The organism is Cupriavidus basilensis OR16, assembly GCF_000243095.1.
GTDB lineage: Bacteria > Pseudomonadota > Gammaproteobacteria > Burkholderiales > Burkholderiaceae > Cupriavidus > Cupriavidus basilensis_D.
This window is the reverse complement of record NZ_AHJE01000063.1, coordinates 1-56301: the sequence shown is the minus strand read 5'-3', so window position 1 is coordinate 56301 and position 56301 is coordinate 1. Positions and strand designations below refer to the sequence as shown.

General features: G+C 64.7%; 54 protein-coding genes and 11 pseudogenes (1 of these 65 only partly in view). 55 read left to right on the top strand and 10 right to left on the bottom strand.

Annotated features, from left to right (window positions below):
• The 32 genes and pseudogenes from OR16_RS23345 to dsbD form a co-directional block, all read left to right on the top strand.
• Positions 1-339 carry the 3' portion of a styrene monooxygenase/indole monooxygenase family protein gene (locus OR16_RS23345; protein WP_006160479.1) on the top strand. It extends 903 nt beyond the left edge of the window, so only the last 339 of its 1242 coding nucleotides appear in the window; its start codon lies beyond the left edge, outside the window; the stop codon is at positions 337-339.
• A gap of 1 nt (position 340) precedes the next feature.
• Complete coding sequence (locus OR16_RS23340; RefSeq protein WP_006160477.1) at positions 341-832, top strand: flavin reductase family protein; 492 nt, start codon at positions 341-343, stop codon at positions 830-832.
• Positions 833-1016: 184 nt separating this feature from the next.
• Positions 1017-1622 (top strand): annotated as a pseudogene (rplC, locus tag OR16_RS23335) (50S ribosomal protein L3); the annotation flags it as partial.
• A gap of 11 nt (positions 1623-1633) precedes the next feature.
• The gene (gene rplD, locus OR16_RS23330) at positions 1634-2254 is read left to right on the top strand and encodes a 50S ribosomal protein L4 (protein ID WP_006160474.1); all 621 of its coding nucleotides are present in this window, start codon (positions 1634-1636) and stop codon (positions 2252-2254) included.
• Complete coding sequence (gene rplW, locus OR16_RS23325; protein WP_006160473.1) at positions 2251-2565, top strand: 50S ribosomal protein L23; 315 nt, start codon at positions 2251-2253, stop codon at positions 2563-2565. The genes rplD and rplW overlap by 4 nt, the downstream gene beginning before the upstream one ends.
• A 2-nt stretch (positions 2566-2567) precedes the next feature.
• On the top strand, positions 2568-3398 hold the full coding sequence (gene rplB, locus OR16_RS23320) for a 50S ribosomal protein L2 (RefSeq protein WP_006160472.1): 831 nt from the start codon (positions 2568-2570) through the stop codon (positions 3396-3398).
• 21 nt (positions 3399-3419) lie between these two features.
• The gene (rpsS, locus tag OR16_RS23315; protein WP_006160471.1) at positions 3420-3695 is read left to right on the top strand and encodes a 30S ribosomal protein S19; all 276 of its coding nucleotides are present in this window, start codon (positions 3420-3422) and stop codon (positions 3693-3695) included.
• 9 nt (positions 3696-3704) lie between these two features.
• Complete coding sequence (rplV, locus tag OR16_RS23310) at positions 3705-4034, top strand: 50S ribosomal protein L22 (RefSeq protein ID WP_006160469.1); 330 nt, start codon at positions 3705-3707, stop codon at positions 4032-4034.
• 9 nt (positions 4035-4043) lie between these two features.
• Positions 4044-4850: a 30S ribosomal protein S3 gene (gene rpsC, locus OR16_RS23305; protein WP_006160467.1), complete on the top strand. Its 807-nt coding sequence runs from the start codon at positions 4044-4046 to the stop codon at positions 4848-4850.
• 2 nt (positions 4851-4852) lie between these two features.
• Complete coding sequence (gene rplP, locus OR16_RS23300; protein ID WP_006160465.1) at positions 4853-5269, top strand: 50S ribosomal protein L16; 417 nt, start codon at positions 4853-4855, stop codon at positions 5267-5269.
• Between the two features lie 11 nt (positions 5270-5280).
• Positions 5281-5475 (top strand): 50S ribosomal protein L29, encoded by a 195-nt coding sequence (rpmC, locus tag OR16_RS23295; protein ID WP_006160464.1) that lies wholly within the window; start codon positions 5281-5283, stop codon positions 5473-5475.
• A complete protein-coding gene (gene rpsQ / locus OR16_RS23290) occupies positions 5472-5750 on the top strand; it encodes a 30S ribosomal protein S17 (RefSeq protein ID WP_006160462.1) in 279 nt (92 codons plus the stop codon). Before rpmC ends, rpsQ begins: the two co-directional genes overlap by 4 nt.
• A 190-nt stretch (positions 5751-5940) precedes the next feature.
• Positions 5941-6147 (top strand): annotated as a pseudogene (locus OR16_RS41720) (uL14 family ribosomal protein); the annotation flags it as partial.
• A complete protein-coding gene (rplX, locus tag OR16_RS23285; protein ID WP_006160460.1) occupies positions 6146-6418 on the top strand; it encodes a 50S ribosomal protein L24 in 273 nt (90 codons plus the stop codon). The pseudogene OR16_RS41720 and the gene rplX, both read left to right, overlap by 2 nt.
• Positions 6419-6443: 25 nt before the next feature.
• Entirely contained in the window at positions 6444-6986 is a 543-nt protein-coding gene (gene rplE, locus OR16_RS23280) for a 50S ribosomal protein L5 (RefSeq protein WP_006160458.1), read from the top strand.
• A 9-nt stretch (positions 6987-6995) separates the two neighbouring features.
• Positions 6996-7301, top strand: coding sequence for a 30S ribosomal protein S14 (rpsN, locus tag OR16_RS23275; RefSeq protein WP_006160456.1), 306 nt, complete (start codon positions 6996-6998; stop codon positions 7299-7301).
• 27 nt (positions 7302-7328) lie between these two features.
• A complete protein-coding gene (gene rpsH, locus OR16_RS23270) occupies positions 7329-7724 on the top strand; it encodes a 30S ribosomal protein S8 (RefSeq protein WP_006160454.1) in 396 nt (131 codons plus the stop codon).
• Between the two features lie 10 nt (positions 7725-7734).
• Positions 7735-8268: a 50S ribosomal protein L6 gene (gene rplF / locus OR16_RS23265; protein WP_006160452.1), complete on the top strand. Its 534-nt coding sequence runs from the start codon at positions 7735-7737 to the stop codon at positions 8266-8268.
• 11 nt (positions 8269-8279) lie between these two features.
• Positions 8280-8636 (top strand): 50S ribosomal protein L18, encoded by a 357-nt coding sequence (gene rplR / locus OR16_RS23260; RefSeq protein WP_006160450.1) that lies wholly within the window; start codon positions 8280-8282, stop codon positions 8634-8636.
• Between the two features lie 21 nt (positions 8637-8657).
• Positions 8658-9176, top strand: a complete 519-nt coding sequence (gene rpsE / locus OR16_RS23255; protein ID WP_006160449.1) for a 30S ribosomal protein S5 — start codon at positions 8658-8660, stop codon at positions 9174-9176.
• 13 nt (positions 9177-9189) lie between these two features.
• Positions 9190-9372, top strand: a complete 183-nt coding sequence (rpmD, locus tag OR16_RS23250; protein ID WP_006160440.1) for a 50S ribosomal protein L30 — start codon at positions 9190-9192, stop codon at positions 9370-9372.
• A 22-nt stretch (positions 9373-9394) separates the two neighbouring features.
• Positions 9395-9829, top strand: coding sequence for a 50S ribosomal protein L15 (rplO, locus tag OR16_RS23245; protein ID WP_006160439.1), 435 nt, complete (start codon positions 9395-9397; stop codon positions 9827-9829).
• A gap of 48 nt (positions 9830-9877) precedes the next feature.
• Positions 9878-11221: a preprotein translocase subunit SecY gene (secY, locus tag OR16_RS23240; protein ID WP_006160437.1), complete on the top strand. Its 1344-nt coding sequence runs from the start codon at positions 9878-9880 to the stop codon at positions 11219-11221.
• Positions 11222-11244: 23 nt separating this feature from the next.
• On the top strand, positions 11245-11463 hold the full coding sequence (gene infA / locus OR16_RS23235) for a translation initiation factor IF-1 (protein WP_006160436.1): 219 nt from the start codon (positions 11245-11247) through the stop codon (positions 11461-11463).
• A 31-nt stretch (positions 11464-11494) separates the two neighbouring features.
• On the top strand, positions 11495-11611 hold the full coding sequence (rpmJ, locus tag OR16_RS23230; RefSeq protein WP_006160433.1) for a 50S ribosomal protein L36: 117 nt from the start codon (positions 11495-11497) through the stop codon (positions 11609-11611).
• A gap of 19 nt (positions 11612-11630) precedes the next feature.
• Entirely contained in the window at positions 11631-11996 is a 366-nt protein-coding gene (rpsM, locus tag OR16_RS23225; RefSeq protein ID WP_006160431.1) for a 30S ribosomal protein S13, read from the top strand.
• Positions 11997-12020: 24 nt separating this feature from the next.
• Positions 12021-12422 (top strand): 30S ribosomal protein S11, encoded by a 402-nt coding sequence (gene rpsK, locus OR16_RS23220; protein ID WP_006160430.1) that lies wholly within the window; start codon positions 12021-12023, stop codon positions 12420-12422.
• A 312-nt stretch (positions 12423-12734) separates the two neighbouring features.
• Positions 12735-13358 carry a 30S ribosomal protein S4 gene (rpsD, locus tag OR16_RS23215; protein WP_006160429.1) on the top strand — a complete coding sequence of 208 codons (624 nt, stop codon included), beginning with the start codon at positions 12735-12737 and terminating at the stop codon, positions 13356-13358.
• A 182-nt stretch (positions 13359-13540) separates the two neighbouring features.
• Positions 13541-14521 (top strand): DNA-directed RNA polymerase subunit alpha, encoded by a 981-nt coding sequence (locus tag OR16_RS23210; RefSeq protein ID WP_006160428.1) that lies wholly within the window; start codon positions 13541-13543, stop codon positions 14519-14521.
• 162 nt (positions 14522-14683) lie between these two features.
• A complete protein-coding gene (gene rplQ / locus OR16_RS23205) occupies positions 14684-15079 on the top strand; it encodes a 50S ribosomal protein L17 (RefSeq protein ID WP_006160427.1) in 396 nt (131 codons plus the stop codon).
• 169 nt (positions 15080-15248) lie between these two features.
• Entirely contained in the window at positions 15249-15593 is a 345-nt protein-coding gene (gene cutA / locus OR16_RS23200; protein ID WP_006160426.1) for a divalent-cation tolerance protein CutA, read from the top strand.
• A gap of 124 nt (positions 15594-15717) precedes the next feature.
• Complete coding sequence (gene dsbD, locus OR16_RS23195) at positions 15718-17673, top strand: protein-disulfide reductase DsbD (protein ID WP_043420785.1); 1956 nt, start codon at positions 15718-15720, stop codon at positions 17671-17673.
• Positions 17674-17708: 35 nt separating this feature from the next.
• Here the strand turns inward: dsbD and OR16_RS23190 are convergent.
• From OR16_RS23190 to yihA, 3 genes and pseudogenes are all read right to left on the bottom strand, one after another.
• Positions 17709-18964: pseudogene (locus OR16_RS23190) on the bottom strand (CorA family divalent cation transporter).
• Between the two features lie 10 nt (positions 18965-18974).
• On the bottom strand, positions 18975-19967 hold the full coding sequence (gene hemB, locus OR16_RS23185; RefSeq protein WP_006160424.1) for a porphobilinogen synthase: 993 nt from the start codon (positions 19965-19967) through the stop codon (positions 18975-18977).
• Between the two features lie 164 nt (positions 19968-20131).
• Positions 20132-20764, bottom strand: a pseudogene (yihA, locus tag OR16_RS23180) (ribosome biogenesis GTP-binding protein YihA/YsxC); the annotation flags it as partial.
• Between the two features lie 568 nt (positions 20765-21332).
• On the opposite strand from yihA, the pseudogene OR16_RS23175 reads away from it, so the two are divergent.
• The 8 genes and pseudogenes from OR16_RS23175 (at position 21333) to msrQ (ending at position 29320) form a co-directional block, all read left to right on the top strand.
• Positions 21333-21924, top strand: a pseudogene (locus tag OR16_RS23175) (c-type cytochrome).
• Between the two features lie 158 nt (positions 21925-22082).
• Complete coding sequence (locus tag OR16_RS23170; RefSeq protein ID WP_043420782.1) at positions 22083-24260, top strand: cytochrome c biogenesis protein ResB; 2178 nt, start codon at positions 22083-22085, stop codon at positions 24258-24260.
• Between the two features lie 12 nt (positions 24261-24272).
• Positions 24273-25479: pseudogene (gene ccsB, locus OR16_RS23165) on the top strand (c-type cytochrome biogenesis protein CcsB).
• Between the two features lie 149 nt (positions 25480-25628).
• Positions 25629-26069, top strand: a complete 441-nt coding sequence (locus OR16_RS23160) for a COG4315 family predicted lipoprotein (RefSeq protein WP_043420796.1) — start codon at positions 25629-25631, stop codon at positions 26067-26069.
• 24 nt (positions 26070-26093) lie between these two features.
• Complete coding sequence (locus tag OR16_RS23155) at positions 26094-26651, top strand: RNA polymerase sigma factor (RefSeq protein WP_006160418.1); 558 nt, start codon at positions 26094-26096, stop codon at positions 26649-26651.
• Positions 26651-27472 carry an anti-sigma factor family protein gene (locus tag OR16_RS23150; RefSeq protein ID WP_006160417.1) on the top strand — a complete coding sequence of 274 codons (822 nt, stop codon included), beginning with the start codon at positions 26651-26653 and terminating at the stop codon, positions 27470-27472. The genes OR16_RS23155 and OR16_RS23150 overlap by 1 nt, the downstream gene beginning before the upstream one ends.
• A 151-nt stretch (positions 27473-27623) precedes the next feature.
• Entirely contained in the window at positions 27624-28625 is a 1002-nt protein-coding gene (msrP, locus tag OR16_RS23145; protein ID WP_006160415.1) for a protein-methionine-sulfoxide reductase catalytic subunit MsrP, read from the top strand.
• 14 nt (positions 28626-28639) lie between these two features.
• Positions 28640-29320 carry a protein-methionine-sulfoxide reductase heme-binding subunit MsrQ gene (gene msrQ / locus OR16_RS23140; protein WP_050983079.1) on the top strand — a complete coding sequence of 227 codons (681 nt, stop codon included), beginning with the start codon at positions 28640-28642 and terminating at the stop codon, positions 29318-29320.
• A 3-nt stretch (positions 29321-29323) separates the two neighbouring features.
• Here msrQ and OR16_RS23135 read toward each other — a convergent pair whose 3' ends face one another.
• The 5 genes and pseudogenes from OR16_RS23135 to lptM form a co-directional block, all read right to left on the bottom strand.
• Positions 29324-30379 carry an aromatic ring-hydroxylating oxygenase subunit alpha gene (locus OR16_RS23135; protein WP_006160412.1) on the bottom strand — a complete coding sequence of 352 codons (1056 nt, stop codon included), beginning with the start codon at positions 30377-30379 and terminating at the stop codon, positions 29324-29326.
• Positions 30376-31518: a GNAT family N-acetyltransferase gene (locus OR16_RS23130; protein WP_006160411.1), complete on the bottom strand. Its 1143-nt coding sequence runs from the start codon at positions 31516-31518 to the stop codon at positions 30376-30378. Before OR16_RS23130 ends, OR16_RS23135 begins: the two co-directional genes overlap by 4 nt.
• The gene (locus tag OR16_RS23125) at positions 31515-32678 is read right to left on the bottom strand and encodes a hypothetical protein (protein WP_006160410.1); all 1164 of its coding nucleotides are present in this window, start codon (positions 32676-32678) and stop codon (positions 31515-31517) included. Before OR16_RS23125 ends, OR16_RS23130 begins: the two co-directional genes overlap by 4 nt.
• A gap of 32 nt (positions 32679-32710) precedes the next feature.
• Positions 32711-33941 (bottom strand): annotated as a pseudogene (gene lysA, locus OR16_RS23120) (diaminopimelate decarboxylase).
• Positions 33942-33943: 2 nt separating this feature from the next.
• Positions 33944-34180 carry an LPS translocon maturation chaperone LptM gene (lptM, locus tag OR16_RS23115; RefSeq protein WP_043420775.1) on the bottom strand — a complete coding sequence of 79 codons (237 nt, stop codon included), beginning with the start codon at positions 34178-34180 and terminating at the stop codon, positions 33944-33946.
• Between the two features lie 184 nt (positions 34181-34364).
• Between lptM and cyaY the strand changes: the two are divergent.
• A pseudogene (cyaY, locus tag OR16_RS23110) lies at positions 34365-34699 on the top strand (iron donor protein CyaY).
• Between the two features lie 76 nt (positions 34700-34775).
• On the opposite strand, the pseudogene OR16_RS23105 reads toward cyaY, so the two are convergent.
• Positions 34776-36890, bottom strand: a pseudogene (locus OR16_RS23105) (penicillin-binding protein 1A).
• 426 nt (positions 36891-37316) lie between these two features.
• On the opposite strand from OR16_RS23105, the gene pilM reads away from it, so the two are divergent.
• The 11 genes and pseudogenes from pilM to OR16_RS23050 all read left to right on the top strand — a co-directional run bounded on the left by pilM (position 37317) and on the right by OR16_RS23050 (position 53129).
• Positions 37317-38387: a type IV pilus assembly protein PilM gene (pilM, locus tag OR16_RS23100; protein WP_192816453.1), complete on the top strand. Its 1071-nt coding sequence runs from the start codon at positions 37317-37319 to the stop codon at positions 38385-38387.
• An 18-nt stretch (positions 38388-38405) separates the two neighbouring features.
• A complete protein-coding gene (locus OR16_RS23095) occupies positions 38406-39050 on the top strand; it encodes a PilN domain-containing protein (RefSeq protein ID WP_006160402.1) in 645 nt (214 codons plus the stop codon).
• A gap of 2 nt (positions 39051-39052) precedes the next feature.
• Positions 39053-39733, top strand: coding sequence for a type 4a pilus biogenesis protein PilO (locus OR16_RS23090; RefSeq protein WP_006160400.1), 681 nt, complete (start codon positions 39053-39055; stop codon positions 39731-39733).
• Positions 39733-40263, top strand: coding sequence for a pilus assembly protein PilP (locus tag OR16_RS23085; RefSeq protein ID WP_423739677.1), 531 nt, complete (start codon positions 39733-39735; stop codon positions 40261-40263). The genes OR16_RS23090 and OR16_RS23085 overlap by 1 nt, the downstream gene beginning before the upstream one ends.
• Positions 40260-42428 carry a type IV pilus secretin PilQ gene (gene pilQ / locus OR16_RS23080; RefSeq protein WP_006160398.1) on the top strand — a complete coding sequence of 723 codons (2169 nt, stop codon included), beginning with the start codon at positions 40260-40262 and terminating at the stop codon, positions 42426-42428. The genes OR16_RS23085 and pilQ overlap by 4 nt, the downstream gene beginning before the upstream one ends.
• Positions 42429-42713: 285 nt before the next feature.
• Positions 42714-43289 carry a shikimate kinase gene (locus OR16_RS23075; protein WP_006160397.1) on the top strand — a complete coding sequence of 192 codons (576 nt, stop codon included), beginning with the start codon at positions 42714-42716 and terminating at the stop codon, positions 43287-43289.
• Positions 43276-44382, top strand: coding sequence for a 3-dehydroquinate synthase (gene aroB / locus OR16_RS23070; RefSeq protein WP_006160396.1), 1107 nt, complete (start codon positions 43276-43278; stop codon positions 44380-44382). Before OR16_RS23075 ends, aroB begins: the two co-directional genes overlap by 14 nt.
• 101 nt (positions 44383-44483) lie before the next feature.
• Complete coding sequence (locus OR16_RS23065) at positions 44484-45620, top strand: deoxyguanosinetriphosphate triphosphohydrolase (protein WP_006160394.1); 1137 nt, start codon at positions 44484-44486, stop codon at positions 45618-45620.
• Positions 45621-45741: 121 nt separating this feature from the next.
• Positions 45742-46464 carry a transposase gene (locus OR16_RS23060; RefSeq protein WP_043420767.1) on the top strand — a complete coding sequence of 241 codons (723 nt, stop codon included), beginning with the start codon at positions 45742-45744 and terminating at the stop codon, positions 46462-46464.
• Between the two features lie 265 nt (positions 46465-46729).
• Positions 46730-51528 (top strand): annotated as a pseudogene (locus OR16_RS23055) (glutamate synthase-related protein).
• 137 nt (positions 51529-51665) lie between these two features.
• The gene (locus OR16_RS23050) at positions 51666-53129 is read left to right on the top strand and encodes a glutamate synthase subunit beta (RefSeq protein WP_006160389.1); all 1464 of its coding nucleotides are present in this window, start codon (positions 51666-51668) and stop codon (positions 53127-53129) included.
• Between the two features lie 93 nt (positions 53130-53222).
• Here the strand turns inward: OR16_RS23050 and OR16_RS23045 are convergent, their stop codons facing one another.
• The gene (locus tag OR16_RS23045) at positions 53223-53759 is read right to left on the bottom strand and encodes a GNAT family N-acetyltransferase (RefSeq protein ID WP_043420764.1); all 537 of its coding nucleotides are present in this window, start codon (positions 53757-53759) and stop codon (positions 53223-53225) included.
• Between the two features lie 286 nt (positions 53760-54045).
• Here OR16_RS23045 and OR16_RS23040 point away from each other — a divergent pair, with 286 nt between their 5' ends.
• The 3 genes and pseudogenes from OR16_RS23040 to OR16_RS23030 form a co-directional block, all read left to right on the top strand.
• Positions 54046-55086, top strand: coding sequence for a tripartite tricarboxylate transporter substrate binding protein (locus tag OR16_RS23040; RefSeq protein WP_006160384.1), 1041 nt, complete (start codon positions 54046-54048; stop codon positions 55084-55086).
• 152 nt (positions 55087-55238) lie between these two features.
• A pseudogene (locus OR16_RS23035) lies at positions 55239-56035 on the top strand (ABC transporter ATP-binding protein).
• A partial coding sequence (locus OR16_RS23030; protein ID WP_192816452.1) for an ABC transporter permease occupies positions 56032-56301 on the top strand: 270 nt, incomplete at its 3' end. The pseudogene OR16_RS23035 and the gene OR16_RS23030, both read left to right, overlap by 4 nt.

Here is a 56301-nt window from a genome sequence, read left to right as displayed (position 1 = left end):
CCTATCACCGGGCAGGGCTCGAATAATGCCGCCAAATGCTGCAAGGTCTATCTCGATGCGATCGTCGCGCGCGGCGAGCGCGCCTTCGACGCCGCCTGGATGACACAGACCTTCGCCAGCTACTGGCAATACGCGGGCGATGTCGTGAACTGGACCAATTCGCTGCTTACGCCCCCGCCGGCGCACATCCTGGCGCTGCTGGGCGCGGCAGCGCAGGCGCCGGCGCTGGCAGCGCGCATTGCCAACGGCTTTGACAACCCGCCGGACTTCTTCCCCTGGTGGGCAGATCCTGCGGCTTGCCAGCAGCTGATCGACCAGCATTTGCCACAGGCAGCCTGAGATGGAAGCCGCCTGTGCTGTGCTCGACACCAAGGCGCTGCGCAATGCATGTGGCCGCTACGCCACTGGCGTAGCCGTCATCGGGGCCTGCGGCGCGCAGGGCCGCCCGATCGGCCTGACCATCAATTCCTTCGCCTCGTTGTCGCTCGCGCCACCGCTGATCCTGTGGAGCCTCGCCTTGCGTTCGCCAAACGCGGCGCAATTCACGCCGGGGAGACCCTTCGGCGTCAGCATCCTGCGGGCGGGGCACGGTGAGCTCGCCCGGCGCTTCGCCACGCCCGCGGAGGACAAGTTTGCCGGCGTCGCGCATCGGCGCTGCCAGCGCGGCGTGCCCTACCTCGATGATGCCCTGGCCACGCTGGCGTGCCGGGTGGAGCGCGCCGACGCGGTCGGGGATCACTTGCTGATCGTGGGCCAGGTGGAGGGGTTCGAGGTAGGGGAGGGGGAGCCGCTGGTGTTCTTCGGTGGGGAATTTGTGCAGCTGGGGCGATAGCGTCACGCGGAAGCACCACAAAACAACACCGCCCCGTGCGCCCCCTCATCGTTGTCAATCCACGCTTGCTCTTTCCAAATCAACGCGATATAGTGTAAGGCTACCCGTTTGTCTATGGGTAGTGGGCTGGCCAGCTTGGCCGCGCTGTCTTCTTTAGCGCAAGCCCCGCACTGCAAACACTTTTTTCACGGACGACGGCGATTCAATTCCCGTTACCGTGGTCGAGGTCGGCGACAACCGCGTGACGCAAATCAAGACGGACGAGACCGACGGTTATACCTCGGTTCAAGTCACTTTCGGCGCACGCCGCGCTAGCCGCGTCACCAAGCCTTTGGCAGGTCACCTTGCCAAAGCTGGTGTTGAAGCTGGTGAAATCATCCGCGAATTCCGCATCGATGCCGCTAAGGCTGGCGAACTGCAACCCGGCGGCACGCTGTCGGTTGACCTGTTCGAGGTCGGTCAAAAGATCGACGTCCAGGGCGTGACCATCGGTAAGGGCTACGCCGGTACCATCAAGCGTCACCATTTCGCATCGGGTCGTGCCTCCCACGGTAACTCGCGTTCGCACAACGTGCCGGGTTCCATCGGTATGGCGCAGGATCCGGGCCGTGTGTTCCCCGGCAAGCGCATGACTGGCCATCTGGGTGACGTCACCCGCACCGTCCAGAACCTGGAAATCGCCAAGATCGACGCAGAGCGCAAGCTGCTGCTGGTCAAGGGCGCCATTCCCGGCTCCAAGGGCGGCAAGGTTATCGTTACCCCGGCCGTCAAGGCCAAAGCCAAAGCTTAAGGAGCGAATCAATGGAACTCAAGCTCCTCCAGGACAATGGCCAGATCGGTGCAGGCGTTGACGCCTCGCCCGAAGTCTTCGGCCGTGACTACAACGAAGCCCTCGTTCACCAGGTCGTCGTCGCTTACCAGGCTAACGCTCGCAGCGGTAACCGTAAGCAGAAGGACCGTGAAGAGGTCAAGCACACGACCAAGAAGCCTTGGCGCCAGAAGGGTACGGGTCGCGCCCGTGCCGGTATGTCTTCCTCGCCGCTGTGGCGCGGGGGCGGCCGTATCTTCCCGAATTCGCCGGAAGAGAACTTCACGCAGAAGGTCAACAAGAAGATGTTCCGTGCCGGTATGCGCTCGATTTACTCGCAGCTCGCACGTGAAGGTCGTATCAACGTGGTGGACGGTTTCACCGTCGATGCGCCCAAGACCAAGCTCTTGGCGGACAAGTTCAAGGCCATGGGCCTGGACTCGGTGCTGATCATCACCGACAGCCTCGACGAAAACCTCTACCTGGCTTCGCGCAATCTGCCGCACGTGGCGGTTGTCGAGCCGCGCCAGGCTGACCCGCTGTCGCTCGTGCACTACAAGAAGGTGCTGGTGACCAAGGCAGCCGTCGCGCAGATCGAGGAGTTGCTGAAATGACGCAAGTAGCCAAGAACGATCATCGTTTGATGCAGGTGCTGCTCGCGCCGGTGGTTTCCGAAAAGGCAACCCTGGTCGCCGACAAGAACGAACAAGTTGTGTTCGAAGTCGCTCGCGATGCCAACAAGGCAGACGTGAAGGCGGCAGTCGAACTGCTGTTCAAGGTCGAGGTGCAGTCCGTTCAGATCCTGAACCAGAAGGGCAAGCAAAAGCGTTTTGGCCGTTTCATGGGGCGTCGCAACCACGTGAAGAAGGCTTACGTTTCGCTCAAGCCGGGTCAGGAAATCAATTTTGAAGCGGAGGCCAAGTAATCATGGCACTCGTCAAGACCAAGCCGACGTCCCCGGGCCGTCGCTCCATGGTAAAGGTTGTTAATCCCAACCTGCACAAGGGCGCGCCCCACGCTCCGCTGCTGGAAAAGCAATTCCAGAAGTCGGGCCGTAACAACAACGGTCACATCACCACCCGCCACAAGGGCGGTGGTCATAAGCACCATTACCGCGTGGTCGACTTCAAGCGCAACGACAAGGACGGCATCGCCGCCAAGGTCGAGCGTCTGGAATACGATCCGAACCGCAGCGCCAATATCGCGCTGGTGCTGTTCGCCGACGGCGAGCGCCGCTACATCATTGCCACCAAGGGCATGGTAGTTGGCCAAGCGTTGATGAACGGCTCGGAAGCTGCGATCAAGTCGGGTAACAACCTGCCGATCCGCAACATTCCGGTTGGTACCACCATCCACTGCGTGGAAATGCTGCCGGGCAAGGGCGCTCAGATCGCTCGCGCCGCTGGCGGTTCCGCTGTGCTGCTGGCTCGTGAAGGCATCTACGCTCAGGTTCGCCTGCGCTCCGGTGAAGTGCGTCGCGTTCACATCGAATGCCGCGCCACCATCGGTGAAGTCGGTAACGAAGAGCATAGCCTGCGCGTCATCGGCAAGGCCGGTGCAAATCGTTGGCGCGGTATCCGCCCGACGGTTCGCGGCGTTGTGATGAACCCGGTGGACCACCCGCACGGTGGTGGTGAAGGCAAGACCGCTGCTGGTCGTGACCCGGTCTCGCCGTGGGGTACCCCGGCCAAGGGTTACCGTACCCGCAGCAACAAGCGCACTGCCAGCATGATCGTGCAGCGCCGCCACAAGCGTTAATCGGTAGGTAGGAGCCTAGACATGACACGTTCCGCAAAAAAGGGTCCGTTCTGTGACGCCCACCTGCTGAAAAAGGTGGAAGCGGCCTCAGCCGGCAAGGACAAGAAGCCCATCAAGACTTGGTCGCGTCGCTCGACCATTCTGCCGGACTTCATCGGCCTGACGATCGCCGTACATAACGGCCGTCAACACGTGCCGGTGTATGTTTCGGAAAACATGGTTGGCCACAAGCTCGGTGAATTTGCGCTCACGCGTACGTTCAAGGGCCACGCGGCTGACAAGAAAGCGAAGAGGTAAGGTGCCATCATGGAAGTGAAAGCGATTCATCGCGGTGCCCGCATCTCCGCCCAGAAAACGCGCCTGGTCGCTGACCAGATCCGCGGTCTGCCGATCGAACGCGCGCTCAACGTCCTGACGTTCAGCCCGAAAAAGGCGGCCGTCATCGTGAAGAAGGTGGTCGAATCGGCCATCGCCAACGCCGAGCACAACGAAGGCGCCGACATCGACGAACTGAAGGTCAAGACCATCTTCGTCGACAAGGCAACCTCGCTCAAGCGTTTCACGGCACGAGCAAAGGGCCGCGGCAACCGCATCGAGAAACAAACTTGTCACATCACTGTGACGCTCGGCAACTAAGGAGTCACGATGGGACAGAAGATTCATCCGACTGGCTTCCGTCTGGCCGTCAGCCGTAACTGGGCTTCGCGTTGGTACGCCAACAACACGAAGTTCGCCGGCATGCTGAAGGAAGACATCGAAGTTCGCGAGTTTCTGAAGAAGAAGCTCAAGAACGCTTCGGTTGGCCGCGTCGTGATCGAGCGCCCCGCCCGCAATGCACGTCTCACCATTTATAGCTCGCGTCCGGGCGTGGTGATCGGCAAGAAGGGTGAGGACATCGAACTGCTCAAGGCCGAGCTGCAACGCCGCATGGGTGTGCCCGTGCACGTGAACATCGAGGAAATCCGCAAGCCGGAAACCGATGCGCAGCTGATCGCCGACTCGATCACCCAGCAGCTCGAGCGCCGTATCATGTTCCGCCGCGCAATGAAGCGCGCGATGCAGAACGCGATGCGCCTCGGTGCCCAGGGCATCAAGATCATGAGCGCCGGTCGTCTGAACGGCATCGAAATCGCTCGTACCGAGTGGTATCGCGAAGGTCGTGTGCCCCTGCACACCCTGCGCGCCGACATCGACTACGGCTTCTCCGAAGCAGAAACCACCTACGGCATCATCGGTGTCAAGGTGTGGGTCTACAAGGGTGATCACCTCGGCCGCAACGATGCGCCGGTGGTGGAAGAGCCGCAAGACGATCGTCGTCGTCGCCCGGGTGGTCGTCCTGATGGTCGTCGCCGTGAAGGCGAAGGCGGCCGTCCGGGTGGCAACCGCCGCGGTGGCGCGGGTGCCGGTGCAGGTCGCCGCGCTCCTGGCGCAGATGCGAAGAGTGGAGAATAACGATGCTGCAACCTAAGCGCAGAAAATACCGCAAGGAGCAGAAAGGCCGCAACACGGGTAAGGCTACCCGTGGCAACGCCGTGTCTTTCGGCGAATTCGGCCTGAAGGCGATGGGCCGTGGTCGTCTGACGGCTCGTCAGATCGAGTCGGCACGTCGTGCGATGACCCGTCACATCAAGCGTGGCGGCCGCATCTGGATCCGGATTTTCCCGGACAAGCCGATCTCGAAGAAGCCCGCCGAAGTCCGTATGGGTAACGGTAAGGGTAATCCGGAATACTACGTGGCAGAAATCCAGCCGGGCAAGATGCTGTACGAAATGGATGGCGTGACGGAAGAGCTGGCTCGTGAGGCGTTCCGCCTCGCGGCCGCCAAGCTGCCGATCGCCACCAATTTCGTGGTGCGCCAGGTCGGGACGTAAGGAGAGCAGGGATGAAAGCATCCGAACTTCGCGGCAAAGATGCCGCAGGGCTGAACCAGGAGCTCTCCGAGCTGCTGAAGGCCCAATTTAGCCTGCGCATGCAAAAGGCCACCCAACAGCTGCAGAACACCAGCCAGCTGAAGAAGGTGCGCAAGGACATCGCGCGGGTGCAAACCGTGCTGAACGAAAAGGCGACCTCGAAATGACTGAAACTGCACAAACGGAATCGTCGCTTCGCCGCACGCTGGTCGGTCGGGTAGTTAGCGACAAGATGGACAAGACCGTCACGGTCTTGATCGAAAACCGCGTCAAGCATCCTCTGTACGGCAAGTACGTGCTGCGTTCCAAGAAGTACCACGCACACGACGAAGCCAACCAGTACAAGGAAGGCGACAAGGTTGAGATCCAGGAAACGCGTCCGCTGTCGCGGACCAAGTCCTGGGTGGTTTCCCGTCTGGTCGAAGCTGCGCGCGTCATCTAAAAAACCACAGGTTTTCGGATGACTTGCGAGTCCAGGGTTATGTGCTATAATCCTGGACTTCCGCTTTGTTGCATTCGCCTTAGTTGTATCACCCCGGCGAATCGGTGAAGCGAACCTAGCCGAGCGGCTCCTGATTAACCATGACCATGATTCAGACAGAAAGCCGGCTCGAAGTAGCCGATAACACTGCGCAGCGCCGCGCGGTCGCGTGAAGAAGGGCGATATTTACAACGCCGTCGTCGTGCGTACCGCCAAGGGCGTGCGTCGCGCTGATGGTTCGCTCGTCAAGTTCGACAGCAATGCCGCTGTCTTGCTGAACACCAAGCTCGAGCCGATCGGCACCCGTATTTTCGGGCCGGTGACTCGTGAACTCCGTACCGAGCGCTTCATGAAGATTGACCGGAAAAGACAAGGGCAAGCGCGGCACCGTGCAAGCCATGCTCGGCGAGAAGGTTGTGGTGGAAGGCGTCAACGTTGCCAAGAAGCACGCACGCCCGAACCCGATGCTGGGCACCACCGGTGGTGTGGTCGACAAGGTCATGCCGCTGCATATTTCTAACGTTGCGCTCGTGGATGCCAATGGCAAGCCGTCGCGCGTCGGTATCAAGGTGGAAGACGGCAAGCGTGTACGCGTGCTGAAGACCACCGGTGCCGTCGTGGCAGCTTGATTCTGGGCACAGATAGGAGTTGAGCATGACTGCACGTCTGCAAGAGTTTTACAAAGAACAAGTAGTACCGAAGCTGATCGAACAATTCGGCTTCAAGTCGGTCATGGAAGTGCCGCGCATCACCAAGATCACCCTGAACATGGGCCTTGGCGAAGCCATCAATGACAAGAAGGTCATTGAGCTGGCAGTGGGCGACCTGACCAAGATCGCCGGCCAAAAGCCGGTGGTGACCAAGGCCAAGAAGGCAATCGCCGGCTTCAAGATCCGCCAGGGTTATCCCATTGGCGCGATGGTGACGCTGCGCGGCGAACGCATGTTCGAATTCCTGGATCGTCTCGTGACCGTGGCCCTGCCGCGCGTGCGTGACTTCCGTGGTGTTTCGGGCCGCTCGTTCGATGGTCGTGGTAACTACAACATCGGTGTGAAAGAGCAGATCATTTTCCCCGAAATTGAGTACGACAAGATCGACGCACTGCGTGGTCTGAACATCAGCATCACGACGACGGCGAAGAATGACGAGGAAGCCAAGGCACTCCTCGCAGCATTCAAGTTCCCGTTCCGTAATTAAGGGGTAACCGTGGCTAAATTGGCTCTGATTGAACGTGAGAAGAAGCGCGCTAGGCTCGTGGCAAAGTATGCCGACAAGCGTGCGACCCTCAAGGCCATTATCGACGACCAAGAGAAGTCGGAAGAAGAGCGTTATAGCGCGCGTCTCGAGCTGCAGCAGCTCCCGCGCAACGCGAACCCGACTCGCCAGCGTAACCGCTGCGCGATCACCGGTCGTCCCCGCGGTACCTTCCGCAAGTTTGGCCTGGCGCGTAATAAGATCCGTGAAATCGCCTTCCGTGGCGAAATCCCGGGTCTGACGAAAGCCAGCTGGTAATTACGCACAGGCTACAGGAGAAACAGTATGAGCATGAGCGATCCTATCGCCGATATGCTGACGCGCATCCGCAACGCCCAAGGCGTGCAGAAAGTGTCGGTTGTCATGCCGTCGTCGAAGCTGAAAGTGGCAATCGCCAAGGTCCTTAAGGACGAAGGCTACATCGACGACTACGCCGTGAAAGAAGAAGGCGGCAAGGCACAACTGAGCATCGGTCTGAAGTACTACGCTGGCCGTCCGGTCATTGAGCGCATTGAACGCGTCTCGAAGCCTGGTCTGCGCGTGTACAAGGGCCGCAGCGACATCCCCCAAGTGATGAACGGCCTCGGCGTCGCAATCATCTCGACCCCCCAGGGTCTGATGACCGATCGCAAGGCGCGTGCCACTGGCGTGGGCGGCGAAGTTCTTTGCTACGTCGCGTAAGGAGTAGACCATGTCCCGTGTAGGTAAGGCTCCCATCGCGCTGCCCAAAGGCGCAGAAGTCAATGTGGCGGCTGGCGTGCTCTCCGTTAAGGGCCCGCTCGGCACGCTGACGCAGCCGATTCACAGCCTGGTCAAGGTCAATGTCGAAAACGACACGCTGACCTTCGCCCCGGTCGATGAATCGCGTGAAGCAAACGCACTGCAGGGCACCATGCGCGCCCTGGTGGCCAATATGGTCAAGGGTGTAACCGCCGGTTTCGAGCGCAAGCTTAACCTGGTCGGCGTGGGCTATCGTGCCCAGCTGCAAGGTACTGCGCTGAAGCTCCAGCTTGGTTTCTCGCACGACGTGATCCATGCGATGCCGGAAGGCGTGACGGCGACAACGCCCACGCAGACCGAGATCATCATCAAGGGTGCGGACAAGCAGAAAGTCGGTCAGGTGGCTGCGGAAGTCCGCGCGTACCGTCCGCCTGAGCCCTATAAGGGCAAGGGCGTTCGCTACTCGGACGAGCGCGTCCTCCTGAAGGAAACCAAGAAGAAGTAAGGGGTGCAATCATGAACAAGAAAGACGCTCGTTTGCGCCGTGCACGTCAGACCCGCGCCAAAATCGCGGAGATGAAGATCAATCGTCTGACCGTGTTCCGTACGAATTCGCATATTTACGCCCAGGTCTACTCGCCGTGCGGCACGCAAGTGCTGGCATCGGCTTCGACCGCCGAGGCAGAAGTGCGCAAGGAACTGACCGGCAGCGGTGCTACCGCAGCCGCCGCGACCCTGATTGGCAAGCGCATCGCCGAAAAGGCGAAGGCAGCTGGCGTGGAAACCGTTGCGTTCGATCGCGGCGGCTTCCGCTTCCATGGTCGCGTGAAGGCACTGGCTGACGCAGCACGCGAAGCCGGCCTTAAGTTCTAAGCGCACATAGAGAGATACGTCATGGCAAAAATGCAAGCAAAAGTCCAGCAGGACGAACGCGACGACGGCCTCCGCGAGAAGATGATCTCGGTCAACCGTGTCACCAAGGTGGTGAAGGGTGGCCGGATTCTCGGTTTCGCTGCGCTGACCGTGGTTGGTGACGGCGATGGCCGCATCGGCATGGGCAAGGGCAAGGCTAAGGAAGTGCCGGTTGCAGTTCAGAAGGCAATGGACGAAGCCCGTCGCAAGATGGTCAAGGTCTCGCTGAAGAACGGCACGCTGCAACACGAAGTCGTTGGCAAGCACGGCGCCGCCAAGGTGCTGATGATGCCCGCCAAGGAAGGTACCGGCGTGATCGCTGGTGGCCCGATGCGCGCGATTTTCGAGGTGATGGGCGTGACCAACGTCGTGACCAAGTCGCACGGCTCGACCAATCCGTACAACATGGTTCGCGCCACGCTGGACGGTCTTCAAAAGATGAGCACGCCGGGCGAGATCGCCGCAAAGCGTGGCAAGTCTGTTGAAGACATCCTCGGTTAAGGAGTCGGACGAAATGTCGCAACAAACCGTAAAAGTGCAACTCGTGCGCAGCCTGATCGGCACGCGTGAGGATCATCGCGCCACCGTCCGTGGCCTGGGCCTGCGCCGTATCAATTCGGTGTCGGAGCTGCAGGACACGCCCGCCGTGCGCGGCATGATCAACAAGGTCTCGTACCTGGTCAAGGTTCTGGCCTGAGTCTCGGGACACGGAGAGCAAGATGCAACTCAACAACCTGAAACCGGCTGACGGTTCGAAGCACGCCAAGCGTCGCGTCGGCCGCGGTATCGGCTCCGGCCTGGGCAAGACTGCCGGCCGTGGTCACAAGGGTCAGAAGTCGCGTTCGGGCGGCTTCCACAAGGTCGGCTTCGAAGGCGGTCAGATGCCGCTGTATCGTCGCCTGCCGAAGCGTGGCTTCACGTCGCTGACGAAGGCCTTCAACGCCGAAGTGACCCTGCGTGATATCGAGCGCCTGGAAGCCACCGAGGTGGACCTGCTGGTTCTGAAGCAAGCTGGCCTGGTGGCTGAGCTGGCCAAGAGCGCCAAGGTCATCAAGGCTGGTGAGCTGACCCGCAAGGTTACGATCAAGGGTCTGGGCGCCACCGCTGGTGCCAAGGCTGCGATCGAAGCCGCCGGCGGTCAGATCGCGGCGTAATTTAGCAGCAGATTTCGCAGCATAGGCGAGTCACAGTCGGAGCATCGTTTGGCCACGGCGAAACCCAATGCAAGCACGCAAGCCAAGAACACGGCGAAGTACGGCGACTTAAAGCGCCGGCTGATGTTCCTGGTGCTGGCCTTGATCGTGTACCGCATCGGAGCGCATATTCCGGTGCCGGGAATCGATCCGGAACAGCTTGCGAAGCTTTTCCAGAGTCAGTCGGGTGGCATCCTCGGGATGTTCAACCTGTTCTCGGGCGGTGCACTGTCGCGCTTTACCGTCTTCGCGCTCGGCATCATGCCGTACATCTCGGCGTCGATCATCATGCAATTGCTGACGATCGTGCTGCCGCAGCTGGAGTCGTTGAAGAAGGAAGGGCAGGCGGGTCAACGCAAGATCACGCAGTACACGCGCTACGGCACGGTGGTTCTGGCCACTTTCCAGGCGCTGTCGATTGCAGTCGCGCTGGAATCTCAGCCCGGTCTGGTGATCGATCCGGGCCTGATGTTCCGGGCTACGGCAGTGATCACGCTGGTGACCGGTACGATGTTCCTGATGTGGCTGGGTGAGCAGATCACCGAGCGGGGTCTGGGCAACGGTATCTCGATCATCATCTTCGGCGGTATCGCAGCGGGCTTGCCCAACGCGATCGGCGGGCTCTTCGAACTGGTTCGCACCGGTTCCATGAGCATCATTGCATCGATCCTGATCGTTGCAATCATCGCCGGTGTTACCTTCGCCGTGGTGTTTGTCGAGCGTGGCCAGCGCAAGATCCTGGTGAACTATGCCAAGCGTCAGGTCGGCAACAAGGTGTATGGCGGTCAGTCGTCGCACCTGCCGCTGAAGCTGAACATGGCAGGGGTGATTCCGCCGATCTTCGCGTCGTCGATCATCTTGTTCCCGGCGACCATCGCGGGCTGGTTCACGTCTGACTCGACGAGCGCTGCAGGCCGGTTCATCAAGGACCTGGCTGCGACGCTTTCGCCGGGACAGCCGGTCTACATCCTGCTGTACGCTGCTGCAATTATATTTTTCTGCTTCTTCTATACGGCTCTTGTGTACAACAGCCGGGAAGTCGCGGACAACCTGAAGAAAAGCGGTGCCTTCATTCCGGGCATTCGTCCGGGCGAGCAGACGACGCGCTACATCGACAAGATTCTTGTCCGTCTGACGCTGGCTGGTGCGATCTACATCACACTGGTCTGCCTGTTGCCGGAATTCCTGGTACTGCGCTGGAACGTTCCGTTCTATTTTGGCGGAACCTCGTTGCTGATCATCGTGGTCGTCACGATGGACTTCATGGCCCAGGTCCAATCCTATGTCATGTCGCAGCAATATGAGTCCCTGCTGAAGAAAGCGAATTTCAAGGGTAATCTGACCTTGCGCTGAAGCCGGGTCGGTACAGGCTAGGTATGGCAAAAGACGACGTCATCCAGATGCAGGGGGAGGTCCTGGAAAACCTCCCCAACGCGACGTTCCGCGTCAAACTGGAAAACGGCCATGTAGTGCTGGGCCATATCTCCGGCAAGATGCGAATGAACTACATCCGGATTCTTCCGGGTGATCGGGTGACGGTTGAACTGACCCCATATGATCTGTCACGCGCGCGCATCGTCTTTCGGACGAAGTGAAGCGAACAGGAATTGAAGGAAGAGGAAAATCATGAAAGTGCTGGCTTCTGTTAAGCGCATTTGCCGCAACTGCAAAGTTATCAAGCGCAACGGTGTCGTGCGCGTGATCTGCTCGTCGGATCCCCGCCACAAGCAACGCCAAGGCTAATCGGAAAGAGGATTGACGAATGGCACGTATCGCAGGGGTTAACATCCCGAACCACAAGCATACCGAGATCGGCCTGACGGCTATTTACGGTATCGGCCGCTCGCGCGCCCGCAAGATTTGCGTGGCCACCGGCGTTCCCTTTGACAAGAAGGTCAAGGACCTGACCGACGGCGACCTGGAAAAGCTTCGTGACGAAGTAGCCAAGGCCACGGTTGAGGGTGACCTGCGTCGTGAAACCACGATGAACATCAAGCGTCTTATGGACCTTGGTTGCTATCGTGGCGTCCGTCACCGCAGGGGTCTCCCGATGCGCGGTCAGCGCACCCGCACCAACGCCCGTACCCGCAAGGGTCCGCGTAAGGCCGGCGTGGCTCTGAAGAAGTAAAGCCGAAGGCAGAGGAAGAAACTAATGGCAAAAGGTCCGAATAACGCCGCCCAGCGCGCGCGTAAGAAGGTCAAGAAGAACGTTGCCGACGGCATTGCGCACGTCCACGCTTCGTTCAACAACACCATCATCACGATCACCGACCGTCAGGGCAACGCTCTGGCATGGGCAACCTCGGGTGGCCAGGGCTTCAAGGGTTCGCGTAAGTCGACGCCCTTCGCAGCTCAGGTTGCTGCTGAGAACGCCGGCCGCGTGGCGCAAGACCAGGGTATCAAGAACCTGGACGTGCGCATCAAGGGTCCCGGCCCTGGCCGTGAATCGGCTGTGCGCGCGTTGAACGCGCTCGGCATCAAGATCTCGATTATCGAAGACGTGACGCCAGTGCCGCACAACGGCTGCCGTCCGCCCAAGCGTCGTCGGATCTAAGCGCCGGTGTATTACCCGGGCAGCGGGCGGGGTCTTCCTCGTTCTCAGCCCGGTGTGGTAACATCGCACGTTGACCTGCTGCATATGCTTTGCGGCAGGTTTTCGTTTTGCGTTTTTGTGTTTGGCGATTCGCTTCATCGCTAGTCGCCAGGCGCAAGTAGTCAGTCATATGCTTTGCGCATGCCCTTTCGGGGAATGTGCTGGATAAGCCCACCGTCTGCCACTCATGCGTTCCCAAGATCATTGGGGCGGAGAAGGCGGACTCGCGGCGCGTCAAACAAGGCGCCGCGATCGATCAGGAAGGAAGATAAAGTGGCACGTTATATCGGCCCGAAGGCCAAACTATCCCGTCGTGAAGGTACCGACCTGTTCCTGAAGAGCGCACGTCGCTCGCTCGCCGACAAGTGCAAGCTGGACAGCAAGCCGGGCCAGCACGGCCGCACCTCGGGTGCACGCACCTCCGATTACGGCAACCAGCTGCGCGAAAAGCAGAAGGTCAAGCGTATCTACGGCGTGCTCGAGCGTCAGTTCCGCCGCTACTTCGCTGAAGCCGACCGCCGCAAGGGCAACACCGGCGAGAAGCTGCTGCAGCTGCTGGAATCGCGCCTGGACAACGTTGTGTACCGCATGGGCTTTGGCTCGACCCGCGCTGAAGCGCGTCAGCTGGTGTCGCACAAGGCGATCCTGCTGAACGGTCAAGCCCTGAACGTGCCGTCGGCACAGGTCAAGGCTGGTGACGTCATCACCATCCGTGAGCAGTCGAAGAAGCAAGTCCGTATCGCCGAAGCGCTGTCGCTGGCTGAGCAATCGGGTTTCCCGGCATGGGTTGCCGTGGACGCGAAGAAGTTCGAAGGCACGTTTAAGCAAGTGCCGGATCGCGCCGATATCTCGGGTGACATCAACGAAAGCCTGATCGTCGAATTGTATTCGCGTTAATCACTCGAATTCTGTCCGATACCATCGAACGGTCAGGGGCTTGCGTTTCCCGCCAAGCTTCACATTCAGCCCGACGCGCTGCCGCGCGTCGGGCTTATTGCCCATCGTGCGATGGGATTTTCAGGTTCCATACGTCAGCCTTATCGGTGTAACGAGCCGAGGGTATTGAAAAGGACAACCTAATGCAAACAGCACTCCTCAAGCCTAAAATTATTGCCGTAGAGCCGCTAGGCGACCATCACGCCAAGGTCGTGATGGAGCCGTTCGAGCGTGGCTACGGCCATACGCTCGGTAACGCCCTGCGTCGCGTGCTGCTGTCGTCGATGGTCGGTTATGCACCGACCGAAGTCACGATCGCTGGGGTGGTCCACGAGTACTCCACCATCGATGGCGTGCAGGAAGACGTAGTCAACCTGTTGCTGAATCTGAAGGGTGTGGTCTTCAAGCTGCACAACCGCGACGAAGTCACGGTCTCGCTGCGCAAGGAAGGCGAAGGCGTTGTGACGGCAGCCGATATCGAGCTGCCCCACGATGTCGAGATCATCAACCCCGGCCACGTGATCGCTCACCTGTCGGCCGGCGGCAAGCTCGATATGCAGATCAAGGTCGAACAAGGCCGTGGTTATGTGCCGGGCAACGTGCGCAAGTTCGGCGACGAAGCAGGCAAGGTCATCGGGCGCATCGTGCTCGACGCTTCGTTCTCGCCGGTGCGCCGCGTTTCGTACGCAGTCGAATCGGCTCGTGTGGAACAGCGTACCGATCTGGACAAGCTGGTGATGAACATCGAAACCGACGGCGTGATCTCGCCCGAGGAAGCGATTCGTCAATCGGCGCGCATCCTGGTTGACCAGTTGTCGGTGTTCGCCGCGCTGGAAGGTACCGAGTCGTCGGCGGAAGCCGCTTCGAGCCGTACGCCGCAGATCGATCCGATCCTGCTGCGCCCGGTCGACGACCTGGAGCTGACGGTGCGTTCGGCCAACTGCCTGAAGGCCGAAAACATCTACTACATCGGCGACCTGATCCAGCGTACCGAGAATGAGCTGCTCAAGACCCCGAACCTGGGTCGCAAGTCGCTCAACGAAATCAAGGAAGTGCTGGCTTCGCGCGGCCTGACTCTGGGCATGAAGCTCGAGAACTGGCCGCCCGCAGGGCTGGAGAAGTAATATGCCGGGCGCGGTGGCGGGCTTGTCCAGCCACCGCGCCAGGTCATCGCGGCGACCGGCATGTGCCGGCTGCCTTAATAGACTACCGGCCCGCGCCGAACCGGAGAGTGTTCCGGCCAAGCGATAGAAGAGCTGGTCAAACATTGCAATAAAGGAATCATCATGCGTCACCGTCATGGTTTGCGGAAACTGAACCGCACCTCGTCGCACCGTCTCGCGATGCTGCGCAACATGTCCAACTCGCTGTTCCAGCACGAGCTGATCAAGACCACCCTGCCCAAGGCCAAGGAACTGCGCAAGGTTGTCGAGCCCCTCATCACGCTGGCCAAGAAGGACACCGTTGCCAACCGCCGCCTGGCTTTCGCCCGTCTGCGCGACCGCGACATGGTCACCAAGCTGTTCAACGAACTCGGCCCGCGTTACAACGCACGTCCGGGTGGCTACACCCGTATCCTGAAGTTCGGTTTCCGCCAGGGCGACAATGCGCCGATGGCGCTGGTCGAACTGGTTGACCGTCCGGAAATCACGGAAGCGCCGGCTGAAGAAGCAGGCGAATAAGGTCGATTCCGTCCCGGCCGCTTGCGACCTTTGGTCGCGGCGAGCCGCGCGGACACCGCTTACAATCGAGCCAGGCTATATGCCTGGCTCTTTTGTTTTCCAGGGCCGGTGTGCCGGAGCACCGCCGCCGGGGAGCCTGTGGCCTGGGGTGGCCTGGGAGGAAGGTCTGATGAGCGAAGCAATATTGGTGATGACGTCGCTGCCGGACGCCGAATCCGCGGGGCGTGTTGCACGGGCCGTGCTGGAGTCGAGGCTGGCGGCATGCGTGAACCGGCTGGCGCCGTGCGAGTCCGAGTATTGGTGGCAAGGTGAGATCGAAAGCGCACGCGAGTGGCCGCTGATCATCAAGACCACGCAGGAGCGCTACGCCGCGCTGGAGGCGGCGATCCGGCTCGCGCACCCCTACGAGGTGCCTGAGATCGTGGCGATGCCGCTGGTCGCCGGATTCGCGCCTTATCTGGCCTGGGTGGCGCACGAAACCCGATCGGCCGCGGACGAAGGCGATAGCGCGTAAGGATAAGGGTCGCTGCGCCGACCCACACTGAGGCTGGCAGTTGGCGGCAAGCACTGCTGCCGGGGACCGGCGCGGAGATGCGAGCGCAATGCGGATACGACGAATGACATTTCAAAGGCAGGGCATGAGTTTCGGTGCGAGCGCGAACGCCTCGGGTGGTTGGGGGGCTGGGCAAGACGTGCGGCATAGTGCCGCAGTGCGGCTGCTGATCATGCTGCTGGCCTCACTCTGGCTGTGCCTCGCCGGCGTGGCGCATGCCGCGGATGACGACTTCCTGCCGCCGGAACAGGCCTTCCGGTTCGCTGCCCACCAGGTCGATGCGAAGACGATCGAAGTGCGTTTCGACGTGGCGGATGGCTATTACCTCTACCGCGACCGCTTCGCCTTCGCGGCCCAGCCGGCTTCCGTCAAGCTGGGGACGCCCGCGTTCCCGCCCGGCAAGGTCAAGTTCGACGAGACCTTCGGCAAGGAGATGGAAACCTATCACGGCGGGCTGACCATCCGCGTGCCGGTGGAGTCCGCCCCGGCTGACGGCAAATGGTCGCTGGTGGTGACCTCCCAGGGCTGCGCCGACAAGGGGCTGTGCTATCCGCCGCAGGAGAGTGTGTTCAAGGTCGGCAGCGGCGTGCTCGACGGGCTGTTCGGCAAGCGGGCACCGGCGGATTCCAGCAGCATTGGCAACAGCCCGGCTGCCGCTGGCGGCGAGGGGGTAGCGGCATTGGCCGACCCCTCCCCCACAGCGCTGGCGCCCGCGGCCGACGAGAACGACCGCATTGCCGGCGCGCTGGCCAGCCGCAACCTCGGCGTGATTGCTGCGCTGTTCTTCGGGCTGGGCTTGCTGCTGACCTTCACGCCGTGCGTGTTGCCCATGGTGCCGATCCTGTCGTCGATCGTGGTGGGCGAGCACGTCACGCGCAAGCGCGCCTTGCTGGTATCGCTGGCCTATGTACTTGGCATGGCCGTGGTCTACACCGGCATCGGCGTGGCGGCGGGCCTGCTTGGCGAGGGCCTGTCGGCGGCGCTGCAGGCGCCGTGGGTGCTCGCGGCCTTTGCGTTGCTGATGGTGGCGCTGTCGCTGTCCATGTTCGGTCTCTATGAGTTGCAGCTGCCGCAGCACTGGCAGACCCGGCTGACCGCATCGTCCAACCGCCGCCAGGGCGGGCAGCTTGCCGGTGCTGCCGCCATGGGCGCGATCTCGGCACTGATCGTCGGGCCGTGCGTGACGGCGCCACTGGCCGGCGCGCTGGCCTATATCGCGCGCACCGGCGATGCCGTGGTTGGCGGCGGTGCGCTGTTCGCCATGGCGCTCGGCATGGGCGTGCCGCTGGTGCTGGTGGGCGTGGGGGCGGGCAACCTGCTGCCGCGCGCCGGGCGCTGGATGGAGACGACCAAGCGCTTCTTTGGCTTCCTGCTGCTGGGCGTGGCGCTCTGGATGGTGAGCCCGGTGCTGCCGGCATGGGCGCTGATGGCTGGCTGGGCTGCGCTGCTGCTGGTTGGCGCGGTCTTCCTGAGCGCCTTCGATTCACTCGGCCCTGATGCGCATGGCCTGGCCAGGGTGGGCAAGGGCCTGGGCCTGCTGGCGGCGCTGGCAGGGGCCATCCTGCTGGTCGGGCTGGCATCCGGTGGCCGGGACCCGCTGCAGCCGCTGGCCCACCTGAGCGCCGCGCGCACGGCACCGCAAGCTGCAGCCGGCGGCCCGTCCGAGGTACGGTTCGAGCGGGTCCGCTCGATCGCCGAGCTCGACGCGCGCGTGGCGCAGGCTGCCGCCGCCGGCAAGCCGGTGCTGCTCGATTTCTATGCGGACTGGTGTGTGAGCTGCAAGGAGATGGAGCGTTTCACCTTCACTGACGAGCGCGTGCGGGCCCGCCTGTCCGAGGTCGTGATGCTGCAGGCGGACGTCACCCGGAACAACGCCGACGACCGAGCGCTGCTCAAGCGCTTCGGCCTGTTCGGCCCACCGGGCATCATCCTGTACGGCGCCGACGGGCGCGAGCGGCCGGTTCGCGCGATCGGCTATCAGCCGGCCACGCGCTTTCTCGACACGCTCTCGCGTGCGCTTGATACCAAGGCCAGTACCTGAAAACCGCCTGAAGCGCCAGCTTCGCCAGGCGTCGGCTAGCTTTGCTCCAGCCGGCGCCCCAGCGCCCATACCGCGGCCAGCACTACCACTACCGCTCCCATCAGCCCCAGCGACCACCAGAAGCCCTGCGGCTCGCGCAGCCATGGCATGCGGTCGAAGTTCATGCCGAAGATACCGGTGATCAGCGTGAGCGGCATGAACAGCGCGGTGATCAGCGTCAGGGTGCGCATGGTGCGATTGGTGCGGTGCGCCACCGATGAGAAGTGGATCTGCACCGCGGACTCGATCGAGTCCTCCAGCCGGCGCGCATGCGCGAGCACGCGCGAGATGTGCTCCATCACGTCGTTGATCCGCACCAGCAGCGCATCGTCGCGCCCTGCCGTGTTTGGCGCACCTGGCGTGCCCGTGGCGACCCCTTCACTCGCGATGCTGTAGCTGTTGTCGAGCAAGCTGTCGCGGAATTCCTGCAGCGCGTCGTGTTGCTCCTCGCACAGGTGCTCCAGGCGCCGCAGCTCGATGCGGGCATCGAGCAATCCTTCCCAGCTGGAAAACGCAGCATCAGGTCTTCCGGGCGCGTTGGCGGCCGGATGCCATGCACCAGCGCGGCGTGCCCGTTGGCCCGGGTCTTTGACGCCGATTGCGGCCGCGGCGCCTGGCACAGTTCCAGCAGGCGCTGGCGTACCTGGTCCAGCGTGCGCGATTGCGCGGGCCGGACTGTCAGCAGCACATTGTCGAAGACGAAGAAGGTGACCGGCTGGGTGTCGATCTTGGCCAACGCGGGCAGGAAGCCCGGCGGGTAGCGGCGCGGCTTGGCCGGGGCGCCTGGTTTTGCGGCGGACGGCTGGCTGGTTGTCGCGGTGGCACAGGCCGTGGCTGAAGCCATGGGCTGGCCCGGCAGCGTCGGCATGTCCGTCGCGACCGTGGCCGAGGCCGCAGCCGTTGCGGTCGTCGTCGTGCCGGACGCCGTCGCCGCTTCCCCGCCGGCCTCGGCGATCAGCCGGCTGGTCTCGAAGGTGAGCTTGCGGAAGATCACCATGTCGTAGGCGTGCGTCGTATCGAAATACGACGGATGCGACGCGTTGGTGGCATCGATGAGATGCAGGTCCAGCACGGGGGCGCCCGTGAGCGCCTGGACGCTGTCGCGCCAGGCCGTCGGCGCGGCGCTGACCTCCTCGATCGGCGTGTCGACCCAGACGAAGCGGGCCGCCGCATTGCCGGCAAGGAAGTCGCGCGCCTCGTCGAGCGAGGCGAGCGGATGGACCTGGCTGGCGGAAAAGCCTAACAGCTGCATCCGGGCCGGTTCAGCGCGTGAGCAGGCGAGCGGCGTCGCGTGCGAAGTAGGTCAGGATGCCGTCGGCACCGGCGCGGCGGAAGGCCAGCAGCGACTCCATCATGACCTTGTCGTGGTCCAGCCAGCCGTTCTGGGCAGCGGCCTTGAGCATCGCGTACTCGCCGCTGACTTGGTAGACGTAGGTAGGGAAGCGGAACTCGTCCTTCACGCGCCGCAGGATGTCGAGGTAAGGCATGCCGGGCTTGACCATCACCATATCGGCGCCTTCCATGATGTCCTGCGCCACTTCGCGCAGGGCTTCATCGGAGTTTGCCGGGTCCATCTGGTAGGTCATCTTGTTGCCCTTGCCCAGATTGGCCGCCGAGCCCACGGCATCGCGGAACGGGCCGTAGAAGGCCGAGGCGAACTTGGCCGAGTACGCCATGATCCGCGTATGGATATAGCCGCCGTCTTCCAGTGCCGCGCGTACCGCGCCGATGCGCCCATCCATCATGTCCGAGGGCGCCACGATATCCACGCCGGCCGCGGCTTGCGTCAGCGCCTGCTTGACCAGGATCTCCACCGTCACGTCGTTGATCACGTAGCCGTCGGCGTCCAGCACGCCGTCCTGCCCATGGCTGGTGTATGGATCCAGCGCCACATCGGTCAGCACGCCCAGTTCGGGGAAGCGGTCCTTGAGCGCGCGCACGGCACGCGGGATCAGGCCTTCGGCATTGGTTGCCTCGATGCCGTCAGGCGTCTTCAGGGCCGGATCGATCACCGGGAACAGCGCGATGACCGGGATGCCCAGCTTCACGCAGTCTTCCGCGACCGGCAGCAACAGGTCGACCGAGAGACGCTCGACACCGGGCATGGACGCTACGCTCTGGCGCTGGTTGTGTCCGTCGACGATGAACACCGGGTAGATCAGGTTGTCCGGCGACAAGCGGTTTTCGCGCATCAGCCTGCGAGAGAAATCATCGCGGCGCATGCGACGCGGACGGTACTCGGGGAAAGTGGACATGGCTTGAGGGAGAAGAGTCGGAAAGAAGTGCGGGAGTCTGCCGGGCGGCTGGTGCGATGTGGCTGGCGAGTGCCTGACCAGGCCGCTTGCGAAAAGAAAAAACTTTTGATCTTGCCCGCTATCATACTCGCGGACACTCTGCGTTGCGCTTGCGTGATGCAGCCGTCAGGCAGGGACAGCCAGCCCGCCACCACGCGCTGGGCTTCCTCGATGCCGCGGCGCTTGAGGCTGGAGAACAATTGCGCGGTCAGGGGCACGGGCGTGTCGAGCTGCTCGGCGTAGCCGGCCAGCACCTTGCGGGTTTCGCGCAGGGCCAGGGCGTTCTCGCTGTTGGTCAGCTTGTCGGCCTTGGTCAGCAGCACATGAATGGGGCGGCCCGTGGGCAGGAACCACTCGACCATCTGGCAATCCAGGTCGGTAAAGGGGCGGCGCGCGTCCATCATCAGCACCAGGCCGGACAGCTGCGAGCGCGTTTGCACGTAGTCGCTCAGCAGCGCCTGCCAGTGGAACTTGGCCGATCCCGACACCTGCGCATAGCCATAGCCAGGCAGGTCGACGAGGAAGGCGAGCGGGTCCGGCGCCTTGACCGGGGCCACGCCGAAGAAGTTGATGTGCTGGGTGCGGCCCGGCGTGCGCGACGAGAAAGCAAGCCGCTTCTGGTTGCACAGGATGTTGATGGCGGTGGATTTGCCGGCGTTGGAGCGGCCGGCGAACGCCACTTCCGGCACGGCCGTGGCGGGCAGGTCGCGCAGATGATTGACGGTAACGAAAAAGCGGGCCTGATGTAGGAGGGACATGCGCTTGGGCGATGGGGCGGGTGGGGGCGGGCTGCCGCCTGGATTCAGGCGGGTTCGCCGGCGTCACCGCGCCGATGTGAGTGAGGTGGGCGGCACATGTGGCCGCCTGGATGGCCGGGGCTGGCGTCTGGCCGCGTTGCGGCGCGCACATCCTCTATCCGGCACACGATTTATTGTACAATAACGCGGTTAACGGCCTCCCGATTAGGTGACGCGCGGCATCCTTGGTCGCGCATTTATCTGGCAGGGAAGTCTTGCGTGTCCGTTCCATCGTGGTAGCAAGCCTGTTGGTCTAGTCCCTGTTACGGCGCTGAAGCCTGGCGCTGGCGCACGAGGGCCAACCGGGGGTCTGGGCCTGCTACCGGGATATTCGCACGGTCTGCCGCTCTCGTTCGCATGGGGGTGGTGCCATCCGGCTTTCGCCTGGGCGTTTTCTGGCCTTAGGCGAGCCGGCGGTCCGTCGTGATGAATTTCCGATGTCAAAGTATCTGCCTCGCGTCCTCACCGCGGGCAGTGTGCTGAACGGCGTGCTCCATGGAATTCAAAACAATTCAGACAAGGTGTGCGAATGAACCGCATTGCGAAATTTCTGGCTGTTGTGGCGCTGGCTCTGCCGGCAACTGCCATGACCGGTCTGGCATCTGCCGCAGAGCAGGCCGCCGCAAAGGCTGATCCGGCCAAGGGCGAAACTCTCTACACGCAAGGTGCCCCTGATCGCAATCGCCCAGCACCCTGAGTACGTGCACAAGCAGCTCGACGACTTCAAAGCCAAGACCCGCAGCAACGCCATCATGTCGCCTTACGCGGCAGCCTTGTCCGAGCAGGAAATGAAGGACGTCGGCGCCTACCTGGCCAAGCAGACCCAGAAGCCTGCCACGGCCAAGAACAAGGACACCATCGAAGCTGGCCAGAAGATCTACCGTGGCGGCATTGCGGCCAAGGGTGTGCCGGCCTGCGCGGCTTGCCACGGCCCCACCGGCGCCGGCATTCCGGCCCAGTACCCGCGCATCGGCGGCCAATGGTCCGAGTACACCGAAGCGCAACTGGTCGCGTTCCGCCAGGGCACCCGCAAGAACAATCCCGTGATGACCACCATCGCCGCCAAGATGTCGGATGCCGAGATCAAGGCCGTGGCCGATTACGTCGCAGGGATTCGCTAAGTCGTTCCGCGCCGGGTAGCCGGAGCACCGCAACGGGCCTCGCCATTCGCGAGGCGCTACGTTCAGGTGCAACCAAGCAGCCCGGCAACAATCGAAGAGGGTGGCCTGCGCGAGCATGTCCACCCTTTTTCATTTCAAGGCCGAGGGCCCCACTGCACATGTCCACCGTTTCCACGTCAGGACTGCACCTGAAGACTTCTCACCGCTTGCTACGCGACGCGGTTGAGCTGCTGTCGTCGATGCGTTTCGCCATCACGCTGCTGACGGTGATTGCGATTGCCAGCGTGGTCGGCACCGTCCTCAAGCAGAACGAGCCCTATCCCAACTACGTGAACCAGTTTGGTCCCTTCTGGGCCGACCTGTTCCATGCGCTGTCGCTGCAAAAGGTCTATAGCTCCTGGTGGTTCTTGCTGATCCTGACCTTCCTGGTGGTATCCACTTCGCTGTGCCTGACCCGCAACGCACCCAAGATGATCAAGGACATGCGTTCGTGGAAGGATCACGTGCGCGAGCGCAGCCTGCGGTCCTTTCACCATCACGCCGAGTTCGATGCGGACCGCCCCCGCGCCGATGCGGTGACGCATCTCACCGCGCTGCTGGCCAATCGCGGCTACCGCATCAAGAGCGTTGCGCATGACGGCGCCACCCTGCTGGCCGCCAAGGCGGGCGCGGCCAACAAGCTGGGCTACATCCTCGCGCACACCGCCATCGTGGTGATCTGCATCGGCGGCCTGCTCGATGGCGACATGCTGATCCGCGCGCAGATGTGGTTTGGCGGCAAGAGCCCGATCAGCGGCAACGCCGTGATCAACGACATTCCGCCCGAGCACCGCCTGTCGGTCAACAATCCGGGGTTTCGCGGCAATGCCTTCGTACCGGAAGGCTCGACGGTGTCCACCGCCATCCTGAATATCTCGGACGGCGCGCTGGTGCAGGACCTGCCGTTCAACATCATGCTGAAGAAGTTCTCCGTCGAGCACTACTCGACCGGCATGCCCAAGCTGTTCGCCTCCGACGTGGTCATTACCGACCGCGCCACCGGCCGCAAGACCGAGGCCACCATCAAGGTCAACGAGCCGCTGGTGGTGGATGGCGTGGCCATCTACCAGTCCAGCTTCGAGGATGGCGGCTCCAAGCTGAAGTTCGTTGGCTACCCGATGCAGGGCGGCAGCGACAAGACCTTCGCCTTTGCCGGCACCGTGGGTGCCAATGCGCCGCTGGCCGGCACGGGCAATGCGGCCGACGCCGAGGGGCTCACGGTCGAGTTCAGCGATTTTCGCCTGATGAATATCGAGAACGTCACCGACGCATCGGGCAAGCCCGACGCGCGTGGCGTGGCGCGCAAGTCGCTCAACGAGAAGCTCGAGTCCCACCTGGGCTCGGCGGTCAATCCTGATCGCGCGAAGGAGCTGCGCAACGTTGGCCCGTCGGTGCAATACAAGTTGCGCGACCGCAACGGCCAGGCCCGCGAATTCAACAACTACATGGTGCCGGTGCAACTCGACGGCCAGACGGTCTTCCTCGCCGGCATGCGGGATTCGCCCAGCGAGCCGTTCCGCTACCTGCGTATCCCGGCCGACGAGCAAAACAGCGTGGGCGACTGGATGCGCCTGCGCGCCGCTCTGCAGGACCGTGCGCTGCGCAGCGAAGCCGCGCGCCGCTTCGCACTCGCCTCGATGCCGGGCGAGGGCCGCGAGGTTTTGCGCGGCCAGCTGGCCGAGAGCGCCTTGCGCGCGCTTGACCTGTTTGCCGGCGCCTCGCGCAGCAACCCGCAAGCGCCGCCGGGCGGCTTCACCGCGATTGCCGCCTTCCTGGAAAAGTCCGTGCCGCCGGCTGAGCAGCAGAAGGCCGCCGATGTGCTGCTGAAGATTCTCAATGGCTCGATGTGGGAGCTCTGGCAGTTGGCGCGTGCGCAAGACAAGCTGCCGGTGGTGCCGAATAGTGCCCAGAGCGGGGCTTTCATGCAGCAGGCCATCAACGCGCTGTCCGACAGTTTCTTCTACACGGCGCCCGTCTTCCTGCAGCTCGACGACTTCACGGAAGTGAAGGCCAGCGTGTTCCAGATGACCCGTGCACCAGGGAAGAACATCGTGTATCTTGGCTGTCTGCTGTTGGTGTTGGGCGTGTTCTCGATGTTCTACATCCGCGAACGCCGCGTCTGGCTCTGGGTGAAGGATCCAGCCGGAACCGCTGACGGGCAGGGCGCCGCCAGCCATGTGCTGATGGCCATGTCCACGCAGCGCCGTACACTGGATTTCGAGAATGAGTTTGTCGCGCTGCGCGACGATGTAGGCCGCGCCGCCGGCAGCATCGGCACGACCGGCGCCCGCAATTAAGCAGGAACCAATATGTCTTCGAATGTGAATCAGGCCGGGCCGGGCGTGCAGGCGAGCCAGGCGGCCGTTGCCGCGAGTGGCGCCGAGCAGGCCTACCTGGAGCCGTCGTTCCTGCGCCGGCTGGGCTGGGTCGACTGGCTCTTTGCCTTGATGCTGGCAGCGGGCGCTGGCTTCGCGCTGGCTCGCTACGGCGAATGGATGAATGTCTACGACAAGGGCGTGCTGATCGCCGCGGTGCCCACCTTTGCGCTGCTGGGATGGCACTGGAAGCCGGTGCGGCTGCTGATGGTGACGCTGACGGTGCTGGCGCTGTTCGCGATCCAGCTCTACCAAGGCCAGTTGCCGCGCGCCGAGCAGGCCTTTTTCCTCAAGTACTTCCTGTCGAGCCAGTCCGCCATCTTGTGGATGAGCGCGCTGGTGTTCCTGTCCACGCTGTTCTACTGGGGTGGCCTGCTGGCACGCTCGGAGACCGGGCTGCAGATTGGCAGCAAGATGGCATGGGCAGCCGTGGTACTTGGCTTCACCGGCATGCTGGTGCGCTGGTACGAGTCCTACCTGATCGGCGCCGACATCGGCCACATTCCTATCTCGAACCTGTACGAAGTGTTCGTGCTGTTCACGCTGATCACCTCCGTTGTTCCACTTGTACTACGAAGGCCGCTACAAGACCCGTGCGCTGGGGCCGTTCGTGATGCTGGTGGTATCGGCGGCAGTCGGTTTCCTGCTTTGGTACACGGTCAGCCGCGACGCGAGCGAGATCCAGCCGCTGGTGCCCGCGCTGCAGAGCTGGTGGATGAAGATTCACGTGCCGGCCAATTTCATCGGCTACGGTACCTTCGCCCTGGCCGCCATGGTGTCGGTGGCCTATCTGCTCAAGCAGCACGGTATCCTCGCCGAACGCCTGCCCTCGCTCGAAGTGCTCGACGATGTGATGTACAAGGCGATTGCGGTGGGTTTTGCCTTCTTCACCATCGCTACCATCCTGGGCGCGCTGTGGGCGGCGGAGGCCTGGGGGGGCTACTGGAGCTGGGACCCCAAGGAAACCTGGGCCCTGATCGTCTGGCTGAACTACGCGGCCTGGCTGCATATGCGGTTGATGAAGGGCCTGCGCGGCACCATGGCGGCCTGGTGGGCGCTGGTGGGTTTGCTGGTCACGACCTTCGCCTTCCTGGGCGTCAACATGTTCCTCTCCGGCCTGCATAGCTACGGCGAGCTCTGATCCGGGTGTTGCGCTGCAATAAGAAAACCTGCCCATCGGTCCGATGCGGCAGGTTTTTTTTCGCCCGAATGGAATAAAGCCGTCACATCCGGTGTTTACTGAAGGGACGGTGCCGGCTGGCGGCGCCGCATCGCATGGAGATCGACATCATGGCCCTTTCCCGTCCTATCGCAGTCGCTTCCCTCGCATCGTTGTCCCGCCCCGTTGTTCTCGCGCTCGCCTCTGCCGCGGTCCTGCTGTCCGCCTGTTCAGGCATGGGTGGCATGGGTAGCAGCGCCGGCAATATGCCGCCCACGGTGAAAGTTGCCGGTGGCACGTTGACCGATCCCCAGGGCCTGACGCTTTACACGTTCGACCGTGACACGGCCGGCAAGAGCGCTTGCAATGGCGGCTGCGCCACCAACTGGCCGCCCCTGATGGCTGCGCCCGGCACCAGCGCCATGGGCGACTACAGCGTCATCACGCGTGACGACGGCGCCAAGCAATGGGCCTATCGCGGCAAGCCGCTCTACCGCTTCTCCAAGGATGCCAAGCCGGGCGAGCGCACGGGCGACAACTTCAACAACGCCTGGCACGCGGCAACGCCCTGATGCGGGCAAGGGCAGCCTGACGGCATGGACGGCTTCGACCGCCAGCTGGTGGCGCTGGCGCCGCGCTTGCGGCGCCACGCCCGGGGCCTGACCGGCGACGCGGCATCCGCCGACGACCTGGTACAGGACACGCTGGAGCGCGCGCTACGCTACCGCTGGCGCTTCCGCCTGCGCGCGGGCGCCTGGTGGGGCGATGGCGCGGATGGCCTGCTGTCGTGGCTGCTGACCATGATGCACCGGCTGCGCGTGAACGCGTACCGGCGCGCCGACCTGGTGACCTATACCGACACGTTGCCCGACGTACCCAGTGCTGCGCCCGAGCCCGGCCTGCGGCTGGACCTGGCGCGGGCGCTGGCCCGGCTGCCAGAGACCCAGCGCGCGGTGATGCTGCTGGTCGGCCTGGAACAGCTCAGCTATGCCGAGGCGGCGCAGGTGCTGGCGGTGCCGGTGGGCACCGTGATGTCCCGGCTGTCGCGTGGCCGGGAGCAGATGCGCATGCTGATGGACGGCACGCCAGCCATGGCGGCCGATGCGAACCCGCAGGCCGCTGGCCGCGCGGCCGGACTGCAGCGAGTCAAATGATGTCCCCAGTCAACGAAGCCGATCTCCACGCCTACGCCGATGGCCAGCTCGATCCCGTCCGCCGCGCCGAGGTGGAAGCGTACCTGGCCGCCCATCCCGAGGCCGGGGAGCATGTGCGAGGCTGGCGGCGGCAGACGGGCGAGTTGCACGCCGAATTCGATGGCGTGCTGAATGAAACCGTGCCCCTGGCGGCACTTCCGCCAAGGCTGCGTGGCAGCAGTCCCGATTCGGCGCGGCGCTCCGCTGGCTGGGGCATGGCGCTGGCCGCCAGCCTAGCCTCGCTGGCGGTGGGTGGTGCGATCGGGTGGGTCGCGCACGATCGCGCGGACACGCTGGCTGCCGGTGCGCCCTCGGTAGAGCGCTTCGCGCGCGAGGCGCTGGCCAGCCATGTCGTCTATGCGCCGGAGGTTCGCCATCCGGTTGAGGTGCCCGCGACCGATGAAGCCCATCTTGTTGCCTGGCTGTCCAAGCGCCTGGGCGCGCCGCTGCGGGTGCCCGACCTGCGCACGCAGGGATTTCACCTGATCGGCGGCCGTCTCGGCGTGGCCGAAGGCGGCCCGTCGGCCATTCTGATGTACGAGTCCGACGACGGCACCCGGCTGTCGCTGCAACTGCGGCACATGGCGCGCGATACGCCCGATACGGGCTTCCGGCTGGAGCGCATGGGCGCAGGCGCGGGGGATCGTCCCGCCGCAGCTGCCCGTACCATGGCCTTTTACTGGGTGGACCGGGATCTCGGCTTCGCGCTGGCCGCGCCCCTGGAGCGCGCGCCACTGCTGGCGCTGGCGGAGGCGGTCTACCGGCAGTACCAGGGCGGCTGAGGCCGCGGGATGCAACGAATCTGAAAAAAATGTCAGGATTGCCCCGCGCCAACCGACTCAAGCCGAAGCCCGATTGCGCAGGCGGGCCCGGCCCAGGCCTGCCGCGAACGGTGAACTGCCTTTTGCCTATGGCTCGCAACGAGGAACAACGATGCTGATTCCCTCTCCCAAATGGCTGCGCGGCGATGACATCGCCGCCAGCGAGATCACGCCGCGCGGTGTTTTCGAGGCGCGGCGCCGCCTGCTGGCGCTGGCCGCTGCGGGCGCAGCGGGGAGCACGCTGGTGCCATGGTCCGCGCGCGATGCGCATGCCCAGGCGCCGCACGGGCAGAAGCTGCCGGCCACGCCCAACAATGCTTACGTGGTGCCCGAGAAGCGCACGCCTTATGAGGACGTCACCACGTACAACAACTATTACGAGTTCGGTACCGACAAGGCGGACCCGGCGCGCAATGCCGGCACGCTGCGGAACCGGCCGTGGCAGGTCGCGGTCGAGGGCCTGGTGAAGAAGCCCAAGGTCTACGACATCGACGAACTCGTGCGCCTGATGCCGCTGGAAGAGCGGGTCTACCGGCTGCGCTGCGTCGAGGGCTGGTCGATGGTGATCCCCTGGAGCGGTTACTCGCTGGCCGAGCTGATCCGCCGCGTCGAGCCGCAGTCCGGTGCGAAGTACGTGGAGTTCGTCACCCTCAACGACAAGAAGCAGATGCCTGGTGTCAGCGCCCGAGTGTTGGACTGGCCGTACACCGAAGGGCTGCGCATGGACGAGGCGATGCACCCGCTGACCTTGCTCGCCTTTGGCTTGTACGGCGAAGTGCTGCCCAACCAGAACGGCGCGCCAGTGCGCGTGGTGGTGCCCTGGAAGTACGGCTTCAAGAGCGCCAAGTCCATCGTCAAGATCCGTTTCGTCGACAAGCAGCCCGCCACCAGCTGGAACCTGGCCGCGGCGCAGGAGTACGGTTTCTACTCCAACGTGAATCCGGACGTGGATCACCCGCGCTGGAGCCAGGCCACGGAGCGCCGCATCGGCGAGGACAAGGGCAGCGGTTTTGGCGCGCTGTTCGCACCCAAGCGCAAGACGCTGCCGTTCAATGGCTACGGCCAGCAGGTGGCGTCGCTTTACCAGGGCATGGACCTGCGGAAGTTCTTCTGATGGCGCCGCCTGACATGTCGCCGTCGCGCCCGGCTGTGCGCCCGGCACGAGCGGGTGGGCAGGCCGGGTTCGCCACGCTTGCGCCCGAACGCGTGCGCTCGGTGAAGGTGGCGGTGTGGCTGTTTGCCATGCTGCCTTTCCTGCGGCTGCTATATCTCGGGTTTTCCGATCAGTTCGGCGCTAATCCGTTGGAGTTCGTCACGCGCTCGACCGGCACCTGGACGCTGGTCATGCTGTGCGTCACGCTGACGGTGACGCCGTTGCGCCGGCTGACCGGCTGGAACTGGCTGCTCCGCCTGCGCCGCATGCTCGGGCTCTTCGTCTTCTTCTACGCAATGCAGCATTTCCTGCTGTGGCTGGGCGTGGACCGCGGCTTCGATGTGGCCTACATGATCAAGGACATCGCCAAGCGTCCTTTCATCACGGTGGGATTTGTCGCTTTCGTGCTGATGGTGCCGCTGGCGGCCACCTCGGCCAATGCCATGGTCAAGCGGCTAGGTGGCAAGCGCTGGCAATGGCTGCACCGGTCGGTATACGCCGTCGCCGCGCTGGCCATCCTGCATTACTGGTGGCACAAGGCCGGCAAGCACGATTTCGGCACGGTATCGATCTATGCCGCCGTGGTGTTCGGCTTGCTGGCGATGCGCGTCTGGTGGTGGTGCAAGCCCGCACCCGGCCTCAAGGCGCAGCGGTAGGGCTCAAAGGTAGAGCGTGATCTCGCGCTCGGCGGGGCGGGACGGCTGCACCGCCTGGGGGAGCCATAGCGCTTCAAGATGGCCGCGGACCAGGTCCAGCTCCGTCGAGCAATGCCGCCGCCCCGGAAAGCGCTGCAGGTTGTCGGATTGCAGTGCCAGCACGGCCTGGTCCTGGCGTGCCACGCGCTTTAGCAGCGGCCATGCCAGCAACTGCACCGCCCAGGCCGGCGCCCAGCGCCCGGCCACGTGCAGCGTGGCAAACACATGGGTTTGCGTCGCGCTTTCCGGCGTGAAATTCAGCGTGATCCAGAGCTGGCTGCCGTTGGCATAGCGATAGTCGATCTGGGCTGTGCCCGCGCCGCCGAAATGCGCGCTCTCGCCGGTCCGCGGCGACTCGAACAAACGATATAGCAGCCCGGACTGCACGGGCTGGTCGAGGTACTCGACCGTGAAGCCATGCGGCGTATTCGACAAGCGGGCTCGCACCGGCGCGCGCTCGCCATCCTTGCGCACCAGCCCCGGATGTACCGTGTGGGTGTGCAACGGATCCAGGAAATTCTCGATCGCGTCCAGCACATGGGCTTGCCAGCGGCTTTGCCACAGGAAGCGCCGGGAGCCGGCGGGCAGGGCCGCGACCGGTGCCGGCAGCAAATGGGAGTCCGCCACGGGCGGGTGGTCGGCCGCCGGCGTTTCCGGGCCCGGCCGCAGCCAGACCAGCCCGTCATGCTCCAGCACCGGCAGGGGGCGTACGCCAACCTGCGGCAGGCAGGCTTGGGGCGCCAAGCCGGGCACCGCGTTGCAGCGCCCGTCTGCCCCGAAGGTCCAGCCGTGATACGGGCAACTCACGCCAAGCCGGCCGATGCGCCCATGCGACAGCGGTGCTTGCCGGTGCGGGCAGCGGTCCTCGCAGGCCAGGATCTCGCCGGACGGCAGCCGGGCCAGCATCAGCGGCCGATCCAGCACCGTGACCGCCAGCGGGCGGGCGCGCAGCGTGCAGCTGCGCGCCACGGCGAACCATTGCGAGAAGACGGATTCGGGCCAGGGCGGGGAGGTCGTCATAGTTGGAACCGTTGCATGACAGGCACCCCGACGTGTGTGGCCAGCACGCGCAGAAGGCCAATGCCGGCGCGCAGCGGCAGCGGCAGGTGCGCCGCATACACGGCGCTGTATTCGATCGCGGCCTGGCCGCCGCGCAGGCGCTTGAAGTGGCCCGCGCCCGCGCTCAGGTTGATGCTGCAGCCGGTCTCGATGGCGCGCGCGAACACCGTGGCCATCAGCAACCGGTACAGCCCCAGCGAAGCCGGCAGCGCCGTGTTGTAGCCGACCACCGGCGCGGTGACGATGCCGCCCTGGGCGAACAGGCCGACCACGGCCTGCAACTGCCCCTGCCCGTCGCGCCATCCATGCAGCTCCAGCAGCCCGGCCTGATGCCAGTGGCGCATGAAGGTGGCGGTGTAGTGCGGGTTGAGGCGGGAGTATTTGTCGAGGTACAGCAGGCCGTAGAGGGCGGCGATACGTTCGTAGTCATCGTCCCGGCCGGCTGCACCGATGGTGTCATTGCTGGCTCGTGCCAGCGTCGAGCGTTGCATCTGGCGCAGGTCGCGCCTGAGGTTGGCATGGCGTGCGCTGGCCAGCGCTTCGGCCTCGTAGCACCACACTTGGCGGCTGGGCACCAGGCTGAAGCCCTCGGCCGCCAGTGCCGCCAGCCAGTCAGGGTGCTGGCGCGTGTTGAGCGAGCGGAACCATAGCGCGTGGCGTGGCCAGCGGATGCGGGCTTGGGCGATGGTGTCTTGCAGCGCGCCGGTGTCGAGCGCGGGATACAGGTTGGTCGATAGCAGCCAGTTGTTGATGGCCACCGCGCGGTCGACGCCAGCCGCGCCGAGCCATGCCCCGTAGCCCCGGCACAGCAGGCGCAACGGCCACGCCAGCGCGCCATGCAAATGGCGGTCGATTTCCTCGCCCGCGTAACGGCAATACGTGGTCAGCGGCGAGCAGACCCAGGCGGGGGCGTCGCCATCGGTCTCGCCACTGTCGACGGTGACCGGCATGGCCCAGTCGCCGGCACGGACCAGGTCAACCTGGCTTCGCAGGTTGCGCACCAGATTAGCCGTGGGCACCCCGGCATGCAGTGCCGACAGGCTTTGCGCGCAGCGATTGAGTTGCCATGCAGCGCCGTCGCCGGGCGAAAGCGTTGTCAAGGCGAGAGCTCCTCGCCATCCCATTCGATATCCCGGGTGGTGGCGGCCCGCAGGCTGCAGCGCCGGCTGAGGGCCAGCCGCCCATAGGCGGCCAGATCGCGCAGGGCGCCCAACAGCGGCGCACGGTCGCCAGGCCGGGCGATCACGTCGTCGGCGCCGGTAAAGGCGCGATGCCATTCCCCCAGCCTGCCGCGCCTTGCCATCCCGTAGAGCCCGGCGCTCGCCATGACCGCGGTGATCATGCGCGGGCGCTGCTCCGACGGCGTGATGCAATCGCGCATGGCCGCGTCCCCGGCCAGCGCCGCCGGCACGGCATCCTCCAGGCCGAACAAGTGCAGGCCGCTGGTAGCGCGCGGGTTGCATTCGAGCACGGTAGGGTGGGCGGGATCGGCCTCGATCCAGTCGAAGGCGATCTGCCCCGTGAAGCCGATCCTGGCCACCAGCGTTTCGACGCAGCGCCGGATGGCGGCGGATTCATGGTGCGCAAAGTAGAAGCTCGCGCTTTGGCTGAGCCGGTGGGCGGGGCGGTAGGCCGCGTGCGCGAGCAGCCGGCCTTGATGCGCGATGCTGTAGGAGCAGATTTCCGGCCCGGTCACAAAGTGCTGCGCCACCCAGCGGCCTTGCGCGGGGAGCGCGGGCGCAGCGGTGGGTACGCCTTGCGGATACAGCCGCAGGTGCGCGCCAAAGCGGGAATACTCGGGTTTGAGCACCAGCGGCTTGGCGCCGGCCCAGGCGCGCGCCTGATCCAGGCTGTCCACCAGTGCGCTGTCGGCCACACGAAATCCGCACTCACGCGCCAGCGCCAGGAACTGCCACTTGCTGTGCAGGCCGCGCAGCTTGTCGAAGTCGTCGACGGCCACGGTGAGCGTGGCCGGCAACTTGGCGCGGTAGCGGGAGAGAAAGAAGACCTCTTCGCAGGTTGGTACCACCAGGTCGATGCGATGCTGCCGCACCGCCTGGCACAGGTCCTCGACAAAGCGCGCCGGCTCGGTACGTGGCGGCGCGAGCCGCACGGTGGCGCATACGGCGCGCGATGCGCCCGCCGTATGGCAGGGGATGCTGTCCGCCACCACCGCGCGCCAGCCCTGGTGGGCAAAGCGGCGCGCGTGGTCGAGCGCCACGGGCGCGCGCCCGCCCAGGATCAGGACACTGGCGGCCACGAGGGGGCGAGCAGGCGGGGGCGGGCGGGTGCTTAGCCTTGCAGCAGGCGTTCGTCGCGGAACAGGTCCGCCACGTGCTCGCGGCCGCGCACCAGGTGCACGTCGTCGCCATCGACCATGACTTCGGCCGCGCGCGGGCGGGTGTTGTAGTTGGAGCTCATGACAAAGCCATAGGCACCAGCCGACATCACGGCCAGCAGGTCACCCGGCTGCACTGCCAAGGCGCGATCACGGCCGAGCCAGTCGCCGGATTCGCACACCGGGCCGACCACGTCGTAGGTCAGGGCCGTTGCCTGCCCGGTCTCGCGCAATTGCACCGGCTCGATGCGGTGGTAGGCCTCGTACATGGCGGGGCGGGCCAGGTCGTTCATGGCCGCGTCGACGATGCAGAAGTTCTTGGCGGCGCCCGGCTTGAGGAACTCGACCTGGGTCAGCAGCACGCCGGCGTTGCCCACCAGCGAGCGGCCCGGCTCGAAGAGCACCTCGCGATGGCCGTGGCCGCGCTCGGCCACGCGGTCCAGCAGCGTGCGGGCAAAGCCGGTGATGTCCGGCGGGGTCTCGTCGTCGTAAGTGATTCCGAGGCCACCCCAGCGCTTCCACCACGTCCAGTACCTTGTCCAGCGCTTCCAGGTAAGGGGCGACCTCGGTGATCTGCGAGCCGATATGGCAGTCGATGCCTGCTACTTCCAGGTGCGGCAGCGCGGCGGCGGCGCGGTAGGTCGGCAGCACGTCCTCGAAGGCGACGCCGAACTTGTTGCCCTTCAGGCCGGTGGAGATATACGGGTGGGTCTTGGCGTCCACATCCGGGTTGATGCGCAGCGACACGCGCGCGCGCTTGCCCAGGCGGCCGGCCACGGCATTGAGGCGGTCCAGTTCGGGGATCGACTCCACGTTGAACGACAGCACATCGTGCTGGAGCGCCAGTTCCATCTCGGCAGCGGTCTTGCCCACGCCCGAGAACACCACCTTGCGCGGATCGCCGCCCACCGCCAGCACGCGCTGCAGCTCGCCCCCGGATACGATGTCGAAGCCCGCGCCGAGCTTGGCGAAGACCTGCAGGATGGCCAGGTTGGAGTTGGCCTTCATGGCGTACTGCACGCGCGCGCGGCGCCCCTGGCACGCAGCCGCGTAGGCCTGGTAGGCGGCGCTCAGCGCGGCGCGCGAGTAGACGTAGGTAGGGGTGCCGTATTCGGCGGCGATGCGCGCGAGCGGCACGTGCTCGACGCTCAGGGCGCCGTCGTGACGATGGAAGAAGGCGGTCATGGTTATTTGGCGGTGGGAGTGGCGGCCGGCACGGCTTCCGGGGCTGTGGCGGCGGAGCCCTTGGGGGCCGCCGGATTCGGCACGGCCGGGTTGCCCAGGCCAGGGTCCGGTACGCCGGGCTGGGCCGGTGCGGGAGGCTGCTTGGGCATCGTCAGCGGGCCGCGGATGCCGCATCCCGACAGAAGGGGCATCGCAAGGCTGGCGGCAAACGCCGATACAATCGCAACACGACGCAACATCGGGTCGTCCTTAAAGAGTCATCCAGAGTCGTCCCCGATTGTTCCAGATTGTCCCGGCATGTCCCGCAATGTCATCCAGGCGGAGCGCGGCGGGACCAACGGAAATGGGACCAACGGAAATACGAAGTACTTTTCAATACGCTGCCGGTAACAGCGGTGCTGGCCGGCGGTCTTGGAGTTTAGCATGCCCCCCATGAGTGAAAGTGAGTTCCTGGCGCTGGCCCAGCAAGAGCTGGACCGGCTGGAAAGCGCGGTGGAAGCCGCCGCCGACGCGGCAGACGCCGACATCGAAATCAACCGTGCCGGCAATCTCATGGAGCTCGAATTCGAAGACGGCTCCAAGATTATCGTCAACAGCCAGGCACCCATGCAGGAGCTGTGGGTGGCGGCGCGCTCGGGCGGCTTCCATTTTCGCCATGATGGGCAGCGCTGGGTCGATACGCGCGCGGGGGCGAGCTGTACGCGGCGCTGTCCGGCTACGTGAGCCAGCAGGCAGGGGTGACGCTGAAGCTGGCCTGAGCGCTCTCGCCCAGGCACGAAAAAGCCGGCTCCATGGCCGGCTTTTTCATTGGCGGGAAGCTGCCCCGGCGGGGCCTCAGCCGCCGCCGAACATCTCCAGGATGCGCTTCTTCTCCGCCTCGACATCGGCGGGCGATTGCGTGCTTTCGTCCGGCTTGCCCGGCCACGGATCGCCCAGGCCAACCGACGCCACGCCGGCGCCGCCCGCGTTTTCCTCGAAGGCCCAGTCGCCGCCCACCATCACCACACCTTCCGGCGCCTGGCGCTCGGGGATTTCCGGCACGCCCTTGAGCATCTTGCCCATGTAGCCCACCCAGATCGGCAGGGCCAGGCCGCCGCCAGTCTCGCGCACGCCCAGGCTCTTGGGCTGGTCGTAGCCCATCCAGGCAATGGCCACCAGCTTGGGTGTGTAGCCGGCGAACCAGGCGTCGACGGCGTCGTTGGTGGTGCCGGTCTTGCCGGCCAGGTCGTTGCGGCCCAGGCGCTGCTTGGCGCTGTTGGCCGTGCCGCTGCGCACGACCTCGCGCAGCATGCTGTCGGCGATGAAGGCGGTGCGGGCGTCGAGTACGCGCACGGCATCCTCGCTGGCGCGCTGGGGCTTGGTCTCGGAAATCACCTTGCCGCGGGCATCGACCACCTTCTGGATCAGGTAGGGATTGACGCGGTAGCCGCCATTGGCAAACACCGAGTAGGCGCCCGCCATCTGCAGCGGGGTGACGCTGCCCGCGCCTAGCGCCATGGGCAGGTAGGCCGGGTGCTTGTCGGCGTCGAAGCCGAAGCGCGTGATGTAGTCCTGAGCGTATTGCGTGCCGATGGCGCGCAGGATGCGCACCGACACCAGGTTCTTGGACTTGGCCAGCGCGCGGCGCATGGTCATCGGGCCTTCGAACTTGCCGTCGTAGTTCTTCGGCTCCCAGACCTGGCCGCCGTTATCGCTGATCGAGATCGGCGCGTCGTTGATCACCGTGGCGGGGGAGAAGCCCTTTTCCAGCGCCGCGGAGTAGATGAACGGCTTGAAGCTGGAGCCGGGCTGGCGCCAGGCCTGCGTCACGTGGTTGAACTTGTTGCGGTTGAAATCGAAGCCACCGACCATCGAGCGGATCTCGCCGTCTTCCGGGTTGAGCGAGATAAAGGCGGCGGACACTTCCGGCAACTGCGTGACCGTCCATGCGCCTTTTTCGTCCAGCGTCACGCGGATGATCGCGCCCGGCCGGATCTTGGCCTTGGGCTGCGCATTGGCCGCCAGCGACGGTGCGATAAAACGCAGCGCCTGGCCTTCGATGGTGGCGACTTCGCCGGACAGCAGCGTGGCGGTGACCTGCTTGGCCGACACGCTGGTGACCACGGCCGAGCGCAGGTCGTCGCTGCCCGGATGCTCCAGCAGCGCATCATCGATGGCCTGCTCGCGCTCGTCCGCGCCAGCGGGCAGGTCGATAAAGGCCTCGGGGCCACGGTAGCCGTGGCGGCGCTCGTAATTCATGATGCCCGAGCGCACCGCTTCATAGGCGGCGTCCTGGTCGGGCTTGTTAAGCGTGGTGTAGACGGTCAGGCCGCGGGTGTAGGTTTCCTCGCGGTACTGGGCATACATCAACTGGCGCACGATCTCGGCCACGTACTCGGCGTGGGTGGAGAACTCATTGCCTTCGCCGCGCACCTTCAGTTCTTCGTGGATAGCCTGGTCGTACTGCTCGGGCGTGAGGTAGCGCAGGTCGCGCATGCGCTGCAGGATGTACTCCTGGCGCACCTTGGCGCGCTTGGGGTTGACCACCGGGTTATAGGCCGACGGCGCCTTGGGCAGGCCGGCCAGCATGGCGGCCTCGGCCGGCGTCACGTCCTTGATCGACTTGCCGAAATACACCCGGGCCGCGCTGGCAAAGCCATAGGCGCGCTGCCCCAGGTAGATCTGGTTCATGTACAGCTCGAGGATCTGGTCCTTGGACAGGTTGGCCTCGATCTTGTACGCCAGCAGCATTTCGTACAGCTTGCGGGTGTATGTCTTCTCGCTGGAGAGGAAGAAATTGCGCGCCACCTGCATGGTGATGGTGGAGGCGCCCTGTTCGGGCGGTAGTCCGTGATGGTGTCGAGCGATGGCAGGTTGGGCGCGGCCACCAGCAGCGCGTATCCCACCAGCAGCGCCACCGCCACGGGATCCCGGCCACCAGCAGGCCCACGGCCCAACGGTTAGCCGCATCCAGATCGGACGTCGGGCAGGTAGGGACGGGCTTCTGTTGTGCTGTGGCCATAAGGGAAATACCTAGATTAGAGGTGCCGGGGATTATATCTCCCCGGGATACGCCGCTCCCGGCGCGCTGTGGCGCGCACGCCGCTATCGTGCTGTTACAAGATGTAATGGGATTGAGATCTGCATGAAACGAAAAGATGGGCGGAGCAGGGAGGGCGAGGGGCACCGTCGGATTTTGGCAACGCTTTGCGGGGGGTGGTGATGAAAAGCAATCGTGGTCAAACCGGCACATTGCCAGCGCCCCGTTTTTTGGTGAGAATCCACCAACTAAAAGAGCAAAACGTTTCATCCAAGAAACAATACAGACTCGCCAAATTAGAGCAACCAAGCCAAGGCGAGTTCAACGGTCAGGGGGTCACCTTGCGGCGAGGAATCTTGTCGGGGTTGTTGCGCCGTACCACGGTCGGCGTTGACATCGGGTCGTCCAGCGTTAAGGTAGTCGAGCTGTCCGTGGGCAGTGGCAAGAACGACTATCGGCTGGAAAAATGTGCCAGCGAACTGCTGGACCGCAATGCCGTTGCCGATGGCAACCTGGTCAATATCGAAGCCGTTGGCATCGCTCTCAAGCGTGCCCTCGGCAAAGCCGGCATCCGCACCAAGGAGGTGGTGCTCGGCGTGCCTTCGATGCTGACCGAATCGCAGACCGTCAGCCTGCCGGACAACTTGTCCGAGGACGAGCTTTACGTCCAGGTGGAATCCGAGGCGCATCGCCTCTATCCGCCATCGCAGGCCGTCAATTTCGATTTTGCCGTGATCGGCCCTAGCGAAACCGAGGGTGGCATCGGCGTGCGCGTCACCGCGGCCAACAGCGACCGCGTGCAGGAGCGCGTGACCGCCGCCGAAATGGCCGGGCTCAAGCCGCACGTGATGGACGTCGAGGAATACGCGGTGCAACGCTCCGTGGTGCAGATGCTTGGCGTGTCCGCCGACATCAGCGCCACCGACGCCAAGGAGCTGCCCGTGGTGGCCGTGATCCACCTTGGCGGCAGCCGCTCCAAGGCGATCTTCTACCAAGGCTGGAAAGAGCTCTACGAGCAGCCGCTCAACAGCTACGGCGACCAGCTCACCCAGAGCGCGGCGCGCATGTTCACGCTGGACGCGCTCAAGGCCGAGATCAAGAAGCGCAAGAATACGCTGCCCGAAGCCTGGCGCACCCAGTTGCTCAAGCCCTCCCTGGAGGCGCTCGCGGTGGAGGTGCAAGGCGCCGTGCGCAATTTCCTGTCTGCATCGAGCATCGGCCGGGTCGACGAGATCCTGCTCTCCGGCGGCCATGCGTCGCTGGTCGGCGTGCAAGCCGCGATCGAGCAGCAAACCGAGATCACCACCACGCTGGCCAACCCCTTCGCCAACATGATGACAGCCGTCAAGGTCAACGAGCGCTATCTGCAGCGCGACCTGCCGGCCTACATCGTGAGCGCCGGGCTTGCGCTGCGCGGCCTGCAGTAAGCCAGCGAGGGAAGCCGCATGTCCAACAACTCGATCCCGACAGTTAATCTGCTGCCTTACCACGAAGCCCGCAGGGCCTCGCGGCGCAAGAAGGTCTATACCCTGCTGGGCGGCGCGGCCGGCGCCGGCGCGCTGGTCGTGCTGCTGGGCGGCATGTACATCGATCACCGCGTCGATGCCGTGGCCAGCCTGAACCAGGTGCTCCTGGCAGAGAACAACCGCATGGACGGGCAGATCCGCGAGGTCAATACGCTGCGCAAGGATATCGAAGGGCTGCTGCAGCGGCAGAAGGCCATCGAGGGCCTGCAGAACGAGCGCAATCGCCCCGTGCAACTGCTGGAGGAACTGGTGCGCCAGGTGCCCGAAGGCGTGTACCTGACCACCCTCAAGCAGACCGGCGACGCCTTTATCGTGACCGGCATCGCGCAGTCGAACGAGCGCGTATCGGAGTTGCTGCGCAACCTCAGCCAGGTGCAGTGGCTGGACAAGGCCGAACTGGGCGAATCCAAGGCCGTGATGATGACCAATAACCTGCGCGAGCAGCGGCGCCTGTTCGATTTCTCCATGCGCTTCGCCTACCGTGCGCCTGAAGCGCCGGAGGACGGCAAGAAGGGCAAGGCCGGCCCCGCCGGCGCGAGTGCGCCAGCAGGCGGAAAGGGCTGACCATGGCACTCAATAGCGAAATCTCGCTGGCCACGCTGAACGATCTCACCGCGCAGTTCCGTGGCCTGAACCTCAATGAGCCGGAAACCTGGCCGACCGCCCCGCGCGTGCTGTTCGCGGTGCTGGCTGCGGTGCTGGTGCTGCTGCTTGGCTGGCAGTTCTACTGGGGCGGCAAGCTCGAGGATCTCGATCGCCGGCACGCCGAGCAGGACACCCTGAAGCAGTCCTACATGAGCAAGGTGGCGCAGGTGGCCAACCTGGATGCGCTGCGCAAGCAAAAGGCGGAAGTGGAGCAGCGCGTGGCGCTGGTCGAGCGCCAGTTGCCCAACAAGACCGAGATGGACGCGCTGCTGGCCGACGTCAATCACGCTGGCGTGGCGCGCGGCCTGCAGTTCGAGTTGTTCAAGCCGCAACCCGCCGTGATGAAGCCCTATTTTGCCGAGATCCCGGTCAACCTGAAGGTCACTGGCCGCTACCACGACGTGGCCCAGTTCAACGCCGATGTGGCTGCGCTCTCGCGCATTGTCTCGATGCAGGGGCTGCAGTTCACCACCGGCAAGGATGGCGGGTTGACGATGGAAGCCACAGCCATGGCCTACCGCGCGCTGGACCCTGACGAACAGGCGGCGCAGCGCAAGGCGGAAGCCGCGGCGGCCAAGACGGCCGCGGGAGCGAAAAAATGATGCCAGCGATCCAGGCTTCGCGCCTGCGTGCCTGCGCTTGCGCGTTGATCGGCGCCGTGCTGTTGGCGGCCTGCGGGAGCAGCGAGGAAGACGGCCTGCGCCAGTGGATGGCGCAAGCCCAGGCCGCCAAGGCGCCGCCGCCGGCGCCGCTGCCCGAGCCCAAGCCTTATGTTCCGCGCGACTACGCGGGCCGCAGCGCGCCCGAACCCTTCGCGCAGAACAAGATCGGCGACCTGAACCGGGTCCTGTCCGAGTCGCCGGAATCCGGCCGCCGGCGCGAGCCGCTGGAGGATTTCCCGCTGGAGAACTTCAAGATGCTGGGCGCCATGAAGAAGAGCGGCGAGACCTACGGTGTCGTGCAGGTAGATAACAAGATCCACCACGTCAAGGTGGGGCAGTATCTCGGCCAGAATTACGGCCGGGTGGTCCGCATCAACGATCAGGAGATCGTGTTGCGCGAATTGGTCCGGGAAGGGGTAGCCGAGTGGAAAGAGAAAATGACCAGTCTGAAGCTGGAGGGGTCGGCATGATCATGGGTCGCTGGTACCGGGCGCTTGCGGGCGCCGCGATGATGACGCTGGTCTTGGCCGCGCCGGCTGCGCTGGCGCAGCCGGCGCCGGGCAACGCCATCAAGCGTGTCGACGCCACCACAGTGGGCGAGCAGACTGTGTTCACGGTCGAGATGCAGGGGCCGCCGGCGCAAAAGCCGGCCGACTTCACCACGCAGAATCCACCCAAGCTAGCCATCGACTTTCTCGATACCGGCTTCGCGGCCGGGCGGGCGCAATATGACTTCGGCGGCAAGCTGCTCAAAAGCGCCAATGTGGTCCAGATCGGCGATCGCACCCGTGTGATCCTCGACCTGACCCGCGTGGCCAGCTACCGCACCGAGGTGCGCGGCAACCTGTTCGTGGTGCTGCTCGACAGCGTCGCCCCGACTGCCCGTGCGGCAGTGCCGACGTTCGCCCCAAGCCCGGCGCAGGCGCCTGTGATGCCGGCTTCGCGGCCAACCGTGCGCAATATCGATTTCCGCCGCGGCCAGGATGGCGCGGGCCGCATCGTGGTGGATCTTTCCTCACGGGACTCCGGCATCAATATCGCGCAGCAAGGCCAGAACGTGGTGGTCGATTTCCTCAATACGTCGCTGCCCGACGGCATGCGCCGGCGCTTTGACGTGACGGACTTCGGCACGCCGGTGCAGGGCATGCGCGCGAGCGACAACAACGGCAGCACCCGCCTTACCATCGAGCCGCGCGGCAACTGGGAATACAGCTCCTACCAGACCGACACGCAGTTCGTGGTGGAGGTGCGCCCGGTCAAGGAAGATCCGGCCAAGCTGATCAGCGGCGCAGGCTTCCGTGGTGAGCGGCTCTCGCTGAACTTCCAGAACATCGACATCCGCTCGCTGCTGCAGGTGTTTGCCGATTTCACCAACCTGAACATCATCACCAGCGAAAGCGTGCAGGGCAACCTGACGCTGCGCCTGAAGGATGTGCCCTGGGACCAGGCACTGCAGATCGTGCTCGACGCCAAGGGCCTGGCCTCGCGCCGCAATGGCAATGTCCTGTGGGTGGCGCCCAAGGCGGAACTGGCCACCAAGGAAAAGCTCGAGCTCGAATCGCAGCAGCAGATCACCGACCTCGAGCCGATCCGCAGCCAGGTGTTCCAGCTTAACTACCAGCGTGCCGAAGACGTGCGGCGCATGCTGCTCGGGCTGGCTGCGGCGGGTACCGCCGGCGGCGCGGGCGCGCTGGGCAGTGTCGCTCCGATCGGCGCGGCGGGCGGCCTGGCCGGCACGACGGGCAGCACCCGCATGCTGTCCAAGCGCGGTTCGCTGACGGCCGATCCCCGTACCAACCAGCTGTTCGTGTCCGATATCGCGACCAAGCTGGAAGAGGTGCAGGGCTTCCTAGGCAAGATCGACATCCCGGTGCGCCAGGTCATCATCGAGGCGCGCATCGTCGAGGCCAACGATACCTTCAGCCGCAACCTGGGCGTGAAGCTGGGCTTTGCCTCCAAGACGGCCGGCGCCGGCTACGGCAATACCTACACCAATGTGGTAAGCCCGGTGACACAGAACGCAACCTGGGACAATGGCCCGGCGCTCAGCCTGCCGGCGGCGGCGATCAACGGCGTCAACCCGGGCTCGGTCGCGGTCAGCCTGTTCAACAACGCTGCCGGCCGTTTCCTGGCGCTCGAACTGTCCGCGCTGGAAGCGGACGGGCGGGGCAAGATCATCTCCAGCCCGCGCGTGGTCACCGCCAACAATATCAAGGCGCTGATCGAGCAGGGCACGGAGCTGCCCTACCAGGCCGCCACGTCTAGCGGCGCCACTTCGGTGCAGTTCCGCAAGGCCAACCTGAAGCTGGAAGTCACGCCGCAGATCACGCCGGAAGGCAATGTGCTGCTGGACGTCGACGTCAACAAGGACAGCGTCGGGATCCAGACCACCTCGGGCTTCGCCATCGACACCAAGCACGTGCAGACGCAGGTGCTGGTCGAGAACGGCGGTACCGTGGTGATCGGCGGCATTTACAGCCAGACCGAATCCACCAATGTGAACAAGGTGCCCTTGCTGGGCGATATCCCGATACTCGGCAACCTGTTCAAGGACAACGCCAAGGTCAACAACCGGACCGAGCTGTTGGTGTTCCTGACGCCACGCGTGCTCAACGATAGCGTGTCGCTGAAATAGCCTCGCTCGCGCCGGATGCAGTAGACTGGCAGGCCGCATCGTTTCGATGCGGCTTTTTTTATTGTCCAGGCGGGCTAGAGAGGTTGGGCGAGGGTCCATGTGGCGCGCGCGCAATGCGTGTCGCGAGGCGGGTTGCCTTGTGCCGATTGCGCCGCGCCACTTGCCCGGATCGTCCCAACATAAGAAGATGATGCAGTTTTCCACCGCGAGGACCGGCCAGAGACCCGGCTCCCGCCCGACACGCCAGTGACAGTCACCTGCCCGAACCTTTTCTTTGTTGGCCTGATGGGTGCCGGCAAGACCACCGTCGGCCGCACCGTGGCCAGACGCCTGAACTACCCGTTCTTCGATTCGGATCACGAACTTGAGGCGCGTTGCGGCGTGCGTATCCCGATCATCTTCGAGCACGAGGGCGAAGCGGGCTTTCGCGACCGCGAGGCGCAGGCGATCGACGAGCTGACCCAGCGCCGCGGCATTGTGCTGGCCACCGGCGGCGGCGCGGTGCTGCGCCCGGAGAACCGCGCGCACCTGAAGGCGCGCGGCACCGTGGTCTACTTGCGCGCCAGCCCGCATGACCTGTGGCTGCGTACCCGCCACGACCGCAATCGCCCGCTGCTGCAGACCGAAGATCCCAAGGGGCGGCTGGAAACGCTCTACGGCGAGCGCGACCCGCTTTACCGCGAGGTGGCGGATTTCATCATCGAGACTGGCAAGCCTTCGGTAGCGCAGCTTGCTAATATGGTGTTGATGCAACTTGAAATGGCCGGTTTCACCGTAGCCGCCGAAGAACCCGAAGGGGCAGACGGCGAGTGCGCGGACAATGTCCCGGCGCAGGACCAGGATCACAATGATCACCCTTGAAGTCAGCCTCGGGGAGCGCAGCTACCCCATCCATATCGGCACCGGCCTGCTCGACCAGGTCGAATTGCTCCGCCCGCATGTGCGCGGCCAGCATGCCGTCATCGTCACCAATGAGACGGTAGGGCCGCTTTACGCCGAGCGCCTCCAGGCCAGCCTGGCGGCGCTCGGCAAGACCGTGCGCACCGTGACCCTGCCCGACGGCGAAGCCTTCAAGCAGTGGGAAACGCTCAACCTGATCTTCGACGCGCTGCTCGCCGCGGGCGCCGACCGCAAGACCACGCTGATCGCCCTGGGTGGCGGCGTGGTGGGCGACATGACCGGGTTTGCCGCCGCCTGCTACATGCGTGGCGTGCCGTTCGTGCAGGTGCCCACGACCCTGCTGTCGCAGGTGGATTCGTCGGTGGGCGGCAAGACCGGCATCAACCACCCGCTCGGCAAGAACATGATCGGCGCCTTCCACCAGCCCAATGCGGTGATTGCCGACATCGACACCCTGCGCACGCTGCCGGAGCGCGAGCTCGCGGCGGGCATGGCCGAGGTGATCAAGCATGGCGCCATGGCCGACGCCGCGTATTTCGGCTGGATCGAGCGCAATATCCGCGCGCTCAACGCCTGCGATCCTGACATCATGGCGCTGGCGGTCAAGCGCTCCTGCGAGATCAAGGCCGCCGTGGTGGCCCAGGACGAGCGTGAGGGCGGTCTGCGTGCCATGCTTAATTTTGGCCACACCTTCGGCCACGCCATCGAGGCCGGCATGGGCTATGGCGAGTGGCTGCACGGCGAGGCCGTGGGCTGCGGCATGGTGATGGCGGCAGACCTGTCGCACCGGCTTGGCTTCATCGACACCGAAACGCGCGCGCGCGTGGTGCAACTCATCCGCGCCGCCATGCTGCCGGTGGTCGCGCCGGAACTTGGCACCGACCGCTACATCGAACTGATGAAAGTGGACAAGAAGGCAGAAGCCGGCAGCATCAAGTTCATCCTGCTCAGGAAGCTGGGCGAAGCCTTCATCACCACCGTGCCGGACCCCGACCTGCGCGCTACCTTGCAGCACGCGGTGCTCAGGCCGCCTACCGAGGCGCCGGTCGCCTGATGCGATCGGTTGTGCCTTGCAACCCGGCCGGGCGGCGCACCCTTGCAACCCCGGCCGGGCGGCGCACCGCCACCTGGCCGCACGCCTGACCGGATTGCCGCATGACCGACCTCGAAAGCCATCTCGCTCCCTATGCCGCCCGCTCCGCGCAGACACTTGGGCGGGTGCATGCCGAGCCGGCCTCGTCCTCGCGCACCGAATTCCAGCGCGACCGCGACCGCGTCATCCACAGCACGGCCTTCCGGCGGCTCGAATACAAGACCCAGGTCTTCGTCAACCACGAGGGTGACCTGTTCCGCACCCGGCTCACCCATAGCCTGGAAGTGGCGCAGATTGCCCGCTCCATCGCCCGTAACCTGCGCCTGAACGAGGACCTGGTCGAGGCCATCTCGCTGGCGCACGACCTCGGGCACACGCCTTTTGGCCATGCCGGCCAGGATGCGCTGAACAACTGCATGAAGAACCACGGCGGCTTCGAGCACAACCTGCAGAGCCTGCTGGTCGTGGACGAGCTGGAAGAGCGCTACGGCGGCTTCAACGGGCTCAACCTGACCTTCGAGACGCGCGAGGGCGTGCTCAAGCATTGCTCGCGCGTCAATGCCTCTGCGCTCGGCGAACTGGGTCGGCGCTTCCTGGAGGGGACCCAGCCCTCCCTGGAGGCGCAGCTGGCCAACCTGGCCGACGAGATCGCCTACAACAACCACGATATCGATGACGGCCTGCGTTCCGGGCTGCTTACGCTCGAGCAGATGGATGAAGTGCCGATGTGGGGGCGCCACCGGGCCGAGGCAATGGCGGCGTTTCCCGGCATCAACGGGCGCCGCGCGATCAACGAGACCGTGCGCCGCATGATCAACACATTGATCGTCGACCTGATCGAAACCACCAGCCAGAACATTGCCGCGGCCAACCCGCGCAATATCGAAGCGGTGCGGGCTGCCGGCTCGCTGGTGGCCTTCAGCGCGCCGGTGCGCGAGGAGGCCGCGGCGCTCAAGCGCTTCCTGTTCCGCCATCTCTATCGCCATTACCTGGTGATGCGCATGTCTTCCAAGGCCCAGCGCATCATCACCGACCTGTTCGATGTCTTCATGGCGGATCCGCGCCTGCTGCCGCCGCAGTACCAGGCGGGGCAGGGCCGCGACCAGTCCCGGCTGATCTCGCACTACATCGCCGGCATGACCGACCGCTACGCGATCCGGGAGCACCGCCGCATCTTTGCGGTTGACGAGGGGAGCTAGGCCGGCAGGGCGGGCGGAAGAATTGGGGACGGATCAGGTCGCGGCTGGGCTATCATCGGGCATCGCTGCCGTTTGAGCCATCCGCCCGGCAAGCGCCTCTCGCCGATCCTCATCGCCCATCATGGCCCGACTACCTCGTTTTTCCCCGGCTTCGCTGCCGGCGCTGGTGTTGCAACGCGGCAACAATCGTCAGCCGGTTTTCCATGGCACCGACGACTACCTCCACTACCTGGACTGCCTGCGCATGGCCGCGCGGGAGCACGACCTGGCGATCCACGCCTACGCCTTGCGGCCGAATCATGTCCACCTGGTAGCAACCCCCCGGCATGCCGATTCGCTCAGCCTGACCATGCAGGCCGTCGGGCGCCGCTATGCGCGTTACTTCAACCGGGCTGCCGGCCGTACCGGCACGCTATGGGATGGCCGCTTCCGCTCGGCGGTGTTCGATCCCGCCAGCTGGATGCTGCCTGCCATGCAATACGTGGAGGGCAACGCCGTGCGCGCTGGCGAGGTGAGCTCAGCGGAGGGGGATCGCTGGAGCAGCTATCGCCACCACGCCGGCATTGAGGCCAGTCCCTTTGTGAGCGATCACTCCGCATACTGGGCGCTCGGCAATACGCCGTTCGAGCGCCAATCCAACTACCGTGCCGTCACCGCCGAAGGGTTATCGTCGGCGACCCTGGCCACGCTGCGCAGTCACGCGCATAGCGGCTGGCCCCTGGGTGATGCGGCTTTTCTTGCACAACTTGAACGTCAGGGCGGGCGGCGCGTGCAGCCGTTGCCCAAGGGCCGCCCGGCAGGCCGCGCCGCGATTGGCGAGGAGTCCGAGCCGGACAACGCCTAGCCGCACTTCGCAGCATGTGAAGTGCGACGCGCTCAATCGCGGCAAGACGGATAAAGCACGCACCGCGACTCCACCCACATTCATTGTGCGGCGCGTCACGCCTGTGTACGCCGCTGCGGCCCCGCTATCTCTCTGGTTCCCCGTTCCCGGTTTTCAACCGGCCCCGGTGGAAGAGTGCGGTCCCCGTTCCGGTCTGCCTTGCTGGCTCGCAGCCCTCACCGGAATCAAGCCCGTGGACCAATCGCAATCCCAATCAAAGCAAACGATGGCCCAAGCGCAGGCCGCAGAGTCTGCCGCCGCCACGTACGCGCCTGCCTCGCGTCCGCAAGCCCAGGGCATGTACGACCCCGCCAATGAAAAAGACGCCTGCGGCGTCGGCATGGTTGCCCACATCAAGGGCAAGAAGAGCCATGAGATCGTCCAGCAAGGCCTGAAGATCCTGGAAAACCTGGACCACCGCGGCGCGGTCGGCGCCGATGCGCTGATGGGCGATGGTGCTGGCATCCTGATCCAGATCCCGGACCAGTTCTACCGCGAGGACATGGCCAAGCAGGGCGTGACCCTGCCGCCGTCCGGCGAGTACGGCGTGGGCATGATCTTCCTGCCGAAGGAACACGCCTCCCGCCTGGCCTGCGAGCAAGAGCTCGAGCGCACCGTGCGCCTGGAAGGCCAGGTTGTGCTGGGCTGGCGCGATGTACCGGTGGACGCCGCCAGGCCGATGTCGCCGACGGTGCGCACCACCGAGCCGGTGATCCGCCAGATCTTCATCGGGCGCGGCCGCGACATCATGACCACGGACGCGTTGGAACGTAAGCTCTACGTGATCCGCAAGACCGCCAGCCACGCCATCCAGGCGCTCAAGCTCAAGCACGGCAAGGAGTACTTCGTGCCGTCGATGTCGGCGCGCACGGTGGTGTACAAGGGCCTGCTGCTGGCAACGCAAGTCGGCGAGTACTACCTGGACCTGCAGGACCCGCGCGCCGTCTCGGCCCTGGCCCTGGTGCACCAGCGCTTCTCGACCAACACCTTCCCGGCCTGGGAACTGGCCCACCCGTACCGCATGGTCGCCCACAACGGCGAAATCAACACGGTCAAGGGCAATGTGAACTGGGTCAATGCGCGGACCGGCGCGATCTCGTCGCCGGTGCTGGGCGACGACCTGCCCAAGCTGTGGCCGCTGATCTATCCCGGCCAGTCGGACACCGCTTCGTTCGACAACTGCCTCGAACTGCTGACGATGGCCGGCTATCCGCTCGTCCACGCCATGATGATGATGATCCCGGAAGCCTGGGAACAGCACACCATGATGGATGACAACCGCCGCGCCTTCTATGAATACCACGCTGCCATGATGGAGCCGTGGGATGGCCCCGCCGCGATCTGCTTCACCGATGGCCGCCAGATCGGCGCCACGCTGGACCGTAACGGCCTGCGCCCGGCACGTTTCTACGTGACCGAGGACGACATCGTGGTGCTGGCCTCGGAAGCCGGCGTGCTGCCGTTCCCCGAGTCGCGCATCGTGCAAAAGTGGCGCCTGCAGCCGGGCAAGATGTTCCTGATCGACATGGAGCAAGGCCGCATCATCGACGACAAGGAACTCAAGGACAACCTGGCCAACGCCAAGCCCTACAAGAGCTGGATTGATGCCGTGCGGATCAAGCTCGACGAGCTGGACGCCAAGCCGGAGGACGTAGCTGCCGAGAAGAAGCCGGACGCACGCCTGCTGGATCGCCAGCAAGCCTTCGGCTACACCCAGGAAGACGTCAAGTTCCTGATGGCGCCGATGGCGCTGGCCGGCGAGGAAGCCACCGGCTCGATGGGCAATGACAGCCCGCTGGCCGTGCTGTCGTCCAAGAACAAGACGCTGTACCACTACTTCAAGCAGCTGTTCGCCCAGGTCACCAACCCGCCGATCGACCCGATCCGCGAAAACATGGTGATGTCGCTGGTGTCCTTCATCGGACCCAAGCCCAACCTGCTCGAGCTCAACAACATCAACCCGCCGATGCGGCTCGAAGTGTCCCAGCCCGTGCTGGACTTCAAGGACATCGCCAAGATCCGCAACATCGAGCACTACACCGGCGGCAAGTTCCGTTCGTATGAACTGAACATCTGCTACCCGCAGGCATGGGGCAAGGAAGGCATCGAGGCCCGCCTGGCCTCGCTGTGCGCGGAAGCCGTGGATGCCGTGCGCTCGGGCTACAACATCCTGATCGTGTCGGACCGCCGCGTCGATGCGGAGCACGTGGCCATTCCCGCGCTGCTGGCAACGTCGGCCATCCACCACCACCTGGTGGACAAGGGCCTGCGTACCTCGGCCGGCCTGGTGGTGGAAACCGGCACGGCGCGCGAGGTGCATCACTTCGCGCTGCTGGCCGGCTACGGCGCTGAAGCCGTGCACCCGTACCTGGCGATGGAAACGCTGGCCGACATGGCACAAGGCCTGTCCGGCGACCTGTCTTCCGAGAAGGCGGTCAAGAACTTCGTCAAGGCGATCGGCAAGGGCCTGCAGAAGGTGATGTCCAAGATGGGCATCTCCACCTATATGTCGTACACCGGCGCGCAGATCTTCGAAGCCATCGGCCTGTCGCATGAGCTGGTGCAGAAGTACTTCCATGGCACCGCAACGAATGTCGAAGGCATCGGCATCTTCGAGGTAGCCGAGGAAGCGCTGCGCCTGCACCAGGACGCCTTCGGCGACAACCCGGTGCTGGACACCATGCTCGAGACCGGCGGCGAATACGCCTACCGCGTTCGCGGCGAAGCGCATATGTGGACCCCGGACTCGGTGGCCAAGCTGCAGCACGCCGTGCGCGCCGACGACGGCAAGGGCGCGTACCAGACGTACAAGGAATACGCCAACATCATCAACGACCAGAGCCGCCGCCACATGACGCTGCGCGGCCTGTTCGAGTTCAAGGTCGATCCGGCCCGCGCCATTCCGCTCGAAGAAGTGGAACCGGCCAAGGAGATCGTCAAGCGCTTCGCCACCGGCGCCATGTCGCTGGGCTCGATTTCCACCGAAGCCCACGCCACGCTGGCGGTCGCGATGAACCGCATCGGCGGCAAGTCCAACACCGGTGAAGGCGGCGAGGACGCGAATCGCTACCGCAACGAGCTGCGCGGCATTCCCATCAAGCAAGGCGACACGCTGCAGGGCCTGCTGGGCACCGAAGCCGTGGCGCGCGACCTGGAACTGCAGGCTGGCGACTCGCTGCGCTCGAAGATCAAGCAGGTGGCCTCGGGCCGCTTCGGCGTGACCGCCGAATACCTGGCTTCGGCCGACCAGATCCAGATCAAGATGGCACAGGGCGCCAAGCCCGGCGAAGGCGGCCAGCTGCCCGGCCACAAGGTCTCCGACTACATCGGCAAGCTGCGTTACTCGGTGCCGGGCGTTGGCCTGATCTCGCCGCCGCCGCACCATGACATCTACTCGATCGAGGATCTGGCACAGCTGATCCACGACCTGAAGAACGTCAACCCGGCCTCCGACATCTCGGTCAAGCTCGTGTCCGAAGTGGGCGTGGGCACCGTGGCCGCGGGCGTGGCCAAGGCCAAGGCCGATCACGTGGTGATCGCCGGCCATGACGGCGGCACCGGCGCTTCGCCGCTGTCGTCGATCAAGCACGCCGGCACGCCGTGGGAACTCGGCCTGGCCGAGACGCAGCAGACGCTGATGCTCAACGGCTTGCGTAACCGTATCCGTGTGCAGGCCGACGGCCAGATGAAGACCGGCCGCGACGTCGTCATCGGCGCGCTGCTGGGCGCCGACGAGTTTGGCTTCGCTACCGCGCCGCTGGTGGCCGAAGGCTGCATCATGATGCGCAAGTGCCACCTGAACACCTGCCCGGTGGGCGTGGCCACGCAGGATCCGGCGCTGCGCGCGAAGTTCCAGGGCAAGCCCGAACACGTGGTGAACTTCTTCTTCTTCATCGCCGAAGAAGCCCGCGAGATCATGGCGCAACTGGGCATCCGCACGTTCGACGAGCTGATCGGCCGCGCTGACCTGCTCGACACCAAGCCCGGCATCGAGCACTGGAAGGCACGCGGCCTCGATTTCACCCGCGTGTTCTACCAGGCACCGTTCCCCGCGGAGCTGCCGCGCTTCCATACCGACGTGCAGGATCACGGCCTGTCGCTGGAAGCGGGCAAGGCGCTGGACCACGTGCTGATCGCCAAGGCTCGCCTGGCCATCGACAAGGGTGAGCGCGTGTCGTTCATCCAGCCGGTGAAGAACGTCAACCGTACCGTCGGCGCGATGCTCTCGGGCGTGGTGGCCAAGCAGTACGGCCATGAAGGCCTGCCTGACGACACCATCCACATCCAGCTGCAAGGCACTGCCGGCCAGTCCTTCGGCGCTTTCCTGGCGCACGGTGTCACGCTGGACCTGGTGGGCGACGGCAACGACTACGTGGGCAAGGGCCTGTCCGGCGGCCGCGTGATCGTGCGCACTGCGCACGAGTTCCGCGGCGACCCCACCCGCAACATCATCGTGGGCAACACCGTGCTGTACGGCGCGATTGCCGGCGAGGCTTTCTTCAACGGCGTGGCCGGCGAGCGCTTCGCGGTGCGCAACTCCGGCGCGGCCGCAGTCGTTGAGGGCACGGGCGACCACGGTTGCGAGTACATGACCGGCGGCACCGTGGTGGTGCTGGGCGGCACCGGGCGCAATTTTGCGGCCGGCATGTCGGGCGGCATGGCCTATGTCTATGACGAGGACGGCCTGTTCGACAAGCGCTGCAACACCTCGATGGTGGCACTGGAAACGGTGCTTGCCGCGGCGGACCAGGAAAAGGGCCAGTCGGCCGCTTCCTGGCACAAGATGGGCGGCCAGCGCCAGCTTGACGAAGTCATCCTCAAGGGCTTGATCGAGCAGCATTTCCGCTTCACGGGTTCCGAGCGCGCCAAGGCATTGCTGGCCGACTGGACCACGGCACGCCGCAAGTTCGGGCACGCCGCAAGTTCGTCAAGGTCTTCCCGACCGAGTACAAGCGCGCGCTGGGCGAGATGTACGCCAAGGAGCAGGAAGCGAAAGACAGCGACCGGGAAGCCATCGCCGCCTGAGCCCCGAAAGGGGGCAGGGCAGCGAGCCCGACCAAGCATGAGCGCTGTCGCGGATCCGCGCCGGCCTCACAAGATACTGACCTCACAGCGGGGCCGGCGCATGCGCCGGTGCCGCTCAGCATGACCAAGGACGCAACATGGGTAAGGCGACTGGCTTTCTCGAATTTCCGCGCCAGAACGAAGGTTACGAGCCCGTAGCCAAGCGCGTGAAGCACTACAAGGAATTCGTATTCGCGCTGTCCGACAGCGAAGCGAAGATCCAGGGCGCGCGCTGCATGGACTGTGGTATTCCGTTCTGCAACAACGGTTGCCCGGTCAACAACATCATCCCCGACTTCAACGACCTGGTGTATCGCCAGGACTGGAAGTCGGCGATCGAAGTGCTGCACCAGACCAACAACTTCCCCGAATTCACGGGCCGCATCTGCCCGGCACCGTGCGAGGCTGCCTGCACGCTGGGCATCAATGAAGCACCGGTCGGCATCAAGTCGATCGAGCACGCCATCATCGACAAGGCCTGGGAAGAAGGCTGGGTTGCGCCGCAGGCGCCCAAGCACAAGACTGGCAAGACCGTTGCCGTGGTTGGCTCCGGCCCCGCCGGCATGGCCGTCGCCCAGCAGCTGGCGCGCGCCGGGCACGACGTGACCGTGTTCGAGAAGAACGACCGCATCGGTGGCCTGCTGCGCTACGGCATCCCCGACTTCAAGCTTGAGAAGTGGCTGATCGACCGCCGCATGGAACAGATGCAGGCCGAAGGCGTGACCTTCCGTGCCGGCGTGATGGTGACCGACGGCGAACTGCCGGCCGGTATCAAGAACTATGCGCGTGAAACCATCTCGGCGCAGGCCCTGCAAGATCAGTTCGACGCCGTGGTGCTGGCCGGCGGCTCGGAAGTCCCGCGCGACCTGCCGGTCCCGGGGCGCGACCTCGACGGTATCCACTACGCGCTGGAATTCCTGATCCCGCAGAACAAGGAAGTGGCCGGCGACGAGCCCAACGCGCTGCGCGCCGATGGCAAGCACGTGATCGTGATCGGCGGCGGCGATACCGGCTCCGACTGCGTGGGTACGTCGAACCGCCACGGCGCGGAATCGATCATCCAGTTCGAGCTGCTGCCGCAGCCGCCGGAAGAAGAGAACAAGGCGCTAGTGTGGCCGTACTGGCCGATCAAGCTGCGCACCTCGTCCTCGCACGACGAAGGCTGCAACCGCGACTGGTCGGTCGCCACCAAGGAATTCATTGGTGAGAACGGCAAGATCACCGCGCTCAAGGCCTGCCGCGTCGAGTGGAAGGACGGCAAGATGCAGGAAGTGCCGGACAGCGAGTTCATCCTCAAGGCGGACCTCGTGCTGCTGGCCATGGGCTTTACCAACCCGGTGGGTTCGCTGCTCAGCGCTTTCGGTGTGGACACCGACGCGCGCAAGAACGCCCGTGCGAGCACCGAAGGCGATCGCGCGTATCACACCAACGTACCCAAGGTGTTCGCCGCAGGCGACGTGCGCCGTGGCCAGTCGCTGGTGGTGTGGGCAATCCGCGAGGGCCGCCAGGCCGCGCGCTCGGTCGATGCCTTCCTGATGGGGCATTCCGAACTGCCGCGTTGAGGTGCTGAAGTGCTGATGCCGTGACGCGTTGATCGCGCCACAAGACCCGCCCCGCGCAAGCCGGGCGGGTTTTTTTATTATGGCGGCGCGCGCTCAGTCTGGCTGCAACGTGCGGCCCATCAGCACGGCATCGTCGCCATACGCCGACAGTTTGGCGGACAGGGCAGCGCTGGCCGGCGTCAAATTCTCGTACCCGAGTCTGCGCCACCATGCCGCCGCCGATTGCACGGCGACCAGCCGCGACGAGCGCAATCCGGCATCGAGCGCGGCCGCTCGGGCCGCGGCGTAGAGCGTTGGCGCCAGGCCTTTGCCCTGGCCGGCGGGCGCCACCGCCATATCGTGTACGAACCAGGTCAGCGTGCCGGCCGGCTCGCCGCCGCGTTCCCAATGCCGCGCCAGCACACCGTCGAGTGCTGGCAGGCTGTCCTGGGGCCACATGTGGGTAAACAGATAGGCGGCCAGCTCGCCGTGCCGGCCGGCGGCCACCCAGCACGTGGCGGGCGACAGCGCCAGGCGGCTGCCCAGGGCCGCGGCGGACTCGAGCAGCATGCCGCGATAGCACTGGGCCTGGATTTCCAGCACGGCGGGCAGGTCGGTGGCCCGCATGGGCCGAGGAGTGTATTCGCGCATGACGGGCGATTATAGGTGGGGTCGGGCCGGGGGCGCCGTGGATGCCCGGAGATCCGCGCCCAGCCGTGCTTACAGGGTTGTCCCGGCTATGGTTAACGTGGTCTGTGCGGCCTTGGGCATTCTTCGTAGAATGACCTGACAATTAAAACAAAGACTGCCTCGCTAATCCCTTTTCAGCCGATCAAGACACCACGGCAATGCCAGTGGCCCGGAGGAATTGATGTCCGAAGTGCGCATTGTTTCGCGGCTTTGGCGAGGTAAGGCGAAGTTGCTTCACCCCGCTGTCATGCCGGCTTGTCTGCAGTTGTTTTTGCACGTCTGGCATCCACTGTTCCTCGCCGGCCTGCTGTTTGCCGCGAGCGGACCTGGCCTGGCCCGGCCCGCCTCCGTGCCGGCTACCCCGACGCCGGCAGCGTTCACTCGCCCGATATCGTTTCCCGTACGGCCCATTCGCCTGATCGTGCCTTTTCCGGCCGGCGGCGTGCCGGATGCCGTCGCGCGCCTGCTGGCCGAGCGCCTGGCGGTGCGCCTCGGCGTGCCGGTCGACGTCGACAACCGGCCTGGCGCGGGCGGCACCACCGCGGGAGACGTGGTGGCCAAGGCCAGTTCCGACGGGCATACCTTGCTGTTCCACCAAGCCACCATGCTGATCCAGCCGGGCCTGGAGCCGGTGCCTTATGACGTGGTGCGCGACTTCACGCCGGTGGCGCGGGTCGCGACCATGCCGCTGTTCCTGGTGATCGATGCGCGCCTGCCGATGCGCACGCCACAGCAATGGCTCGCGGCGGTCAATGCCAGTCCGGGGTCCTACAGTTACGGCTCCGGCCAGGCCGGCAGCCCCTCGCACCTCTATGCCCAATATGCCGTGCATGGCGTGCCGAACGGGGTGCCGCTAGTCACGGCCAAGGGCGAGGCTGCGGTGGTGCAAGAGATGCTTGCCGGGCGCGTCAGCGCTTGCTTCTGCGCGTTTGCTTCCGTACAGGCCCAGGTCAGGAGCGGCAATCTGCGCCTGCTCGGCGTGACCGGTGTGGCGCGTTCGCAACTGGCGCCCACGGTGCCCACGCTGCAGGAATCGGGGGTCGATGGCTATGGCGCTGGGGCCTGGTACGGCGTCATTGCCCCGGCCAAGACGCCGCATGCCATCGTGGCGCGGATCGCCAGCGAACTGGACGGCGTAATGAGTGAGCGCGAGGTGCGGGATCGCTTGCTGGCGGCCGGCCTGACACCGTTGCGGGATTCGCCGGAAGCCTTTGCGACGGCAATCCGCTCGGAGTCGATCCAGTGGCAGGTTATCCTGCGGCAAACCGGCGGCCCGACCGAGCCTTAAGCGGCACCCTGACGGGCGGGGTGAGCGAAGTTTGCAACGCAAATGTGATGAAACAATTATTTGCGCTTAACCGATGTGGATTGCGGCCCACTGCCTCGGGCAGCGCTAGGTAGTAGCCCTTATAATGGCGGACTGCCTAACACGGTGCCAACGTGACCGAATCCGCCTCAAACCTCGTCGAGCTCCAAGCTGTCGATTTCGCCTATGCGGCGGGCGGCAAGCCAATCCTGTCGGGCCTTAGCATGCGCTTCCCGCGCGGCAAGGTGGCGGCAAGACCACCGTGATGCGCCTGATCGGCGGCCAGGTCAGGCCGCAGAGCGGCCAGGTGCTCTTCAACGGCGCCAATATCCCCACTCTCGACCGCAATGACCTGTACGCCGTGCGGCGGCAAATGGGCATGTTGTTCCAGTTCGGCGCGTTGTTCACCGATCTCTCGGTGTTCGACAACGTTGCCTTCCCGTTGCGCGAACATACGGACTTGCCCGAGTCGATGATCCGCGACCTCGTGCTGATGAAACTCAACGCGGTCGGCCTGCGCGGCGCGCGCGATCTGATGCCTTCGGAGATCTCCGGCGGCATGGCGCGGCGGGTGGCGCTGGCCCGCGCCATCGCGCTGGATCCCGCCTTGCTGATGTACGACGAGCCATTCGCCGGCCTCGACCCGATCTCGCTGGGCCTGACCGCGCGCCTGATCCGCAGCCTGAACGACGCGCTGGGGGCCACCACCATCATCGTGTCGCACGACGTCAACGAGACCTTTCTCATTGCCGACTACGTCTATTTCATTGCCAATGGCCGCATTGCCGCCGAAGGCGAGCCGGAGGCCCTGCGTGCCTCGACGGATCCCTTCGTGCACCAGTTCGTCCATGCCGAGCCTGACGGCCCGGTCCCGTTCCACTATCCGGGGCCGTCGCTGGCCGAGGACTTCGTGAGCGGGGCGGGACGATGATGGGATTTTTCACGAGCATCGGCTCCGCGGTGCGGCAGTCGGTCAGCGGCCTTGGCCATGCCACGCGCATGTTTTTCACGGTACTGGCGATGTCGCCGGCGCTGCTGCGCCGCTTCCGGCTGGTGAGCGACCAGATTTTCTTTGTCGGCAACCTGTCGCTGGTGATCATCGCGGTTTCAGGCCTGTTTGTCGGCTTCGTGCTGGGTTTGCAGGGCTATTACACGCTAAATCGCTACGGCTCCGAGCAGGCGCTGGGTTTGCTGGTG

Bases quoted from the DNA above. Each gene is read 5' to 3' on its own strand.
- rplW (WP_006160473.1), top strand. From the start codon at position 2,251: ATGACGCAAGTAGCCAAGAACGATCATCGTTTGATGCAGGTGCTGCTC.
- lptM (WP_043420775.1), bottom strand. From the start codon at position 34,180: ATGTTGCGTCGTGTTGCGATTGTATCGGCGTTTGCCGCCAGCCTTGCG.
- rpsK (WP_006160430.1), top strand. From the start codon at position 12,021: ATGGCAAAAGGTCCGAATAACGCCGCCCAGCGCGCGCGTAAGAAGGTC.
- OR16_RS23085 (WP_423739677.1), top strand. From the start codon at position 39,733: ATGCCAGCGATCCAGGCTTCGCGCCTGCGTGCCTGCGCTTGCGCGTTG.
- rpsH (WP_006160454.1), top strand. From the start codon at position 7,329: ATGAGCATGAGCGATCCTATCGCCGATATGCTGACGCGCATCCGCAAC.
- msrQ (WP_050983079.1), top strand. From the start codon at position 28,640: ATGTCGCCGTCGCGCCCGGCTGTGCGCCCGGCACGAGCGGGTGGGCAG.
- rplF (WP_006160452.1), top strand. From the start codon at position 7,735: ATGTCCCGTGTAGGTAAGGCTCCCATCGCGCTGCCCAAAGGCGCAGAA.
- rplP (WP_006160465.1), top strand. From the start codon at position 4,853: ATGCTGCAACCTAAGCGCAGAAAATACCGCAAGGAGCAGAAAGGCCGC.
- OR16_RS23090 (WP_006160400.1), top strand. From the start codon at position 39,053: ATGGCACTCAATAGCGAAATCTCGCTGGCCACGCTGAACGATCTCACC.
- OR16_RS23340 (WP_006160477.1), top strand. From the start codon at position 341: ATGGAAGCCGCCTGTGCTGTGCTCGACACCAAGGCGCTGCGCAATGCA.
- msrP (WP_006160415.1), top strand. From the start codon at position 27,624: ATGCTGATTCCCTCTCCCAAATGGCTGCGCGGCGATGACATCGCCGCC.
- OR16_RS23135 (WP_006160412.1), bottom strand. From the start codon at position 30,379: ATGACGACCTCCCCGCCCTGGCCCGAATCCGTCTTCTCGCAATGGTTC.
- OR16_RS23040 (WP_006160384.1), top strand. From the start codon at position 54,046: ATGCCGGCTTGTCTGCAGTTGTTTTTGCACGTCTGGCATCCACTGTTC.
- rpsM (WP_006160431.1), top strand. From the start codon at position 11,631: ATGGCACGTATCGCAGGGGTTAACATCCCGAACCACAAGCATACCGAG.
- rpsC (WP_006160467.1), top strand. From the start codon at position 4,044: ATGGGACAGAAGATTCATCCGACTGGCTTCCGTCTGGCCGTCAGCCGT.
- rplQ (WP_006160427.1), top strand. From the start codon at position 14,684: ATGCGTCACCGTCATGGTTTGCGGAAACTGAACCGCACCTCGTCGCAC.
- OR16_RS23075 (WP_006160397.1), top strand. From the start codon at position 42,714: ATGGGTGCCGGCAAGACCACCGTCGGCCGCACCGTGGCCAGACGCCTG.
- aroB (WP_006160396.1), top strand. From the start codon at position 43,276: ATGATCACCCTTGAAGTCAGCCTCGGGGAGCGCAGCTACCCCATCCAT.
- hemB (WP_006160424.1), bottom strand. From the start codon at position 19,967: ATGTCCACTTTCCCCGAGTACCGTCCGCGTCGCATGCGCCGCGATGAT.
- OR16_RS23160 (WP_043420796.1), top strand. From the start codon at position 25,629: ATGGCCCTTTCCCGTCCTATCGCAGTCGCTTCCCTCGCATCGTTGTCC.
- dsbD (WP_043420785.1), top strand. From the start codon at position 15,718: ATGAGTTTCGGTGCGAGCGCGAACGCCTCGGGTGGTTGGGGGGCTGGG.
- OR16_RS23050 (WP_006160389.1), top strand. From the start codon at position 51,666: ATGGGTAAGGCGACTGGCTTTCTCGAATTTCCGCGCCAGAACGAAGGT.
- rpmC (WP_006160464.1), top strand. From the start codon at position 5,281: ATGAAAGCATCCGAACTTCGCGGCAAAGATGCCGCAGGGCTGAACCAG.
- OR16_RS23170 (WP_043420782.1), top strand. From the start codon at position 22,083: ATGTCCACCGTTTCCACGTCAGGACTGCACCTGAAGACTTCTCACCGC.
- OR16_RS23155 (WP_006160418.1), top strand. From the start codon at position 26,094: ATGGACGGCTTCGACCGCCAGCTGGTGGCGCTGGCGCCGCGCTTGCGG.
- rplV (WP_006160469.1), top strand. From the start codon at position 3,705: ATGGAAGTGAAAGCGATTCATCGCGGTGCCCGCATCTCCGCCCAGAAA.
- rpmD (WP_006160440.1), top strand. From the start codon at position 9,190: ATGTCGCAACAAACCGTAAAAGTGCAACTCGTGCGCAGCCTGATCGGC.
- OR16_RS23045 (WP_043420764.1), bottom strand. From the start codon at position 53,759: ATGCGCGAATACACTCCTCGGCCCATGCGGGCCACCGACCTGCCCGCC.
- rplD (WP_006160474.1), top strand. From the start codon at position 1,634: ATGGAACTCAAGCTCCTCCAGGACAATGGCCAGATCGGTGCAGGCGTT.
- rplO (WP_006160439.1), top strand. From the start codon at position 9,395: ATGCAACTCAACAACCTGAAACCGGCTGACGGTTCGAAGCACGCCAAG.
- pilQ (WP_006160398.1), top strand. From the start codon at position 40,260: ATGATCATGGGTCGCTGGTACCGGGCGCTTGCGGGCGCCGCGATGATG.
- rplR (WP_006160450.1), top strand. From the start codon at position 8,280: ATGAACAAGAAAGACGCTCGTTTGCGCCGTGCACGTCAGACCCGCGCC.
- OR16_RS23095 (WP_006160402.1), top strand. From the start codon at position 38,406: ATGTCCAACAACTCGATCCCGACAGTTAATCTGCTGCCTTACCACGAA.
- cutA (WP_006160426.1), top strand. From the start codon at position 15,249: ATGAGCGAAGCAATATTGGTGATGACGTCGCTGCCGGACGCCGAATCC.
- rpmJ (WP_006160433.1), top strand. From the start codon at position 11,495: ATGAAAGTGCTGGCTTCTGTTAAGCGCATTTGCCGCAACTGCAAAGTT.
- rpsQ (WP_006160462.1), top strand. From the start codon at position 5,472: ATGACTGAAACTGCACAAACGGAATCGTCGCTTCGCCGCACGCTGGTC.
- OR16_RS23150 (WP_006160417.1), top strand. From the start codon at position 26,651: ATGTCCCCAGTCAACGAAGCCGATCTCCACGCCTACGCCGATGGCCAG.
- rplE (WP_006160458.1), top strand. From the start codon at position 6,444: ATGACTGCACGTCTGCAAGAGTTTTACAAAGAACAAGTAGTACCGAAG.
- rpsS (WP_006160471.1), top strand. From the start codon at position 3,420: ATGACACGTTCCGCAAAAAAGGGTCCGTTCTGTGACGCCCACCTGCTG.
- rpsE (WP_006160449.1), top strand. From the start codon at position 8,658: ATGGCAAAAATGCAAGCAAAAGTCCAGCAGGACGAACGCGACGACGGC.
- OR16_RS23060 (WP_043420767.1), top strand. From the start codon at position 45,742: ATGGCCCGACTACCTCGTTTTTCCCCGGCTTCGCTGCCGGCGCTGGTG.
- rplB (WP_006160472.1), top strand. From the start codon at position 2,568: ATGGCACTCGTCAAGACCAAGCCGACGTCCCCGGGCCGTCGCTCCATG.
- OR16_RS23065 (WP_006160394.1), top strand. From the start codon at position 44,484: ATGACCGACCTCGAAAGCCATCTCGCTCCCTATGCCGCCCGCTCCGCG.
- OR16_RS23210 (WP_006160428.1), top strand. From the start codon at position 13,541: ATGCAAACAGCACTCCTCAAGCCTAAAATTATTGCCGTAGAGCCGCTA.
- infA (WP_006160436.1), top strand. From the start codon at position 11,245: ATGGCAAAAGACGACGTCATCCAGATGCAGGGGGAGGTCCTGGAAAAC.